This is a genomic window from Staphylococcus sp. HMSC069E10 (assembly GCF_001809205.1).
GTDB lineage: Bacteria > Bacillota > Bacilli > Staphylococcales > Staphylococcaceae > Staphylococcus > Staphylococcus hominis.
In genome coordinates, this window is record NZ_KV796472.1 from 115,344 (window position 1) to 173,014 (window position 57,671).

The window sequence follows — 57,671 nt, forward strand, 5'->3', positions numbered from 1 at the left end:
TTTCTTAGCACATGTAGATACATCACCAGATTTTAATGCGACAAATGTTAATCCTCAGATTATAGAAGATTATGATGGTCAACCTATTAAATTAGGTCAAACAAATCGAGTATTAAGTCAAGATGTATTTCCAGAACTTAAAAAATTAGAAGGTCACACTCTAATGATTACAGATGGTACATCTTTACTAGGTGCCGATGATAAAGCAGGTGTTGTAGAAATTATGGAAGCAGTAAAATACTTGCAGACCCATCCAGAAATTAAACATGGTCGCATACGTATAGCTTTTACACCTGATGAAGAAATAGGTCGTGGTCCTCACAAATTTAATGTGAAACGCTTTAATGCCGATTTCGCCTATACTATGGATGGCAGTGAGTTTGGAGAATTACAATTCGAAAGTTTTAATGCAGCAGAAGCAACAATCACTACACATGGTGTAAACGTTCATCCTGGTTCTGCAAAAAACGTTATGGTTAATGCTATTGGATTAGCACATCAATTCCATAGTCTACTACCTGCTAATGAAGTACCAGAACGTACAGAAGGTTATGAAGGATTCTATCATTTAATGAAAATAGAAGGAACAGTTGAAAAAGCTTCTTTACAATATATTATAAGAGATCATGATAGAAAATCTTTTGAACTTAAAAAGAAAAAACTTTTAGAAATTCGTGATGATATTAATATTCATTATGAAGGTTATCCAGTAAAAGTAGATATCGAAGACCAATACTATAATATGGCTGAACAAATTAAGCCACATCCGTATATTATTGATATTCCTAAAAAAGTATTTGCAGATTTAGAGATAAAACCAAATACTGCGCCTATACGCGGTGGTACTGATGGTTCTCAGCTTTCATTTAAAGGTTTACCTACACCTAATATTTTTACAGGATGTGGAAACTTCCATGGCCCATTTGAATATGCTTCTATCGATGTAATGGAAAAAGCAGTACAAGTGATTATCGGTATTGCTCAAGAAGTAACACAATATGAAAAATAATAAATAAAAAAAGTTTAGTTCATTCTTTGAACTAAACTTTTTTATTTATTTTATTCCATTAGCTGTAGTTTTTAATAATCGCAAAGCTTGAACTGTATAATGTCTAATTTGAAGACCCATTTTAAAATCTGTGTATGTTTTCGGCATTTCAATAAATGTGTTAAACATGGCTGTTACGCGATGATGATTAAATATATCAAACTTATCATTAGTCGCACAAATTGCAATAGATGGTTTGTGATATTTTTCTGTAAGTTCCGCAATAGTCAATGTGGTTGTTTCAAGCATATGATCTTCTTCTTTTAAACCCTCTCCAAAGATAATTAAATCTGCCTGAGATACTAACTCATCTAAATGTGTAATTTGATTTACTAGTTCATGACTCGTTAAAATTTCTGTGTTGTATAATGCTTTCAACACCGCAGCAATACCGCCACCGGCTCCGCCACGTTCAATTGGCCCTAAAGCAATATGTAATTCATTTTTCATAATCTCATTTAAGTACCAAATTAAATTATCAATTTCCACTGCTTTTTTGTGTGGAATTTGATGGTTATAGCTTAATTTCATAATTTCACTATTTTTTCCATACAACTTACTAGAAAAATCCGTCATCACTTGTAGTCTGACATTTTCCAATGTACTAGGCAGTCCAGAAATGTCAATATGACGAATGAACTTAATCATTTGTGCGCCTTCTCGTGCGTCAAGTTCTCTATTTTCATCATCATAAAATTTAGCTCCTAAAGCTTGCAGCATCCCTACGCCACCATCAAAACTATCCATACCACCTAAAGATATAATAATATGATCTGTGTTCTTGTTTAATGCATCTAAAATAACTTCTCCTAACCCAAAACTAGTACGTTGTTCAATTGCTTTATGACCTTTTGAAAATAAATTACTTTCAATAATTACAGTACCTTCTTCAGTTTGTCCATATATCGTTTCAATCTCATTCATATCAGCATCATGAACATTCACTTTATATTTTGTACCTGATTGCCAAAGAAATACTGAATTTAATAATTCATGACGTCCGTTAAATAAAGGTACCTGTACAATATCTGCATGATCAATTTGACTTGCTATTGCCTCTTCCACATAACGATTCGCTTGATAACTCGAAATAATACCGTTAAATTCATCCATGGCTACTAAAATTTTCATTCTATTTTCACCTCATGCCACTTTCTATCTTTCTTAAATTCATACGTTATAACTTCACTTTCACATTATACATAGGTTCATCGCATATTTCATTTTTTACATTTTATAAATATAAAAGTCATTTAAAATGATAAAAATGTAGATATAATAAAGAGCTGGTAACAAAAAATGTACCAGACTCTTAAATCGATATATTATCTTTCTTATTCTTCAGCTTGTGCTAATGTAGATACATTAATATCACTATGACTAGCATTCCATACAGCTTTTCCATCTACAAAATAAAAAGCTTGTGGTGATTCATGTTTCACATTTGTCTTTTCAGCAATATAATCAGAAAGTTTTCTTTCTTCTTGAACTACTAGATAATATCCATCTATGTCTCTTTCATATAAAAACTTATTAAATTGATCAAATGCTGCAGCTGAAATTGGACATGTGTCACTATGTTTTAATACAAATACATCGTTATGTTCTTCTAATACTTGTTCAAACTGGTCAATCGAACTCAGCTTTATAGCCATTCTATTCACCTCTAAATTTTTTAACTTTGTCCCTTTTTTTAAATTAAACTTCTCAATGGCTACAATTATACACATTTCATCATATAATGTTAACCAAAAATTTAAATTTAGGTTTTATTCGTTTTGCTATACTTTTTCTAATTTTGTTTTAAAGTTGTGATTTCCCTTACTTAAATCTTTACCCGTTTTAGGTAGTTTCTCAACATTAATTTTTGAAAGTTGATCTTCAATCTTAATAGTTGTTTCACGTGTCTCATAATAATCAAGTAAATTATAGTACATTTCTATCGCATTTTTACGAGCATTGTTTACATGTGAATCTGTAATATTAGTCTGATTTAAATCTTTAATCTGTTTTTGTATCAGTGGTTTTATATGCTCATTAATTGCTTTTGAAGTAGGATAATTATCCTTTTCTAAATATTTTTGAGCAGTTTTTCGTAAATTACGATTATTGTTTTCAATTTTAGATTTTAATAGATGTGCATTTTCTTGATTATTTGTTTTACGTATATCTTTTTCTACTAGTGCTCTATTTATTTCAAATGAATGTGTATAATTTAGAATTTTTTCATTTTCCACAACTGATTGATTATATAAATCTACAAATGATTTAATTTCATTTATAGATTGATGTTGATTACTCACATGATTTAAATAATCTTTCTTTAATTGACGAGTTTTATTTGTCTTAGCCGGAAGATGTTTAGCTTCTTTTTCATACTCTTTAAACTCAGGCACTAAACGGTGATTTATATTTTTCTGTAGTCGTTCAAATGACTTTTTATTTTTATCTGTTGTATCGGTTTTACTTATATCATTTAAACGGTTCAGCTCTAATTGATTCATCACTTTTTCCACGCTTTTTTGCTTGGTCTCTACTTTAGATAGGTGTTGTTTGAAGCGATTTAAATCTTCGTTATTATTCTGACCACAACCAGAAAGTATCAAACAGTATAGTGAACATAATGAAAGTATTATTAATTTTTTCATTTTTGCACTCCTAACACCCGTATTATACATAAAGTTATTTATATTGAAAATAAATTATGTTATAGTATTTCAGAATTTGTATAATAATTTAATTGAAGGAGTTACACATGTATGCATCTGTTCAATCATTTATAAATTGTTCCAACGGCAATGATTATCATCAGTTGTACGAAGACACTAAAGCTCTGTTATTTAACTTGTTAGATTCTCCAGTAAAATTTACACAACATATCGGAGGAACAAAACATTTTTCTTATCCCACAGAACCGATTTTAGATGTTTTAGTTGGAGTCAACAATCTCCATGATATTACCTCTCTTGATGAAAAGAGATTGAATTATGTAGGCTTTTATCGATTACACCACCCTTATAAAAAGAAAGTGATGATGGCAAAATTTGATAATATGATCAATCTTAAGCAAATAATACGATTACATATTATTCAAATAGATACGCCCTTATTCACTCAATATTTAGCTATAGATCACGTACTGTCTACACAAAAACACGTAGCACAGATGTTTTCTAATCAGAAAAATAAATTTATCAATCTAAACTCAACAATCCGATACTACGAAAACCAAAAACAGAAATTTTTTGATAATTTGTATCATACACTTTAATGATATACAAATTGTTTTAAACTCTTTTAGCAAAACATATGTAAAGTTGCTATAATAAAGTTTAGATTATAGAAGAGAAGAAAGGATGTACTTATGTTAGAACAAGAAGACATCTTAAAAGATTTAAAATCTTTAATACCTGACAATATTATTAAAGTTAATGAACCGTTAAAACGTTATACATACACGAAAACTGGTGGAAATGCAGATTTTTACCTTTCACCTACTGAAAATAAGCAAGTACAAACTATCGTACGTTATGCTCACGAACATCAATTACCTGTTACATATTTAGGGAATGGTTCAAATATTATTATTCGCGAAGGCGGTATCAGAGGTATTGTGATTAGTCTATTATCTCTTAATCATATTAATGTCTCAGATGATGCAATTATAGCAGGAAGCGGTGCAGCAATTATAGATGTATCGAGAGCGGCAAGAGATCACGTTCTTACCGGCTTAGAATTTGCTTGTGGCATTCCTGGTTCTGTTGGTGGTGCTGTTTATATGAATGCAGGCGCATATGGAGGAGAAATTAAAGATTGCATCGATTATGCTTTATGTGTAAATGAACACGGCGATTTGATACAACTTACTAAAGAACAATTACATTTAGACTATAGAAACAGTGTCGTTCAAAAACAACATTTAGTAGTTCTTGAAGCAGCATTTACTTTAGAACCAGGTAACTTGAACGAGATTCAAGCTAAAATGGATGATCTTACAGAACGTCGTGAATCTAAACAGCCACTTGAATACCCGTCATGCGGTAGTGTATTCCAACGTCCTCCAGGTCATTTTGCTGGAAAATTAATTCAAGATTCAAATCTTCAAGGTCATCGTATTGGTGGCGTAGAAGTCTCAACTAAACATGCTGGGTTTATGGTAAATGTCGATAATGGTACAGCAACAGATTATGAGAATTTAATTCATCACGTACAAAAAGTCGTGAAAGAAAAATTTGATGTTGAATTACATCGTGAAGTTCGAATCATTGGCGAATATCCAGAGTCAGAGTAAATTCTCAATGTTAGGAGATGTGAAACAATGCTAAAAGTTTATGGTTCTCTCGTAGACAATGAAACACGTTGTATTCACTATCATACATTTCTTGACATTATAGCGATTAAATTTAAATGTTGTGAAAAGTATTATCCTTGTTATCAATGTCATAACGAACATGAATCTCATAACATTCAGCGTTGGTCAGCAGAGGAATTTCATAAAAAGGCGATACTTTGTGGAGTTTGTCAAAATGAACTCTCTATTCATGAATACATGATGACTGAAACATGTCCAAATTGCCAAGCACATTTTAATTCACGTTGTAAATTTCACTATCATTTATATTTTGAAATTTAATACTTAAATTAAATGATATATAGAATAACATATAAAGACAAAGTATTTTGGCAAGACTCTTGAGGGAACAGGACAAACTAAAGACTACAGACTAAAGTTGTCCCCTAACAAATCGAGCCAACCATACGAAGTATTGTAAATAAAGAAGCCAGTAAATGAATTTATAATAAACTCATTTACTGGCTATTTTTCTAGGATGTATGTCCCACTCTTTTATTTATTCTAAACTTAATATCCTAGATTTATTTTTTAGTTTTATCAATTACTTTTTCTAATTCATCAATCTGTTTTACTGTTGTTGTTGTTGAGCCTGAAGCAAAATACCATAATTTAGGATCTAATTCATAAACATTGTTATTTTTAACTGCTGTTACATCTTTAATAACATCATTTTTTAATACTTGTTTAGCTGTCGATTTTCCACCCACAACTGACCCGCGATCCATTGCTAAAATGATATCTGGATCATGATTACTGATATATTCATTATTAATGTTTTGACCATGTGGACTTATTTTAACGTGTTTATCTGCTGGTTTAAAGCCTAGTGTATTAAATACCAAATCACCAAATCTTCCGCCTGGTCCGAATGTAGAAAGTTCTCCTTCATTAACTAAAAGATACATTACAGATTTATCGAAATTCTTAGTTTGTTTTTTCATATCTGAAATTTTTTGATCTAATTTTGTATTCATATCTTTTGCTTTATCTTCTTTGTTATAAATTTTACCTAGATTTTCTGTGTTCTTTTTCATATCTTTAATATAATGATCTTCACTTGCGCCTACATAGACAACTTTAGCTTTAGGCGCTGCTTTTTTAAACTCATCTAGATTTTTCTGAGTGGCTGCTCTACTTGAAATATAAATAACATCCGGTTTAGCTTCAGCTATTTTATCGAAATTTATTTCTTTTAAATTACCAGTATTAATATATTTATCCTTTTTAAATTCACTTAGAAAACTTGGTAAAGATTCATTATTTTCGCCTTTTGGTAAGCCTTTCACTTTATCAGCTACACCCATTTCTTTCAAAACATCTAATGCTCCATAATCTAGAACAACCGCGTTCTTAGGATTTTTAGGCACTTTCACAGTGTTACTAATTTTTTTATCCTCATTACTACTTTCGTCATTTCCACTTGCTGAAAAGCTATTTTTAATTGAAACTGTATCTTTTGAATCATTTTCATTATTTGATTTATTACCAGAATTATTACTACACGCTGATAATACTAAAGCTAAAGTTAAGACTAAAAATAAGACTGTTTTCTTCATATGTATTTCTCCTTTTATAAGTTAAATTTGGCACTCAATTTTTCAACTATTTTCTTTTATATTTTCTAAGCATCACCCCTTTAAATATAAAAATATTTATCTCATTTTAAAAGATAACCTCATCATAGTATAAACAAATACGTTGGCCTCTAATTTCTTCTACATGAACATCCATTTCATACAAATCTCTTAACACATTTGTTTCAATTATACTATCTTTTGGGCCAGATTTAACAATTTCACCTTTCTTTAGTGCAACAATGTAATCTGAATAACAAGATGCAAAATTAATATCGTGGAGTACAATAACAATCGTTTTATTTAAATCGCGACACAATGTTCGAAGTATCTGCATAATTTGAACTGAATGTTTCATATCTAAATTATTTAACGGTTCATCTAACAAAATGTATTCTGTATCTTGAGCAATTGTCATAGCAATATACGCACGTTGTCTTTGTCCTCCAGATAGTGTTTTTATATTTCTATCTTTGATTTCCCTTAGATGTAGTAAATCAATGGCATATGCAACTTTCTCATGATCTTCTTTTTTCATTCGACCTTTTGAATAAGGAAAACGCCCAAAATTTACAAGCTGTTCTACAGTGATATTCATATCAGTATGATTTGTTTGTTTTAAAATACTTAACTTTTTTGCTAATTCATCACTTTTATAATCATCAATTAATTTATTTTCAATATTAATTGTACCGTTCTGATATTCAAATAATCGACTTACTGCTGATAGAAGTGTACTTTTTCCTGCTCCATTTGGACCTATCAAAGAGGTTAACTTACCCTTTTGTATATCAACATTTATATCTTTCAAAATAGATTTACTCTGAATTTTTTTATCTAAATTTCTAATCTGAATCAATCTTCATTCCTCCTTTTAATAAGTAAGTATATGAAGTAAATACCTCCAACTAAATCTATAATAAGACTAAATTCAGTGGTAGCTTTAAACATATTTTCTATAATCCACTGAGCTATAAATAAACTAATCCAACTTATAAGAATCGTTGCGGGTAAAATATATTTATGTTCATATGTTTTCATGAATTCATGCGCTAAATTGACTGTTAATAATCCTAAAAATGTAACAGGACCTACTAAAGCAGTAGATATTGATACTAATAAAGCCACTAAAATTAATAAAAGTTTTGTCATTTTTTCATATGATACACCTAAGTTAATAGACTGATCTTTCCCTAGTAATAACACATCTAAATAAGGTCTTAATATAAAAGCAATTACAATTAAAATAATTAAAAGTATACTTGAAATAAGAACAAGTTTAGAATTAGAAGCGTCAAAACTTGCAAACATCGCACTTTGAACGGTTAAAAAGTCATCTGGATTCATAATAAGTTGAATAAATCCAGTGATACTACGGAAAAATGTTCCTAATACTACCCCAACAAGTAAAATAAAATAAACCGAAAAATGTCCTAATTTAAACATGCCTTGAAATAATACTAAAGAAAAAAGAACCATCACTACGAGAGTTAGAAGAAAATTCAAATAAGTATTTGTCACTACACTGGCTTGTGTACCTAATAAGAACACAGGCAAGACTTTAATAAATAAATAAACTGAGTCTAATCCCATAATTGAAGGAGTAAGTAATCTATTCGCAGTGATAGATTGGAAAATAACAACTGCCGTACTAATAGATCCACCAACAAGTAAAATTAAAACTAATTTTCTTATTCGACTTTCAAACTGATATTGAAAAATTTCAAAATCCAAACCTACTAGTAAGTAGAAAGCAGCCATGCAAATCGTAAAAAGAAAGAGAATTAATATTTTTTTATTAGCACTAATTTGCATAATTATTTCTACCTTTCATCAATAAAACTAAGAAAATAATCGTTCCAAATACTCCTATTGTTAAACCAATATTTATTTCATAAGGGTAAACAATTAATCTACCAATAATATCGGAAAACAATACAAATATAGAACCTAGCATTAATGTATGAGGTAATGCATTTTTCAAGTGGTCGCCTCTATACATTGAAATAATATTAGGAACAATTAAACCTAAAAATGGTAATGTTCCAACTGTCACGACAACTAATGCTGTCAATGTTGCAGTGATTAAAAGCGCAATATTTATAATTTGTTCATATTTAACACCTAAATTATGACTAAAATCTTTGCCCATTCCAGCAATCGTAAAGTGATTGGCAAATATATAAGCGATAATTAATAAAGGAATAGCTAAATATAAAATTTCATAACGGCCGCTTGTAATAACAGCAAAATTCCCATTCAACCAATTATTAATACTTTGTAGTGCATTCGTTCTTAATGCTATAAAAGTGGTAAAACTTGAAACAATGCCACCAATCATAATACCTAAGAGCGGGACAAAAATAACTTCTTTCACTTTTATAAAATTGATTAGTTTAACGAATAAAAATGTTCCTCCTAGGCTTAATGCAACTGCAAAAGTCAATTTGATCAATATATGACCTTTTGGGAAAAATATGAGTGAAAGTAATATTCCTAATTTTGCCCATTCCATTGTTCCAGCTGTAGTAGGACTTACAAATTTATTTTGCATCATCTGTTGCATAACTAGTCCTGCTAAAGCAAGAGAACTTCCAGATAAAAGAATACTTATAGTTCTAGGAATACGACTAGAAAATAAAATATTTTTCTGATTATCTGACAAATGAAAAAGATCAGTTATTGATAATTGACTTACGCCAATAAATAAAGAAAGTATACTTAATATCACTAAAATGATTAATAATGTATAACCTTTGAATAGAAACTTCATTCGTAATGCTCCTTAGTATATATACCATTTCCATTGAAAATGATTATCATTTAACTATATATTAAATTGTCATAATAAATTTTTCAATAGTAATACTAATATTCTTTTATTTTTTATAGAGAAATTAAAAAAACTAATTGCAGTGATGATTCTACAATTAGTTTTTCTAAAATTAGTTATTATTCTAATCTTCAAAAATAAAATCTTCGTCTTGTAAAGCTTCCACGTTAAGTGCTAATGTATAGCCGTCTCCTTTTACTGAGAAAAAGTCATGATTTTTTGTTGATGTATCTAATGCATTTTCAATAATAGGATTAAACTCTTTTTCTTCAAAATAAGGTTCAAATCCTAAGTTTGATAAAGCTTTATTCCCATTATATTGTACATAATTTAAAACATCTTCAGTTAAACCGATATCATCATATAACATATGTGTATATGATACCTCATTTTTATATAGTTCTTCTAACAACTTATACATTTCTTTATCAGCTTTTTGTTTTTCATTTTCTGATAGCTCATTACGTAAACTTTGAGCATCTAAACCGGTAAAAACTCCATGAATTGATTCATCAAGTAAAATTTTTCTAATAATTTCACCAGAAGTTGTCATTTTTCCTTGACCCGCAAGATAAAGTGGATAATAGAAACCAGAATAGAACAAGAACGTTTCTAAGAAAACACTTGAAACTCTTGCCATATATTGATCAAAAATAGAGGCTTCTTTTCCCCAAAGTTTATGATAATTAGAGATAATTTTATCAGATTTATATTTTAAATGAGGCTCTTCAATTACCCAAGTATCTAATAGATAATTTGTTTCACTAGATGGAAGTAACGTTGTAAAAATATGTGAATAACTTTTAGCATGAATTTGTTCCATCATTTGCATAAATGAATAAACTGCTTTTTTACGTAAATCTGTTGTATGTAGCATAATTAATGGCATACCATCATCCGCTTGATGTGTATCTAATCCAGTTAAACCTGCTAAAGCACGTTTAAACGTATTTTTTTCATCCTCTGTTAGTGTCTTCCAACTTGCTATATCCTTTGAAACTTTAAATTCTGTTTCTACCCACATTTGTGAAATGTTTTGACGCCAAAACATATTTGTCATATCTTCTTGAGTATTCCAATTGACGGCCTTCATTAATAAAATCCTCCTCTATTTATTAACCATTACATTATTTAAGAGGATAAGATTAAAATGCTTCTCTATGAGAATAATTTAATCTTTCCTCTAAATATTTATTTCACTATTAATTAAATTGCACAACTTGTACATTCTTCAACACTTAATAATTTATTACGTGTATAGTATAAAGATTTCAATCCTTTGTGATGTGCGTATACGTATAATCGTGACAATTCACGTGTTGAAATTTCAGAATTAACATATAAAATTGTTGAAATCCCTTGGTCCACATGTGTTTGAATTGTTGAAATTAAATCTATAAGTTTCATTTGATCAGTATTAAATGCTGATTTATAGTACCACATTGTTTCAGGTGATAAGAAAGGCATTGGATAAAATGTTTCAGCATTTCCGTACGTACGTCGTTCAATTTGATCTACGATTGGCATGACCGAACTAGTTGCATTCTGAACATATGAAATACTTTGAGTTGGTGCAATAGCTAATCGATAAGCATGATATAAACCATATTCTTGTACTTGTTGTTGTAATGATTTCCAGTCTTCTGATGTAGGAATTTGCATATTAGCAAATAATTCTTTTACTTTTTCAAATTGTGGCACGAACTCTTGTGATGTATAAAAATCAAAATATTTGCCACTTGCATAATCTGATTTATCAAAATCTTGATATGCTTCTCCACGTTCTTTAGCAATTTCCATAGAACGTTCAATTGAATAATAGTTCATCATCATAAAGAAAATATTAGCAAAATCTTTGGCTTCTTCAGATTCATAGCCAATTTTATTTTTCGCTAAATAGCCATGTAAGTTCATTACACCTAAACCTACAGAATGTAACTCATTATTTGCTTTTTTCACACCTGGTGCATTTTGAATATTTGCTTCGTCACTTACTACTGTTAATGCATCCATTCCAGTATGTACTGAATCTCTGAATTTACCCGTTTCCATTACATTCACTATGTTCAATGAACCTAAATTACATGAAATATCACGTTTAATTTCATCTTCAATTCCATAGTCATTAATAATTGACGTTTCCTGTAATTGGAAAATTTCAGTACATAAATTACTCATTTTAATTTGACCAATATTTGAATTCGCATGTACTTTATTCGCATTATCTTTAAACATTAAATATGGATAGCCTGATTGCAGTTGTGTTTGAGCAATCATATTCAACATTTCTCGTGCATCTTTTTTCTTTTTAAGAACATTAGGATTAGCTACAAGTTCATCATAATATTTTTCAATATCAATATCGTCTAATGTCACTCCATATTCTTGTTTTACAGTATGAGGTGCAAACATATAAAAGTCTTTACCTTCTTTAGCTAAATCAAAGAATTTAGATGGAACAATAAGACCAGTGGAAATTGTTGATAGACGTAAGTCTTCATCGGCATTTACTTTTTTAGTATCTAAGAATTCTTCAACATCATAATGGAAAATGTTTAAATATACTGCTCCAGCTCCAGGACGTTGACCTAATTGATCAGCATAACTAAATCCACCCTCTAATGCTTTTGCTACAGGTAATACACCTTTAGCTACGCCTTTAATACCTTTAATTGCTTCACCACGTGCACGTAATTTAGATAAATTGATAGCCACGCCACCACCAATTTTACTTAATTGTTTAGCAGTAGAATCTATGAAATTAATTGAGTTTAGACTATCATCAACTTCTAGTAAAAAACATGAAACAAGCTCTCCACGACGTGCGCGTCCTGCATTTAAAAATGTAGGTGTAGCAGGTTGATAACGTTGTTCAATCATCGCTAAAATAAATTGTTTAGCTTGTTCTTTATTACCATCTGCTAAATATAGAGCAACTATGGCAACATGTTGATTATAGTCTTCTAAGTACTTAGATTTATCATTTGTTTTTAAAGCATAATCTTTATAAAATTTGCTTGCAGACATATAACTAGCAAATTCAAAATTAATAGATTTTGCGAATTCGATAATTTCTATTAAATCTTCTTCGCTATACTTCTTAAATACATTAAAATAAAAATGATTATCTACTAAGTAATGTAAACGTTCAATTTCGCTATCAAAATAAATTGTTTTATCGCTAATTTCTTCTAAGTAAACGTTTAAAGCTTCTTGATCTTTCTCAAGATTAAAAAAGCCATTGTCTTTACGTTTAGTTACTTCATTGTTTAATTCAATATGATTGTACTTTTTCTCGTCCATAATCTTCATTGAAATGCCCCACCTTATCTCTAAATTCGATAACATCTTTATTTGTACCTTGAACCTCAAATTTCATTAATAAAGGCACATGGTATGTTTCAGAAATTGTTCGACCTGCTTTCGCAAAGTTTTGTCCCCAGTTACGATTACCACTAGCAGCAACAGCACGTATATAAGCATGATTAACTTCTAGAAAAGACTGTACTTCCTTAGGAACTTCACCAAAACCAATTGTACCTGTAACTAAAATATAAGGTTCTTCTATACTATCCTTACAATTGTCTTTATTGATTTCTAATACATTTTTAATTTCACTACGTTTTATAAATCTTCGTACATTTCCTGAAAAAGAGAAATAAACTACTTTCATAGGAACGCCCTCTTTCGACAATCTTATTAATTAAAAAGAAGTTCTCTTAGTCTTATAAGAAAACTTACTTTTAGAACGAATATCATTTCGTTAACTTAATCAAGTTAATACTACATATTGTGTTTCTAATTATTAATCTTTAAAAATCATTATTTATAAATCGTTCATGTAAATAGTGTAGATTCCGAAAAAACCAATCCAAATAAGTGTGAAATTGCTACTAAAATGAATTATTCATACAATCTTTCTATTTTCCTCAAACACAACATATTGTGTCTCAATTCAAAACCCAACACTATATTCTGTGTTTCATTATACATAAATGGTACCCTAATTAAAAGTTAATATTTGATGTCAAATGTTCGTGAAATCGGTTAAAGGTGCATCATAGCTATATTAAAAACTAAGAAAATTTTATTTTAGTTTTTTTAAGGTATTTCACTTGATTTTTTGCCTACCATTACTAAACCTTATTTATTCGGGATTTCCAATACATAAGAATGTAAATCATAATATATTGTTAGCCATTTATTAAAAAAATAACTCATTTTTTATATTAAAAGCCGAATAAATTTCTATTTTACGAATTAAAAATTTAGAGTATATTTAACCATATTAAGAACATATGTTCGTTATCATTATAATTTTTCTTTTTTATCTTTGCAAGTACTTATGCATCCACAAATAAATTATGCTAATATATAGACGTTAAATTTTTATAAATGAGGAGATATACTTTGAATCCTAAGGTAAAAGGTATCATTGCTATTTTAATTTCTGCTATTGGTTTTAGTTTTATGTCTGTTTTTTTTAGACTAGCCGGAGACTTACCCGTATTTCAAAAATCTTTAGCAAGAAATTTGGTAGCCATGTTTATTCCATTATTTTTCATAATAAAATATAGGCAACCTATATTGGGTAAAATGAGTAGTCAACCCCTTTTAATGACTAGATCGACGTTAGGTCTTATAGGGGTATTATTAAATATTTACGCTATTGATCACATGGTGTTAAGTGATGCTGATACTTTAATGAAGCTTAACCCTTTTTGGACTATTTTATTAAGTTTAATATTTTTAAAAGAGAATATTAAAAGGTATCAAATTATAGCTATGTTAATTGCTATTTTTGGTATGTTATTCATTGTTAAACCAGAATTTTCTTCAACTATGTTCTCTTCTTTAGCCGGTTTATTCTCAGGTATCTTCGCTGCATCTGCATATACTTGTGTACGAGCATTAAGTAAACGTGAAGCACCTTATACTATTGTATTTTATTTTTCATTATTTTCAGTCATCGTTCTGATTCCATTTTCTATTGCAACATATGAACCGATGACAAAGTTACAAATTATATATTTATTAGGAGCTGGATTATCAGCGGCAGTAGGACAAATTGGTATTACATTAGCATATAGTTTTGCTCCAGCAAAAGACATTTCTATTTTTACGTATGCTTCTATATTATTTACTGCATTATTTGGCTTTATATTATTCGGAGAAACACCAGATTTCTATGCATTTATAGGTTATATCATCATTATTGGCGCTAGTTACTTTATGTTTGAAAAAGCACGTAGACAATCTAATACATCTAACAATTAGGAGGCAAATTATGACACAAGGTCGCAATAAAGAAGAATTACAAGATATTACATTATTAGGCAATCAAAAGAATAAATATGAATTTGACTATACACCCCAAGTACTCGAAACTTTTGATAATAAACATCAAGGAAGAGATTATTTTGTAAAGTTTAATTGTCCAGAATTCACTTCTCTTTGCCCTATCACTGGACAACCCGATTTTGCTACAATTTATATTTCATATATACCAAATATAAAAATGGTAGAATCAAAATCACTAAAATTATATTTATTTAGTTTTAGAAATCATGGTGATTTTCACGAAGATTGTATGAATATTATCATGAATGACTTAATTGACTTAATGGATCCTCATTATATAGAAGTATGGGGTAAGTTCACGCCACGTGGAGGCATTTCAATAGATCCATATACAAATTATGGTCGTCCAAACTCTAAATATGAAAAGATGGCCGAACATCGTTTAATGAATCACGATATGTATCCTGAAAAAATAGACAATCGATAACATGTTTTTAACTCCTTTTATTTTTACTAATGTAATATAAAAGGAGTCATTTTTATTCTAGATTTTTTTAATAAACTATTGCGATTTATTAAATTAAAGCGTATTTTAATATTATCGCTAAAATTTATAAAGATATAAGTTCATGAGCAATAAAAACTTTTATTTTTATAAGTTATTATATTTTATTTGACTGAAAATTCTAAAAATTTATATTTTTAAGAAATTCTTGTGAAATTTAATTGTACAATCATATTTACATAGTAATCAGTCATATTAGGAAAGAAAGGAGTGGGATGTTAATGGCAACAAATAACTCCCATGAACAAACAATTCAATCAATACCACAGAAAGGATTTTTCGGTCATCCTAGAGGACTAGGTGTGCTCTTTTTCGTAGAGTTTTGGGAAAGATTCAGTTACTACGGTATGCGTGCGATGCTCATATTTTATATGTATTTCGCAATACACCAGAATGGATTAGGTATTGATAAAACTACAGCAATGTCAATTATGTCAGTATATGGAGCACTGATTTACATGTCTTCTATTCCTGGCGCATGGATTGCTGATAGAATTACAGGCACACGTGGTGCTACTTTATTAGGTGCTGTACTTATTATTATTGGACATATCTGTTTAAGTTTACCATTCGCCTTATTTGGTTTATTCTCATCAATGTTCTTTATTATTATCGGATCAGGTTTAATGAAACCTAATATTTCAAATATTGTAGGTCGTTTATATCCTGAAAATGATACACGTATTGATGCAGGTTTCGTTATTTTCTATATGTCTGTTAACTTAGGTGCATTAATTTCACCTATCATACTGCAACATTTTGTAGATATACGTAATTTCCATGGTGGCTTCCTTCTTGCAGCTATTGGTATGGCATTAGGTCTTGTTTGGTATTTATTATTTAATAGAAAAAATTTAGGTAGTGTTGGAATGAAACCTACTAATCCACTATCTAAAGAAGAAAAGCGTAAATATGGAATGATTATCGGTATCATAGTAGCAATTGTGATTGTCGTATTATTAGTTACATATTATACCCATACACTTTCCTTCGATTTAATTAGTAATACTGTATTAGTTCTAGGAGTAGCTTTACCAATCATTTACTTTACAACTATGCTTCGTAGTAAAGACATTACCGATGTAGAACATTCTCGAGTAAAAGCATTTATACCTTTATTTATTTTAGGTATGTTATTCTGGTCAATTCAAGAACAAGGTTCTAACGTTTTAAATATTTATGGTTTGGAACGTTCTGACATGCAACTCAACTTATTTGGTTGGACAACTCGATTTGGGGAAGCTTTGTTCCAATCTATCAATCCATTATTTATTTTATTATTTGCACCAGTTATTTCTATGATTTGGTTAAAAATGGGTAAAAAGCAACCTTCTTTAGCTATTAAATTTAGTATTGGTACATTACTAGCAGGTTTATCATACATTCTAATTGGATTAGTTGGTTTAGGTTATGGACATACACAATTCTCAGTTAACTGGGTTATTTTATCATATGTAATCTGTGTTATTGGGGAACTTTGTTTATCACCTACAGGTAATAGTGCTGCTGTTAAACTTGCACCTAAAGCATTTAATGCTCAAATGATGAGTGTATGGCTATTAACAAATGCTTCAGCGCAAGCAATTAACGGTACATTAGTAAAATTAATTAAACCACTTGGTCAAACGAATTATTTTATTTTCTTAGGCACAGTTGCTATTGTTATTACTCTTATCATTTTAGTTTTCTCACCTAAGATTACGAAAGCTATGAAAGGTATTCACTAATTAAATACAAAATAGTAAAAAATACTTCTAGTTATAACATCTAGAAGTATTTTTTACTTATATATTTAAAATTATAAAATTCAGGGTAATTATTTATAATATAATTTTAAATGAAAGTAGGTTGAACTATGGAGCAACAGTATAATCATGGGGTGTTATTTTACCATGAACATAGTGGGCTTAAAGATATATATGATGGATTGGGAGAAGTCGCTAAATCACTAACTCAGTTATGTAAGCATCTTTCAATACAATTAAGTGAAAATGAAGGTGACATTGAAAGATATTGTAAAGAAATAAAAGACCATACTTATAGTAATGATATCGATATCGTTTTTATATTGGGAGGAGACGGTACAGTTAACGAATTGATTAATGGTGTGATGAAATATGATCTAAACCTTCCTATAGGTATCATTCCAGGTGGAACATTTAACGATTTTACTAAAACATTAAACTTAAATCCTGACTTCAAAAAAGCTAGTGAACAATTGTTGTCTTCACATGTTGAGTCATATGATGTTATGAAAGTAAATGATAATTATGTACTTAACTTTGTCGGGCTAGGACTTATCGTGCAAAATGCTGAAAATGTTCAAGAAGGACGCAAAGATATCTTTGGAAAATTAAGCTATGTTGGTTCTACTGTAAAAACACTCATGAATCCCGACCATTTTGACTATACAATGACAGTAGACGACAAAGAATATAAAGGAAATACGTCTATGCTAGTGATAGCAAATGGACCTAATATTGGAGGCAGTCGCATTCCACTTACAGATCTTTCTCCACAAGATGGAAAATTAAATAGTTTTATATTTGAACAACAAAGTTTTAGTATTTTAAACGATATTTTCAAAAAAAGAGATAGCATGAATTGGAATGAAATTACCGAAGGAATTAATCATATTCCAGGTTCTCACATAACATTACGCACTGAACCAACTATGAAAGTAGATATTGATGGAGAAATTAATTTAGAAACACCTATCACTATTGATGTGTTACCTAAAGCAATCAATATCCTTACTTTTTCGAATGATGAGAAATAACAACTATATCATAATCAAAAGGTATGTATGATTGCTTCAAGCTTCATACATACCTTTTTACTTTAATTGTTATTTAAAAACATTGCTTCTACATCTTTCCAGCCATTCACTCGTTTAAAACGTGTTTCATTTATATTATGTGCAGCCGTAAAGATAATAGGTTCTCCTTCGAAAATTTGAAGCTGACGAGGATTATCATCTATTAAATAATCTGTTTTAACAATATTTTTTCTTCCACAAAAAATAAAATGCTGTGGATCTAAAAATGGAAAATATTCTAATAACCATTCATATTTATCATGAAATGAAGTGGGTACGTCCATTGCCGCTGTAGCGATATATACATCATAATGCTCATTGAGTTTTTCTACTACCTCTTGAGCATGTGGTATCACTTTAAGATGTCTAAAAAACTCTGGCGCTCTTAAAATATCTCTTACTAACCCATCATGTTCAGGAATCACATGGTTTAATTTTTGACCATTTAATGATTCCATTGTAATTCCTAATTTAGTTTCAATATTAACTGCTTCAATAATTGCACCTAAAGTATCTGCTAATACTTCATCCATATCTATTGCTATAGATTTACATGCCATGCTATCACTTCCTTAGTTATCTTTTGCACATTTTCAAAGTATAGCAAAAAACCTTTAATTCGTCATGAATCGTAATTAAAGGTTTTTCATTAGTTTAATAATTAAATTGTTTTAATACTTCAATCATTTTATTATTTTGTTCTTCAAATCCAATTGTAATACGTACGCCATTAGGAAATGGTCTAGTGATACAGCCAACGTTTAGTAATGCATTATACAATGCTTGTGGCTTATCTGTTACTACAAATACAAAGTTCGTTTGACTAGGTAAAAAGTGTTTACTTTGTTCAATGTCATAAAACTTTTCACGTTCTTTTGCATTTTTTCTAGTAATCTCTTTTAAATAATCTTGATCCTCTAATGCTGCAATCGCTGCATATTCTGAAATTCGTGTCACATTAAATGGTGGACGAATGATATTCCATTTTTCAATAGCTTCATTTGTTGCCACAACGTATCCTACACGTAAACCTGCTAATCCATATGCTTTAGAAAATGTTCTTAATAAAAATGCATTATCAAAGCGTTCTTGTAGTTTTAATGTATCAGGATAATCTTCAGCAGTGACGAATTCGAAATACGCTTCATCAATTAAGACTGGCACATGACTTGGAACACGTTCCAAAAATGACTCTAATTCATCATGACTAAAATATGTACCTGTAGGATTATTAGGATTACATAACCATACTAATGAGGTATCAGAATTAACCTCTTTTAAAATGCCTTCCAAATCAAATCCGCCATTTTTTAACGGTACTTTTACAACTTCAGCTGATTCAACAATCGCATTATGATAATATTGTCCAAAAGTAGCTTCACTTGTCACAATTTTATCTCCTGGTGTTAAAACTGCTCTAGAAATCATAAGTATTACTTCATCTAAACCTGCACCAAATAAAATTCGAGATTCATCAACATTTAAATGCTTACTAATTGCTTTTCGTAATGATGGAGAGCCTGTTTCCGGATAGTAGAATAACTCATCTAAGTGCGCTTCAATTGCTTCTTTTACACGAGGTGATGGTCCATATAAATTTTCATTCGATGCTAGTTTATATAACTCACCTTCTATACCAAATTTTTCTTTAAGTGCTTGCGGTGATAACCCAGGTTGATATGCCGATAATTGTTGTAATTGTTTTTTCATTTATGATCACTCCTATATAAATTAAGTTACTTTCCTTTTTCACTTATTAATTAAAATAGTACCATAAATTATCGATTTATACTTTATGTGTTAAAAAGCTCATAGATAAAATGTATCTATGAGCTTTTTACAAATTTAATGTGATAATCCTTCTTTTTCTAAATATTGTTTAGCAACTTTATATGGATCTTCATTTTTCACTGTCACTTTATAATTCATTTCTTGCATTTGTTCATCCGTAATTTTATTTGATAATTGATTTAAAGCTTTTTTAATTTCCGGATGTTCTTTTAGAAACTTTTCTTTAAACATTGGAGCACCTTGATAAGGTGGGAAAACATGTTTATCATCTTTAAGTACTACCATATCATATTGTTTTAATTCAGCATCTGTAGAATACGCATCAATAAGATTAATGTCGCCTTTCTCTACTGCCGTATAACGTAGTTTAGGTTCCATTTGTTTAATATTAGAAAGATTCAAGTTATATTTTTTAGCTACTGCTTTATAACCATCATCTCTATCTTTAAATTCCATAGTAAATCCTGGTTTAAGTTGACCTTGTACTTTACGTAAATCACCAATTGATTGTAAATGATGTTTTTTAGCAAAATCTCTTTTAACAGCTAAAGCATAGGTATTATTATATTTCATTGGTTTAAGCATCGTCATATCATATTTTTTCTCTAAACTTGCTTTAGCTTGGTGATATACATCAGCTTCTTTTTTAGATTTTAGATCCTCTTTAGTAAGTTCTCCTAGTACTGTACCTGTAAATTCTAAGTACCCATCTATATCGTCTGATTTTAACGCATTAAATAAGAATGAGGTTTTACCCATACCACTTTTAACATTAACTGTATCATGTGTTTCCTCTTCAATTAATATTTTATACATATTCGTAATAATTGAAGGTTCAGAACCTAATTTTCCTGCCATAGTAATCGTTGCACCTTTTTTACCAAAGAGTGGAACAACAATAACAAGTAAGATAATTAATAGAATAATACCTAGTGTAATAAGAAGTTTTTTATAAGATAATTTCGCCATATAACGCAATATAAAATCAAATAAAATAGCTAATAATGCAGCTGGAATAGCGCCAATCAATATAAGTGCTGTATTGTTACGATCAATGCCTAATAAGATCAAATCCCCTAATCCACCTGCTCCAATTAATGCAGCTAATGTAGCAGTACCAATAATAAGCACCATAGCTGTACGTATACCTGCCATAATGACTGGCATTGCAATAGGTAACTCGACTTTAGTTAAACGTCGCATTGGTTTCATACCGATACCTTTGGCTGCTTCTGTTAGAGAAGGCTCTACTTCTTTAATACCTGTATATGTATTTCTTAAAATAGGTAATAGCGCATATACTACTAATGCAATAATTGCTGGAACTTTTCCTATACCAAAAATTGGAATCATTAATCCAAGTAAAGCAAGGGATGGAATAGTTTGTAATACCGCTGCGATATTCATTACAACTTCAGATAAACGCTTTGTTTTAGTTAAAGCAATACCAAGTGGTACTGCAATTAAAATTGCGATAAATAAAGCAATAAAAGAAATTTGTATGTGCTCAAAAATTGTTCTTAGTAATTCTCCTCTACGATCATTGAGCGTTGTTAAAAATTCGTTCATGCTTTAACCCTCCTTATCATTTTTAGATAGATAGTCAAAAACATCTTCTCTTCTTAATAATGACTGTGTTAAAGCATGATTATTTTCTACAATGACTGCTTCATGTTTAGCAAGTATCTCGTAAATATCTTGAAGTTTCATACTATCTTTTATAATTGGGTATCCTTGTTTTTCGTCATATTCAGTAAGTGTTCTTGTAAGATTTAGATCGGAGATTTTTGAATGATTGATATCTTTATGCAAGTGATCGCCCATAAACTCTCGAACAAATTGATTTTTAGGATGCTCTTGGAATCCTTCAGGTGTGTCAATTTGTTCAACACGACCATCATTTAATAAACAAATACGATCTCCTAATTTCATTGCTTCTTGTATATCGTGTGTTACAAAAATAATTGTCTTTTTAATTTTCGTTTGTAATTCTAATAAATCATCTTGTAATTTTTCTCTACTAATGGGGTCTAACGCACTAAAAGGTTCGTCCATTAATATTACTGGAGGATCAGCTGCTAATGCTCTTACCACGCCTACACGTTGACGTTGTCCTCCCGATAATTCATCTGGTTTACGATCTCGGTATGTATTTGGATCTAATCTAACCATATCTAATAATTCATCTACACGTCGATGAATATCTTTGTCTTTCCACTTTTTCATTTGAGGAACTTGTGCGATATTTTCTTTAATCGTCATATGTGGAAATAATGCGATTTGTTGTAGTACATATCCAATATCCCAACGCATCTCATAAACTGGATAATCACTCACTGGCTTATCTTTAAAATAAATGTATCCTTCACTTAACGATATTAATCGATTAATCATTTTTAAAGTAGTTGTTTTTCCACAACCTGAAGGTCCGATTAAAATAAAAAATTCTCCTTCATTAATCTTAAAACTCACATCATCAACTGCAACATTCGTTCCATAACGTTTTGTTACATTTTTAAACTCTATCATCTTGTCACCTTCATTTCCTTCACATCACTATAAAATTTATATTGCTTATTTTCTATTAAATCATGTTTATTGATAAATTCATACTTAATAGATTTAAATACTAATTATTTTTTAACAATAAAAAATAAAACAACTTAAAACATTTTTCTAGCTTCTAAGTTGTTTTATTAAGTCATATTTAATTTTTTGTTAGATATTCGTTTTATATGATTGGATTGTTTCAAGAAATTTAGGACAATAATGTTTTAACTTATAGCTTCCTACACCATCTATCGCAATCATTTCTTGTTTAGATTCTGGTTTACGTTTAGCAAACTCTTCCAATGTATAGTCAGAAAAAATACTCACAGGCGCAATATTCAACTTTTCACTTAATTGACGGCGAACTTCTACTAATTCACTATATAAAGCACGATCAACGCCTTCTATTGTATTAATGAAAACTTTTTCCTTACTTTTATGTTTAAATGGCGTCGTATACACTGTGACGTCATTATTCAATAATTCTTTCACACTTTCATCACACGTTAGAATTTCATTATATTCATTTAAAAAGCCTTTAAACCGTAACTCATCAATTAAATGACTTAACTCTGAAGTAGTATAGTCTTTCATCAATCCATGTGTTGTAAGTTGATGATAATGATTGTATTTAATATAATCACTTAATTCTCCACGTAACACTTGAATAATAACATGATAGTTTTCTTGTTGACGCATGCGTGCGATACAACTAATAATCATTTTTGCTTCATTGGTCATGTCATAAGTTTTATTTTGTTGAATGCAATTACTACATTGACCGCATTCCTCTAGACGCGCATTCGGTTCAAAATAATGTACAATTGTCGCTTCTAAGCACTTTTTCGTTTTAGTATACTGAATCATTTTAGTTAGTTTCTCGCCCATTTTATCTTTATAATCATCATCTGCTTGCGAAACAGTAATAAAATATTCATGTAATCCTTTATCTCTTTCACTAAATAATAAAATACATTCACTTTTTAAGCCATCTCGTCCTGCACGACCCGCTTCTTGATAGTATGATTCAAGATCTCCAGGCATGTTGTAATGAATAACATAACGAACATTAGATTTATCAATACCCATTCCAAATGCATTTGTTGCGATAACAACTTTAATACGATCGTATACAAAGTCATTTTGAGCTTCTTCTCTTTCTTTATTTGTTAAACCTGCATGATAAATAGCAGAAGCAATATTTATAGATTCTAGAGATTCTTGTAATTCTTCTACTTGTTTACGTGTAGAACAATAAATAATACCTGCTTGATCTTTATGAGCTTTAGCATATTCAATAACAAAGTTTTGTCTTTGATATGTCGGATTTACTTTAAAAATGAGATTACGTCTTTTGGTACTTGTTTTAATTTCATCTTCTTTTCGGATATTTAATTTTTCCATAATATCCTGTTGAACTTCGGCCGTAGCTGTAGCTGTAAGAGCTACAATCGTAAAATCTTGAGGTAGTGTAAACACTTTGTTTATGACGCTTTGATAACTAGGTCTAAAATCATGTCCCCATTTTGAAATACAGTGAGCCTCATCAAATGCAATTAAGTTAATATCAATTTGACTAAGCAACTTTAAAAAATAGTTACTTTCAAAACGTTCAGGTGCCACATATAAAAATTGAATGCCTTCAGTGATTAACTTATTTTCAATCTCAGATTGTTGTTTTTTATTTAAACTACTATTTAGATAGGCTGCTTTGATACCCATTGCTTTTAACTGATCCACTTGGTCTTTCATTAAAGAAATCAATGGACTTATTACTATCGTTGTACCACCTAACATTAAACCAGGCACTTGATAACATATTGATTTACCACCACCTGTAGGCAAGACACCTAATACATTATGATGATTTAATATTTTAGAAATTATCTCTTTTTGACCTGGTCTAAACGTATCATAACCAAAATAATGTGACAAAGTTGCTTCCATACTTACATTCCCCTTATTGCTCTTTTATTTCTTCTAATTCACTCCATCTCGTGATGTCTACATCATATGACTGCTCTAGATGTTCTTTTTCTTCATTTAATTCTTTTATTTTAGCGTAATCAGCGCTCGCTTCTACCATTTCAGCATCAATTTGCTCTAGTCTATGTTCTGTCGTTTCAATACGTTCCATTAGGGCTTCATATTCCCGTTTTTCTTTATAAGACAGTCCCGTCTTTTTACGAATGTTTGATTTAGTTTTAGGTTGTTGAGCTTGTTTTTCAAGTGTATCCTGTCGATCTTTTTCTTTTTTATAGGCCTCATAATCTTCGAATGTTCCAATAATACGTTCTAATTGGCCATCGTGAATGTACCAATATTCTTGTGCTACTTTGTTTAAAAAATAACGATCATGACTTACAGTAACTACTGACCCTCCGAATGTACTAATGTAGTCTTCTAAAATTGTTAATGTTTCAGTATCAAGATCATTGGTTGGCTCATCAAGTAACAGAACATTAGGTTGATGAACAAGCAATCTCAATAAATATAATCGTTTTTGCTCTCCACCTGATAATTTATAAATCTTTTTACCATGAGCAGCACTCGGAAATAGAAATCGCTCTAACAATTGAGTAACTGAAACTGAAGTACCATCTTTTTCTTTTGCCACTTCACTTTCTTCTCTCAAATAGTCAATCATACGTATATCACTATCCAAAGTTTCTTCTGTTTGTTTAAAATAAGCTATTTTTACAGTTTGGCCAACTTTTAATTCTCCAGAATAATCAGTATCATCTTGATTTAAAATATTTAACATTGTCGTCTTCCCTGCACCATTTGGGCCAACAATACCAATTCTTTGACCACTTTGAATGATTTCTGTTACATCTTTGAATAATATTTTATTTTGAATCTTTTTCGTTAAATGATCTAACTCAAATACTTGTTTGCCTAATCTAGAATAAGCAAGATTGAGTTGACCTTTATCTTTTTGATGATGAGATTGAACTTCTGTCTCTAAATCATTAAATCGATTAATTCGAGCTTGTTGTTTTGTCGTTCTTGCTTTTGCGCCTGTACGCATCCATGCAAGTTCTTGTTTATAAAGTGCTTTTTGCTTTTCTTGTTGTTTTTGTTCAATCACTTCATTTTCAGCTCTCATTGCAATGTAATCTTCATAGTTTCCTGGATAAGATTTAAGTTTTCCTCTATCTAATTCCACAATACGTGTAGCAATCTCATTTAAAAAATAGCGATCATGTGTCACAAATAAAACTGTATGTGGATATTGCTTAACATAGTTAATTAACCAATTAATTGATTCAAAGTCTAAATGGTTTGTAGGCTCATCTAACAATAACAAATCAGGTTGTTCAATAAGCGTCTTAGCTAAGACAACACGTTTTTGTTGTCCGCCTGATAATTCTTTAACTTTTTTAGTCGTATGATTAATACCTAATTTTGATAAAATAGTTTTAATTTCAGCATTGTAATCCCATGCATGGTGTTGATCCATAAGTTCTTGAGCTTCCATCATTTTTTTAAAATTCGCATCGTTTTGATGTTCTGTATATATAGTCACAGCTTCTTCATATGTTTTAATAATACGTAAAGTATCTGTATCGGAACTTAGAACAGCTTGAAACACTGTCATATCACCATCTAAATGTTGCTTCTGTGAAGAATAACGAATACGATACTGATTAGGATGAGTTATATCGGCTGAAAAATCTTCATCTAAACCACCAATGACTTTTAATAAAGTACTTTTACCAGTACCATTTATACCTACAAGTCCAATTTTTTCATGTTCAGAAATAGAAAGATTTAAGTCATCAAAAATAACTTTATCAGCATATGATTTATTTAGTTGTTCTATTTTATACGCTTCCATATTTTTACTTCCTTTTTAATATCGAAATTTCAATATATTTCTGATAAGCTTAATTCAGTTCTATATATTATACACCTTTTTAATGCTAAATGATATAAGGAGAAAATAGATGTGATAGACTTTTTCGAAAATTTACCACCTTATCTTCAAGCACTTATTGCTGGTATTATCACTTGGTTATTAACTGCTTTAGGTGCTGCATCAGTCTTTATTTTTAAGACTGTAAACAAAAAAATTCTAACTTCTATGCAAGGTTTTGCCGCTGGAATTATGATTGCTGCAAGTTTTTGGTCTTTATTACAACCTTCCATTGATTATGGTACAAATGGTCATTTACCTGCTTGGTTACCTGCTGCGATTGGTTTTATTCTAGGTGGTGTGTTTATTAGAGGACTTGATGCAGTCATTCCACATATACACCAAAAAATCGGTGATAAAAGTCAATATCGAGAAGGCGTTAAAACTTCTTTAAGTAAAAATGCTTTACTAGTATTAGCTATCACTTTACACAATATTCCTGAAGGTTTATCAATTGGTGTAGCATTTGGTGGAATTGCAACTGGAAATGGACAAGCTACCTTTTTTGGAGCCCTTGGTTTAGCAATTGGTATTGGTATTCAGAATATTCCAGAAGGAGCTGCTTTGTCTATGCCGATTAGAGCCGCTGGTGCAACACGTTTTAAAGCATTTAATTATGGTCAAGCATCAGCAATAGTAGAACCTATTTTTGCAACTATAGGTGCCATTGCAATTATTTTTATCACTCCAGTACTACCTTATGCATTAGCTTTTGCAGCAGGAGCAATGATTTTTGTAGTTGTAGAAGAGCTTATTCCTGATTCTCAATCGGGTAATAATACAGATTTAGCTACATTAAGCTTAATGCTTGGTTTTGTAATAATGATGATATTAGACGTATCATTAGGATAATTAAATTAAAGAATAGGCCTGAGACATAATAAATTGTCTTAGGCATTTTTAATATATTGGCAGTCAATTCTAGTCTCGGGACTCCAACATAAAAATTTTCAATAAGAAAGTCTACGTCTAACGCAAGTTAAGAATGCGTTACCACAGTAAAACGAGGAATTCAAAATGAATTCTGTCCCACTCCCTTTCTTTTTTGTTTATTTTTAATGCAACTATAAAAAACCCGTAGATAAAACTTATCTACGGGCATTTAATATAGAATGTTGATTTTACACACTCTCTAATATTGAATTATTTTTGATTTCCATAAGGACCTATTTTGTAGTCATATTTTGATGGATTAATTTTTTTGAAATCTGGATTATTGTAGAATCTGAATAGGTCACCATTTAATACGTCGTCACTCATTTCTAAATCTTTTTCCACCTGTTTTTTATTTTTTTCTAAATCTTTAGGTGGCGTTGTTATTAATTCATTATTTTTATTTGAATATACTTTACCATTCACAAATTTATAATCTTTTGTGATGAAATCACCATTACGGAATGGAATTACATCATTATGATCTTTAGATAACATATCTGTACCAAACATTAAATAATTCTTCGAATCAATACCAACTAAATGTAAGATAGTAGGCATAACATCCACTTGTCCAGCATATGTTTCATCTATAGCTCCATTTTTGCCAGGAATTTTTAACCAGAAGCCAGTACGATTTAAATCTGTGAATTTAGCTGGTGTAATTTGCTCACCCAGTAATTTTTCCATTGCATTGTTATGGTTTTCAGAAATACCATAATGGTCACCGTAAATCATAATGACTGAATCATCATATAATCCTTTTGCTTTCAAATCATTAATATACTGTTCTAAAGCTTGATCTAAGTAATGCGCCGTTTGAATATATCCATCTACAGTAGAATCGCCTGTATTCGGTTTATCAATACTTGCATCTTCTGAATTTAAAGTAAATGGATAATGGTTAGTTAGTGTAATTAAATGAGAGTAAAAAGGTTGTTTCATTTTAGATTGATATTCTGCTGATGCTTTAAAGAAAGGTTTATCTTTTAACCCTAAGTTCACGACATTTTCATCCGACATATCATAATATGTTGCATCGTAAAATTTATCTATACCAAAATGTTTATAAATTTGATCACGGTTCCAAAATGTTTTGTAGTCCCCGTGCATAACATCAGAAGTGTAACCTTCTTTTTGATCTAAAATTGCTGGTAAAGATTGATATGTGTTATCTCCTTTTAATGAATACGCAGATCCTTGAGGTAAACCATATAAACTATTATCCATTGTAAATTCTGAATCAGAAGTTTTACCTTGTCCTGTTTGATGGAAGAAGTTTGGATAATATCTAAAGTCATCGTTACCAGTCGATAATTTATTTAAGAAAGGTGTAACTTCCTTACCATTTACTTTTTTATTAATTAAAAATGTTTGAAAACTTTCTAAATGTATTTTTATGATATTTTTCCTTTTAGCAATACCATAATATTCAGAGTTTGGCTCCGTATTTTTTTGTTTCGTATAATTTAAAACACGAGTTAAATCATCTTCAGAAGCCAATGCTTTTTGTTGATTGTTTTGAATCGTTTTAACACCATCATATACAGTGAAATTATATGGGCCTAAATATTTAACTAAATATTTGTGATCAAATGTACGAGTTAATAATTCAGGTCGATCAGTTTCAGCAAAAGCTAAGTTTAAAAAGAACAATGCAATTGATGCTGCCATCACTACTGGTACAAACTTTTTACTAAATACACGTTTGTCTAACCAACTTCGTTTAAAAATTAAAATAAACAGATAAACAATAGTATCTAAGAAATACACAAAGTCATACCATTTAAAAGAGGCACTTACTGCGCCCCCCATCGATTCAACGTTACTCGCTTGATTTAATGTACTAAACGTTAAAAAGTCTGAGAAGAACCTAAAATAAACAACATTAGCATAGAGTAAAAATGTTAATAAGAATCCTCCAATAAAAATAAACCAATATGCTTTCTTACCTTTAAAGAACAAAAAGATACTTAAAATAAGCGCGATTAAACTATATGGATTCATCAATAGTATTAAATTTTGAACTAATCCTTTAACACCTAAAGAAAAATCTACATAGTATGAGAAATACGTTTTCAAGGTTACTGTAAATACAGTCATTAAGAAAAACGCAAAAAGACTTATTTTTCTTTTGTGTAAACTCATGAATGTTTCCTCCGTTTATAGTTATTCAAATACGGCCATTTACAAATGCTATTTTTAAAATTTAATATATTTTTAAAACAATAAAATTTTTAATTATCATTTAATAAAAGAACACTTTTTATTACTACATTTAATTGTTAACTATTTATTAAAAAAATATGAATTTTGTAATATTTTTGTAATAATACTTCATAGTTCAATATATAAATATAAAGTATTTTTACTTATTTATCAAGAAAAAGCTCAAGTTTAGCCTTTCCATTTATATACCTAATCATTTCTAAACTATTAAACTGATTGATATATTATAACGTCTAATCTATTCAATTTAATCAGACTATAGTCCTATACCTTTACATTAAAAAATATCATTAAATATTAATATTCAATATTTTGATGATATTTTTTATTTTAACATTTCTAATTGCATTCGAAATTCGATACCGTGAAATAATTGATTCATCCAATTACTAAACTTCACAGTATTTTTTTCAGCCGTTTCAATATCTATAAATTGAAATTTCAAACGAGATCCTCGTGGTTTTTGAGCAAGTTTAGTTAAATGATAGCTTGCTATAGTACCTATTTGTGGATAACTTCCAATAGTGTAATGATCATTTAATATAATAATAGGTGTACCATCACGTTTTACTTGAATAGTGCCCTTTTTTACTGGTTGATACTCAGGCATATCTTCATAATATGCTTTAATACTAGGACCCTCTAATAACATCCCTACACGATTAGACTTATTCGTTACCTTGTACTCTCCATGTATAAATGTTTGTTGTGTTTCAGTATCAAAATCATTTGTTCCTTTATTAGCAATGACATGAAATACATCAGAAACATAATTAAACGATAAAGCATAACCATCAATTCCCCAACTTGTTGTTCGCTGATGTGCTAAATTTTCAAAAAGTTTACGGTGTCGTGATGTATAATCACGTTTCATTTCAATTTCATCGCCTTCTTGAAGTGTTCTTCCATGAAACCCTCCAACACCAACATTTAAATCTGTTGACGTTGAATTTAACCAAGAATCTAATTTAAATCCTCCTCCAATAGCTAAATAAACACGAGATGTTGTACTCGTTTCTTTGAAAGACAATACTTCTCCTTTTTCTACTAAATACAATTTATAAGGTTTAATTTTCATATTTTCTGTACACGCTTCAAAGTGATGACCTGTTAAGGCAATTAAAGTAGGCTCTGTGAATCTAATTTTCGCCATAATATGTGTCATTTCTAAAGTTGCTTCGTTTTTATCATTTGCTACAAGACGATTCGCAATTTCATGTCCTAATGTATCTAATGCACCGCCAGGGATGACTCCCTCATATTCATACCCTTGGCGTCCAAAGTCTTGGAACGTGCTAAAAAGTCCAGGTTTTTCTATTATGATTGACATTATTTAAAATCTCCTAATTCAGTATCATTTGGATTTTTAGGATGAAATAAGACATTATCTCCTAATTTTAATAAATTAAAGTTATCGCGCTCTGGTGAAAATAATTTAATTGGGGTATAGCCAATGACTAACCAATCGTTATAAGTATCTGTCGTTACAATGCCACATTTTTTCCCTTCAATAATGACAGAACCTGCAGGTACTCTTTTTTTCTTGTGACTGGTATGATTAACATATAATTTTTCATTCATTCCTGTTAAATAAGGAAAGCCTGGAGAATATCCCATCATAGAGACAAAGTAATGTGATTTTGAATGAAGTTGAATAAATTCCTCTTTGGATAGACGATAGTATTTTAATAGAGCTTCTAAATCAGGTCCAAATTGATCACCATAAACCACAGGAATATTATGAAAATGACACGCTATTTGTTTATTTTCGATATGTTCTAATTCAGTCTGAATTGAATTTACAAGTGCCTTCATATATTGAAATGGCGATGAAATATTATAATGTTTAATCATATCTCGAGCATCATAACAAATCATCATACTAGACTCTGTAGGTACAATATCAGTGATGAAAGGTAAGTCTTTATTTAATAAATGTGTACGTACAGCAATTAAATTTTTTGTTACATCTTCAGCGACTTCTTGTTCAATATCTATAATAATCGCTTGGTCTCCTTGACTATAAATTTTCATTATTGCACCTCTTATTACATTCTAAATTATTTGAATCTATTTTATTGATGATAAAATAAATTTAATAAATGCGTAGCATATGGCATGATAGACTGAATTAAAAGATATACTAGTACAAATTGAAACAACACAGTCATTGTGCCTACAATACGCGGTAGCATGATTAGATTATCCTTCAAATATCGATTGATTATATATTTACTTAAACTATTGAGTAGTACGATAAGTATTAACCATAATAATGCCATAATCTTCTCCATTATTAACTAAATTAAATTTCACAATATTTATCAAATGTATTTTATATATAAATAGATACCCGAGCAACTTCACGTAGACTATTCAGCAAATAAACTTCTACTTCTTCATTTTCCAGTTTTATCATTAATTCATCTTTAGTATAATCTTTCAGCTTAAGTTTATGATTTTCTAATAAACTTTCTCTCATACATCCTCGTAAAAAATCTTTATTATATCGTGGCGTATAATAGTTTCCATTTTCTTTAATCATAATATTTCCAATATCAAATTCTAAAATTTTACCACTATCATCATACAGTAGTATCAAATCTGTTTCATGATTATGCGTTAAATATGTTCTTTCTGTTGTTTTATTTATAATAAATTTTTGTGGATAATCATTGTTAGACTTTTTAAAACGTGCAGTAAAATTGTCTTTAGAAGATAATGGCTGAATAACGTGGGTAAATTGTCCGTCTTTATCAATTTCTATTTTCAAACGATATAAGTGGTCATTATAATTTTGTTTTAAATTTTCAATATAACTATACCAAGCAATCTCTGAAAACTGAAAACCTAATTGTGAACAAGATTGACGTAAACGACGCGTATGATAGTTTAGCCTTGGTATATGACCATGATTAAGTCGCATTGTTTCAAATAATTTCAATCATAACTCCTCCAATATTTTGGTTTTGTCTCGAAATTCTTGAATTTCATTTAATGGAACAGAATCAATGGTAATTCCCGCACCTACCCCGTAAAGAGCCAGATTATTTCGATATTCTACTGTTCTAATTGGAATGTTAAAAATCATTTTATCATCTGGTAACAATAAACCTATTGTGCCGCAATAAATATGTCTTGGACTGGTTTCTAAGTGTTTGATATAAGTCATTGTACTTTGTTTAGGCGCACCAGTGATCGATCCACATGGAAACATTGCTGTTAAAATCGAATGAAGAGATATAGCATCTTCTAGTTGCCCTGTTACCATACTTGTCATTTGATATACGGTTTGATACGTTTCAATAAAGAACAATTTATAAACCTCGATGGTTCCAGTTTTTGAAATCCTTGACATATCATTACGTAATAAATCAACAATCATTACATTTTCTGCTCTATCTTTATGAGAATACATTAATTTTTCATAATTCAACTGATCTTCTACACTAGTTTTCCCACGTGGCATTGTTCCTTTCATCGGCTTACTAACAATCACGTTTGCTTTATCGTTAAATGTACCTTTTTGAAAAAATAACTCTGGAGAAATTGACGCAACTTTTACTTCTTCAGTATCTAATAAAGCTGTATAGCTACCGTTATTGTTGTGAGTTAAATAGGTATATAACATTGAAATAGGATAATGCACTTTACTGGATAAACGAGTAGTATAGTTAACTTGATAAGTATCTCCTTCTGTAATAGCTTCTTGTATTTTAATAATTTTTCTTCTCATTTGTTCGTCACTTTCTTGGAATTGAAAGTGATGTACTGAATGATATTGTATATTGTCCTTATTATTATCAGAATTTAAGGGTTGATTAAAAGCGTATGCAGCAGCATATACTTCTTTTTCTATTAAGTGATACGTTTCTAATTGATTATTAAAAAATGGCGCTGATTCATAAGTTAAATATAACGCTACATAATGCCCCTTTGTCTGTTGTTCTTCAGCAAATTGAATAACTTCACCTACTTCTTCTAAAGAATAGGCAATTGATTTTGAAATATATTGATCAAATCGCAATTGATAATTGATGTAGTCATCTTCATTAGTATAATAACGGTAATTAAACGTAATATTCATGTGTTTTTCCTACTCTCTCTATAAAGTATTGAATCTGCTGATGACCATATTCACTTAATATAGATTCAGGATGATACTGTACTGCAAAAATAGGTAGTGTATCATGTTCAAATGCCATCATAATACCTTCATTATTTGTAGCTGTAATATTTAATTGAGAAGGTAATTGTTGCCTATTAGCAATTAAAGAATGATAACGCATGACATTAAAATTTTGAGGTAACTGTTTGAAAAGTCCTTTACCTGTATGCATTATAGGTGTTGTATGACCATGAACGGGCTTTGGCCCATGCATAATTTCCCCTCCATAATATTCATAGATGAGTTGAAACCCTAAACAGATACCTAATATAGGCACCGATGAGGCGTATCTATCTAAAACGCTTTTCAAAATTGGATAGTCACTTGGTTTTCCCGGACCTGGAGATATGACAATAGCTTCAATTGTTAATTCTTCAAGTAATGCTACAGTCACTTCTGTTACCTTTATTACCTTTACACAATGAGAAGTTTTTGTTTTTATGTAATCAATCAAGTTATATGTAAATGAATCATTATTATCTATGACTATAATCATAATTATTTCCAACCTTCAAAATAATATATTAAAATACAATTTTATATAAGCGCTTTTTTTAATATTCTATAAACTAGCACTTGATTTTAAGATATGAATATATTAAGCTATCTATCGTATAATTCGAATATAAAGAGGTTCCTAGCTGAAACCCTCTATAAAAAACTAGACCTTTGTAGAAATATTTATATAAGCTTTTTAATGTACATATGTTCTACATCTTTTAAGTCTATCTTTTTATAGAGATAGGCTTTTTTTATATTTTATATCCAATGTTTTCATTCTATTTCATCATAAATTAAAAATATTAACTTTTAAAGGAGAAACGTTATGCCAAACAGTGTTTTGAATTCTGAAAAAGCAATTGTTGTGTTTAGTGGTGGTCAAGATAGTACAACCTGTCTTTTCTACGCCAAAAGACATTTTAAAGAGGTTGAACTTGTCACATTCAATTATGGGCAAAGACATAATACAGAAATCGAAGTAGCTTCTAAAATAGCAAAAGATCAAGGGTTGAAACACCATATTTTAGACATGTCTTTACTATCTCAACTTACTCCAAATGCATTAACAAAACATGACATGAAAATTGAGACAGGAGAAGATGGTATACCAAATACTTTTGTACCTGCTCGTAATTTATTATTCTTGTCATTTGCTGGAGCTCTTGCTTATCAAGTGAATGCGAAACACATCATTACGGGTGTATGTGAAACAGACTTCTCTGGTTACCCAGATTGCCGAGATAGTTTTATTAAATCTATGAATGTCACACTTAGTTTATCTATGGATAGAGACTTTGTTATTCATACACCCTTAATGTGGTTAGATAAAACGCAAACTTGGGAACTCAGTGATGAATTAGGTGTCCTCGATTATGTGCGCCACAATACGCTTACATGCTACAACGGTATTATTGGAGATGGATGCGGAGAATGTCCAGCTTGTAAATTAAGACAACGTGGACTTCATCAATATTTAGAACAAAAAGGAGATGCGTCATTATGATACAACAAGTTTATCCTACAGTGAATCACCCTTATACATTTGAATTAAATAAAGATTTCAATTTTTCTGCGGCACATTTTATTCCTAGTGAAGATGCTGGAAAATGCATGAGAACACATGGACATACTTATTTTGTTAACTTAACTATTGTTGGAGATACACTCGACCATAATGGATTTTTAATTAATTTTAGTGAATTAAAACGATTGGTCCATGACCAATTTGATCACTATTTATTAAATGATTTACCTCAATTTAAAGATAAAAGTCCTTCTACTGAAATTGTGGCACAGACAATTTTTGAAATCGTACAAGCTCATCTTAACGAGTATGACAATAAACCTAAATGTGTACAAGTGTATTTACGTGAAACACCATCAAGTTATGTTGTCTATCGTCCAAAGGAGAATAAATAATGCCTTCAAAAATACCAGTTTTAGAAATTTTTGGTCCTACTATTCAAGGAGAAGGACGAGTTATAGGACGAAAAACAATGTTTGTCCGCACAGCAGGATGCGATTATCGTTGTAGTTGGTGCGATTCCGCCTTTACGTGGGATGGTAGCGCTAAAGATGATATAGAGTTATTAACTGCTCAAGACATTTATGATCGTTTAAAAGAAATTGGCGGTAATCAATTTGATCATGTCACTATTTCTGGAGGTAACCCTGCATTAATCAAAGGAATTCAAGATTTAGTAGATTTATTTGAAGAAAAAAATATTTTTACGGCATTAGAAACCCAAGGCAGTAAATTTCAACCTTGGATGCGACAAATTAACGATTTAACAATTAGTCCTAAACCGCCTAGCTCTAATATGGTGCCTAATTTAGAAATATTAGATGATGTCATAGAACAATGTATACCATCAACATTGAACTTGAAAGTAGTTGTTTTTGATAAAGAAGATTATCAATTTGCTAGAATGATTCATCATCGTTATCCTAATATTCCATTTTATTTGCAAGTAGGAAACCCTTATTTAGATGATGATGTTGAACATCATACCGAAAAATTACTTGGTCGCTATGAAACCCTTGTAGACACAGTAATGAATAGCAGTGATATGAATCACGTGTATGTTTTACCTCAGTTACATACATTGTTATGGAGTAATAAGAAAGGTGTATAATTAGTAAATTATAATAGAATATTATTTATTAAGTGTTTTGAAATGATTAAGTTTATTTTAATTGCTATAATATTTTAATGAACTACACACACGTGATAGGAGTACACCATGATTATATATGTATTTATTAATATAGCCATTACCATATGTGTTCTGGGTTTTGATTTATATCGGCATCATTTCAAACAACTAACGTTTAACTCCGTTCTATTATCCATTGTTATCAATGCTATTATTAATAGTATTGTGATTGAAAAGTTCAATTTTATAACATTTGCTTCAATTATATTTTTCTTAAGTTGGACAATCTTACAATATTATTTAAATCGTAAACATATATACTTAATGATTTCAGAGTATAAATCTCTTGCATTCATTTTTGCAATTATGATTAGTTGCTCATTATTTATCACTTTTGAATCTAGCGATCAATCAGTCTATATGTCTATCCCTTATTTAGCTCCAGCTATATTTATCGTAGGCTTAAGCATTGATTTCATAAGTACTTTTTCAAAAAATGAAATGAATCATCTTAAATTTTTGAGTAAGCTACAACATCCTATTATGATTGGTCATACAATTATTATTATTTCAATTATACTTTTGACCTTATTAACGTCATTTTGGTATATCTTCATAATTATTTATGCTTTATTTGATATATATTTATTGTGGCAACTCAAACATAATCATATTGAAAATGACTTAAAAAAATAAACATGTAAGAAGCTATGATGTAAGAGCTTTTACATGTTTATTTTTTATTGATAAATTTTTTCTTTTTCTGCAACTACTTTTTCAATAGGTGCTTTTAAATTGGAAGCTTCTACAATATATTTTGGTCTTTGTTTTACTTCGTAATAAATTCGCCCAATATATTCGCCAACTACACCAATAGACATTAACTGAATGCCACCTAATAACAATACAGCTGCTATTGTTGTAAAGTAACCCGGATGATTAATTCCATTCATTAAAATGCCTATTAACAAATAAATAATATAAATGATGCTTAATCCAAAGATAAACATTCCAAGATATATCATTGCTCTCAGTGGTTTATTATTAAATGATATTAATCCATCAATCCCATAATTTAATAACTTGGTAAAAGTCCATTTAGATTCTCCAGCTTCTCGTTCTACATTTTTATAAGTAAAAATCTTTGTATTATATCCTATCCATTCAAATAACCCTTTAGAAAATCGATTATATTCATTTAATGAAACAATCGATTTAACTGCACGTTGACTTAATAATCGAAAATCTCCTACACCATCACTAAATTTAATATCTTCGACAAAGCTATTAATGAGCTTATAGTACAACTTTGACATTGTTTTACGTGCAACATTTTCACCACTACGATCTCGTTTAGCGACAACTTGATCAAACCCTTGTTGATACATTTCAACCATTTTAGGTATAAATTCCGGAGGATGTTGTAAATCTCCATCAATCATTACGACTGCATCAAAATTCACACTGTGTTGAAAACCAGCAATCATTGCTGCTTCTTTACCAAAATTTCGACTGAAAGAAATATATTTAACATGTTCATCGTATTCCGCTAAATGTTGTATATGCTCAATCGTATTATCTTTACTACCGTCATCAATAAATAACAAGTCATAATAATAACGACGAGTTTTACTATTCTCCGTCAAAATTTCAGTCAATCTATCGTAAGTTTTTTTTACGACTTTACCTTCATTGAAGCAAGGTATAATGACTCTGATTTTCATCTAATTACATCCTTTTCTACATTCTTTCCAATATTGTATCAATAAAATCAATAAACATTCTACTAATAACCATGTAATTAACAAATAATTAACATTAATTCCAGCTTTTGTAATAATTTAAACTATATTATTTTAAATCACCTATTGCTACATCATCTGGATCTTTACCTTGACGTGCATTTCTATTTAAACTATCAATTTCCGCAATCTCAGTAAGTTCTAAATTAAAGTCAAAAATATCATAATTTTCACGAATACGAGATGGCGTTTTTGATTTAGGAATAATAATTCTGTCATGGGCTAGATGCCAACGTAATACAATTTGTGCTGGTGTTTTGTCATATTGTTCTGCTAATTTTGTAATTACTGGATCATCTAATAATCCTCGATTTCTCATAAGTGGCATCCAAGCTGTAACAGTAATATCATGTTTATCACAATAATCTTGTACATCTTGTTGATTAAAATAAGGATGAACTTCTATTTGATTAATTTGAGGTACAATAGTTGTCTCTTTCATCAAAGTTTCTAAGTGATGGGGTTTAAAGTTACATACACCAATCGCTTTAATTTTACCTTCATTATATAATTTTTCTAATGCTTTATAAGATTCAATATATAAGCCATCTTTTTCACATGGCCAATGAATTAAATATAAATCTAAGTAATCCAATCCTAAGTTTTCTAAAGATTTATTAAAATATTCTAATGTATTATCATATCCTTGATAATCATTCCATAATTTAGAAGTAATAAATACGTCTTCTCTTGCAATATCACTGTTGTTTAAAGCTTTACCTAGTGCTTGTTCATTACCGTAAAAATAAGCAGTATCAAATGCACGATATCCCGCTTCTAATGCTGTTTGTACTGCGGTTTCCATCTCATCATCTTCCATTTTATAAACACCTAGTCCTACTTTAGGCATTGGGTAACCATTATTTAACACTTGTGTATCATTTATCATTTGTGCCACATCCTATTCAATATAATTTCTCAACTAAAAAATAGCATAACTTAATTTCTTTTACGCATACAAATAAAGACACTTAGGTTTACATACCCAAGTGCCTTTATTTTTATTCATCCGATTCATGTTTGTGATCGTGATTGTCTTCTTCCTCTTCATCACTAATCACAGGTCTTGTTTCATTAAATTGGTATTTAAGTACAACCCATACCAATTGATGATTATCCATTTCAGAAACAATCCATCGATCGTATTTTGTATCTATATAATCTTCAACTTGAAGATTAGTATTGTGTGCTTGTAACCATCCACCAATTGTATCGATATCTTCAGAATCTTCAAAAGTGATATCAAATTTTTCATGTAAATCATCAAGTAAGACACGTCCGTTAATTTGATACATATCTTCCTCTAATTTAACAATATCATTTATTTCATCGTCATCAAATTCATCTCTGATTTCACCGACAATCTCTTCAAGAATATCTTCCATTGTTAGAATACCAGCAGTACCACCATATTCGTCAATAATAAGACTAATATGAACATGTTCACGTTGCATTGAAACTAATGCATCGCTAATACGAGTTGTTTCTGAAATCATAGGTAATTCATGAATATAATTAGAGATTTTAATTGTTTTACCTGAAGCATATTCTGTTAAAAATTCTTTTACATTAATAAAACCTTTTATATGGTCTTTATCCCCATCTTCAGTAATTGGATAACGTGTAAATTGATGTTCTTTAATCGTTTCAAGTAATTCGTCAACATTAAATGGTTCGTTTAACGTTACCATTTGTGTACGTGGAACCATGATATCTTTCGCATGTCTTTCGTCAAATGAAAAGATATTTTGCATGTAATTCAGTTCTGTTTGATTAATTTCTCCACCATTATAACTATTATTAATAATAATTTTAATTTCTTCCTCAGACATTGCATCTGCTTGCGCATCAGGATTAACACCAAGCATTCTAATAATTACTCGTGCCGAACCATTCATTAACCATATTAATGGTTTCATGACATTACCAAAATAATATAATGGTCTAGCATAAGTTAATGCTAATTTTTCAGTATGTTGTATTGCTATTGATTTAGGTGCTAACTCACCTAACACTACATGTAAATAAGTTACAACAATAAACGAAATCACAAATGAAATGGTTGTAGTTACTGCACTTGGCAAATGTAATAGATTAAAAAGTGGATGTAATAGTTTTTCGAATGTCGGTTCACCTAACCAACCTAAACCTAAAGATGTAACTGTAATACCAAGTTGACATGCTGATAAATAATAATCAAGATTAGCAATCATCTTTTTAACAATTTTTGCACTTCCATTACCTTCATCAGCAAGTTGTTCAATTCTTGTTGAACGTACTTTTACTAATGCAAATTCAGATCCAACGAATACGGTTGTTAAAGCGATTAATAGAAAAAATATTACTAAATTAATTATGGTCACTGTTTCCAATTAGTTCCCTATTTCTAGGGATTCACCTCCAAATATTATGTGTCTCTAATGAGTAACACGAATTTAATACGTCATACTTATCACCGTTATAAACGCATGTTAAGACCTTCCCATTAAGACACCCCCAAAAAAATGTATTACTTTAATATTACCATATTTCTATACTAAATGGTTAAATAAGAATAAGAAAGCTTTTAACATTTAAAATCATTTAAAAAGCATTATATAATGATTTTCTTACTACTATTTCATATATACTTCAATAGTCCTTGTAATAAATTTTTAAGAAAATCAGAGAAATGATATGTGAGGAATTTTTAATTAAATGCTATAAAAGTACAATAATACTCCAGGATGGTTATTTGTTTCTTAAACTCAAATTCCCATTTAAACCTAATCTGTAGTAATAGTCAAGTACATATATATCTATGTCTTTTTAATTATATACTAACTATATAATAAAAGATTGGACAGAATTCGTTAATCCCTTCGATAATGTAACCCCAGCTTTCGTTGAGCGTTGGGTTTCTCAGGAAACCCTTTTTGCTGAGGCCCCAACCCCAGCTTTCGTTGAGCGTTGGGTTTCTCAGGAAACCCTTTTTGCTGAGGCCCCAACCCCAGCTTTCGTTGAACGTTGGGTTTCCTAGAAAACCCTTTTTGCTGGCACTCCACCCCAAATTTCTTTGAACATTGCTTTTTTACAAAGATTTCGATGCTAGTACTCCTTGAAATAATCTTGATACTACACGTTTTCAATTCAATGACCAAATATCAATATATAAAAAAATGCCTGAGACAACTCATTATGTCTCAGGCTCATTAAACCAATGTTGATTATTCATCCATAGATTCTGAAGCTTTAATTTCTTGTTCTGTTAATTTTGGTTTCAGTAAACCATAAAGTACTGCTGAAACAAGTGTACCTATAATTAAAGCAATGATAGTTTGGATGATATGACTAAAGTCTGTTGCTGCTATAACGATGATACCACCATGTGGTGCATTAATTCTTGAACCAAGTCCTAATGCAATCGCTCCAGCAACACCTGAACCGACCATCATTGATGGAATCACACGTAATGGGTCAGCAGCTGCAAAAGGTATAGCACCTTCTGTAATAAATGATAGACCCATAACATAGTTAGGTACGATTGAGCCACGTTGCTCTTTTGTAAATTTACGTTTAAAGATAAACATTGCTGTGGCAATTGCCAATGGTGGAATCATACCACCAACCATTGCTGCTGTTATTGGTGCAGCATTACCTTCAGTTAAAGCTGCTGTCGCAAATACATAGGCCGCTTTATTGAATGGACCTCCCATATCAATTGCCATCATAGCTCCAATAACTAGTCCTAATAGCATAATGTTAGAACCAGATAAACTATTTAAACCATTTAATAATAGATTGTTTAACCATGCTGCAGGTGGATTAAATACATAAATCATTAATAATCCAGTAATCGTCACACTTAATAGTGGATAAATTAATGTTGGTTTTAAACCTTCAACTGCTTGAGGTAAATTACGAGTAATATATTTGATACCTTGTGTTAAATAACCCGCTAAGAAACCAGCAATAATACCACCGATAAATCCAGAGCCACCAGAAATTGCTAACATACCGCCAACTAGGCCAGCTGCAAAACCTGGTTTATCTGCAATACTACGAGAAATGAAACCAGCTAAGATTGGAATAATTAATGCAAAGGCACTCTTATTACCAATATTCCACAATTGTTCTGCAAACGCATTATGTTCAGGGCTTTTTGGATCAAATGAGTTGGCACCAAATAAGAATACAATCGCCATTAAGATACCACCAGCAATAACAAGTGGTAACATATTAGAAACACCATTCATTAAGTGTTTATAAAATGCTTTACCTGGACTTAATTTTTCATCATTACTATCTTTATCTGTATTTCTTTGTCCACCATGTGCTTTAAATGGTTTTCTACTTGTATCAAGTGCTGTATTGATTAACTCTTCAGGACGTTTAATCCCGTCTGCTACTGGAACCTCAACTACATTTTTACCATCGAAACGATCTGTTTCTACATGAACATCGGCAGCTACAATAATCCCAGTTGCACGTTCAATATCTTGTTGAGTTAAGTTGAGTTAAATGGTTTTTAATACCACTTGAACCATTTGTTTCAACTTTTATTTTAACTCCCATTTTTTCTGCTTGTTTTTTCAAAGCATCACGGGCCATATACGTATGTGCAATACCTGTTGGACACGCTGTTACAGCTAAAACGTAAGATTCGTTAGCATTATCATTCGCTGATGCACCAGTTGTTGCTTGTGCTTCAGCCTCTTGCTCTTGAGCTTCTTTTTCTTCTTCTTTAGTCGCTTCGTCATCAGCATTATCAATAATACGAAGTATTTCTTCTTCTGAATTAGCCTGTAATAAATTTTCTCTTACTTTATCGTCCATTAAAATACCTGACAATTTAGCTAATGCATCTAAATGTGTTTGTGCACCACCCTCTGGCGCTGCAATCATAAAGAATAAATGTGCAGGTTGGCCATCTAAACTTTGATAGTCCACACCTTCTTTTGATTTACCAAAAGCAATCGCAGGTGATTTCACTGCTGCTACTTTAGCATGTGGAATGGCTATTCCTTCACCAATTCCCGTTGTGCTTTGTGACTCACGATTATGAATCGCTTCCTTAAATTGAGCTATATCACTTAATTTACCAGCTGAATCTAATTGATTAACTAATTCATCAATGACGCCATTTTTATCACTAGCTGATAAATCCATAGCAATTGTTTCTTTAGTAAGTAATTCTGTTATTCTCATCTCTATCACTCCCCATCAAGTACAGAAATTGTAACTTGTGACTTGATTTTTTCTATATCTTCTTTTAATGCTAAGTCATCATTAAATGCTGTAGCTGTACCTGAAGCTACTGCTTGGCGAAATGCTTCTTCAAGTGAGAGTCCCGACTCAAGACCCGCTACCATACCTGCAACTGTACTGTCACCAGATCCTACTGTATTTACAACTTCACCTTTAGGATTTTGGGCTTTAATACTTCTTGTCTCATCAACATATATGGCACCATCTCCACCTAAAGAAATAATGACAGATTGAGATCCATTTTTTACTATTTCTCTACCATACTTAACGACATCTTGATCAGATTTAATTGTGACATCAAACATTTCTTCTAATTCATCTTTATTCGGTTTAATAAATAAAGGATGATATTCTAACACTGTATTAACTAAATCTCTTTCAGCATCCACTACTAATTTTGCACCTGTTTCTTGAGTGATTTTTGCAATTTGAGCATAAGCATCACTCGGAATACTTTTTGGAACACTTCCTGCTACAATGACAGTGTCCTCTTTAGAAGTATGTCTAATCTGATTTAATAATGCTTCAAACTGATCAGAAGTCACATTCGGACCAGGTGCATTAATTTCAGTTTCATCGCCAGATTTTAATTTAACATTAATACGAGTATCTTCATTTACTTTAATAAACTCCGTATTAATATCGCTTTGTTCCAAGATACTAGAAATAAATTCCCCAGGAAAACCTCCAGCAAATCCTAATGCCGTAGACGAAACATCTAAGGTTTTCAACACGCGAGAAACATTAATACCTTTTCCTCCAGCAAATTTGTATGTTTCTCTAGCTCTATTAAGTCCTTTTAGCTCAAATCCATCAGTAAACATGATGTAATCAATAGAGGGATTAAATGTCACTGTATATATCATAATTAACCTCCTAAAAATGGTATTTCTCTTTGTATTCGTTGTAGCGATTATGATGACGTAATTGCTCAGATACGATGTACTCAACATGGCAAGATTTGGTTGAGACATGCGCAAAATATATTTCATCTAATTTTGAATGGTCTAATAAAACATAAGATGTGGTTGCTTGATGTATTGCTCTTTCTTTAATTAATGCTTCTTTTTCATCCGGTGTGGTTAATCCATGATTCAAATCTAAGCCATTCATACCTATGAAAGCTTTATCAAAACAATAACGTCTTAAAACTTCAAGGGCACTTGCTCCTACAGTAGCAAAAGTGGTAGCTTTTACTTCTCCACCAATCATCAAAGTTTTAATACCTCGCTGAAGTAATCTTTCAACGTGAGACAATCCGTTTGTAACCACTACGATATCTTGTGCTTTTATAAATGGAATCATCTCAATTGTAGAAGAACCTGCATCCATAAAAATACAATCATTATCTTCAATGAGCAAAGCTGCCTTTCTTCCAATTTCTTTTTTTTCTTTTAGATTTGTAGACAGTTTTTCAGATAAAATGGGTTCTTGATTTCTATGACTATTAAGTGTCGCACCACCATGAACACGTTGAAGACGTCCAAGTTGTTGTAACTTTGATAAATCTCTTCTTATAGTTGAAGCACTACAACCTGTTCGTTCAATTAACTCTTGGAGTGATAAAAAATCTTTTTTCTTAAGTTCTTGTAAAATTAAACTTTGTCGTTTTTCAGAGATCATCTTTAACACTCCTTTACAACTTTTATTATAGTGTTCGCGCTTACATATTTCAATCAAAAATTATCAAAAACGTTCAAAAACGTTCAAAAAATCGAAAAATTAACAGAGTGTTCACAATGTATATCATTGCTCACTCTGCTAATACATTTAATGTTGAGTAATACGCGCTGTTTGTGCCTGTGTAACTGCAATTAAATCATTAGGTTCAAGTATAATTTGCATGCCTCGTTGACCACCACTCACATTGATTTTGTCTCGTGATAAAGCTGACTCATCAATAATCGTTGGAAACGAATGTTTCATTCCTATTGGAGAACACCCTCCTCTTATATAACCAGTAACTTTTTTTAAATCATCCATCGGCATCAAATTAAGTTTCTTTTCACCTATGACATGTGCCGCTTCTTTTAAGTCTAATGTTTCACTGACTGGTATAACACATACAAAATGATCATGATTAGCATTTTCTAATACTAATGTTTTATAAACGTCTTTCACATTCGCATGCACTAATTCCGCAATTGTTTCTCCATCTAAATGTTCTTCACCTATTTCAAATGTATTTACTGAATAATTAATCTTGGCTCTATCAAGCATTCTCATTGCATTAGTTTTCTTATGTTTCAATGTAACACCTCATTTATCTTCTTTATATATCCCATTTTACTACTCTTTTTGACTAATAAAAAATAGAGTAAGATAGAAATCTTTAGATTTCACTTTCCTACTCTAATCTTACTTTACATTTTTATTTAACATTATTTACAGAAATGATCTCAACTTTACCCATTTTATTAATTGTTATATCTTCAGCTTTTTTGTTTTTTGGATACGCTTCAAAAGTGATGGATTGATTAGTTTCATTCAAACGCTCTAACTTTACAGGCTCTTTATAATTTTGTTGCATATAATTTTCAGCTATCGTTTTACATTCCTCTGTTGAATATAAATATTTTTCTTGAGCTTTCTCATTTAACCTATAGTTAACGTTTTGATTTTGACGAATGTCTGCTTTGCGTTGTGTTTGATCTTTCTCAGAAGCTTCGGCGGTGTGATTGCTGTTTATATTTAATATATTTTCAGTTTCGACAATACTTCCAACTTTTGAAAAAGTAGAAATTGTTCGATGTACCTTAGCTAAGGCATTTTGATTCGTTGCGATAAATAATAGAAATGCCAAACAAATTGATAAAATGATAGCTACCACACTTAACAATATATTTTTTAAATTCATCTCCTTACCCACACTTCTCTTTGAATTTTTTTATATCTTAACATACAAATATAGATAAAATAATTCAATAGAAGGCAATTTAAAATAATTGTAATCTTTGTAACAGTTATATTACCTAACGACTTTTTATTGTTACATTTCTATTATATAAAATATATAAAACTTATTTAATCACATCCGCTACGATTTAACTTTAAATTTTTCTCTATGAAAATAATTACTATCCCAAATAACATTACAATAATAGACATATATAAAGGAAATTCAATATTAACATCAAATAATGAACCTGCTACCAATGGGCCTACAAAATTACCCATACTTGTAAATGTAGAATTAAGTCCTCCAGCAAAACCTTGTCGATTACCCGCTATATTTGAATAATAATTAGTTAGCGCTGGTCGAATTAAATCAAATCCAATAAAGACAATAAAACTAATTAACATAATTGACCAGTAACTATGAGCGATTATAAGACTAAATATAACAATGACAGAATATAATAATGCCCAAGTAATAAATGTAAGTTCAGTGGTATATCTCATAAATTTATCAAAAAAGAAAATTTGGAATACTGCTCCTGCAACACCACCACCTACAATAGCAATTGAAATATCGCCAGGTGCGTAGTTTGCTTTCGCTGAAGTATATAGAGAAAATAACGTCTCAAAAGAAGACAAACCAAAAGCAAGTACAAACGTTAAGATAATTGGAGTAATAAAAACACCCCATTGAATTTTAGAAAGTTCTTTTGTTTCAAAGTGAATATGATGACTTTCCACTGTATTTTGTGGTTGTCGAATCAATATTACAGATATAACAAACGCCATAACACCTAGTGCACCTGCAAAATAAAATGGAAGACGATGTGATACTTCTGCTAAAAAACCACCAATTCCTGGTCCTAAAATAAAACCAGAGTTAATAATTGCAGACATATAACCAAAATTTTTTGCTTTATCTTTAGCTTTAGAAATATCTGCAATCATTCCTGTTACACCAGGCATTACCATCCCTGCACTAAAACCTCCAAGTATTCTTGATACTATTAGAAGTATAAAAGAATGACTCATAGCAAATAAGAACTCAGAGATCGTAAAAAATACTAATCCTAAACAAATAATTAATTTTTTACCCAATTTATCAGCTAAACTTCCTCCAAAAGGAGAAATAATCATTTGGGACAATGAGAAAATAGCTACTAAAATTCCTAAATCGCTTCCTTTTAATCCTAAATCTTTCAAATATACTGGAAGAACAGGAATAACAAGGCCAATTCCAACGAATATTAAAAATATATTAAAATATAATGTAAATAATTGTTTTTTCATGAAGATCACCTCTCTTTTATCTATAATTAAATACTCTTAATGAAATTCATCTAATTCATATTCTGAGAAAAGTTAAAAATTCTAAATTTTTCATCTTTCATTTAGATACTATTATATATTATTTTTTATTTTAAAATATACTATCTTACTTAATAGTTTATTCAAAGTATTTTAAATTTATGTTATATATAATTAAATTATCCTAATTATAAAAATGAAGACAATAAGATGCCCAAAAAATGGACAACACTCTCTTCTTGTTTTAGAACATGGAGAAGATATTATAAAAGAGGTTACTCACTTTGCTCAACATTAACATATTAAATTTGATTCAGTGAGTAGTGTCGGAGCTTGTGATGAGGTCGTGTTAAACTATTATAATTTAGAAACAAATGAATATGAAAAAAAGAAATAAATGAAACATTAGAGTGAACAAGTTTATTAGGGAATATTTCTCGTATTGATAATTAACCATTTGCACATTTACATGGTACATTGGTTCTCAATATTTTGAGACGTTAAGTGGACATTTAACAAAAGCTGTGGTTTCAACAACAAGTGAAATTTTCATTACGATGACTGATTGTGATATCAATTGAACGTTTGACTCGTAGACTAGACTCAACTGATTAAAATCGTAAAATTTCTCTTTCAATCAAGATTAGAAACCTCAATTCAACCGCTTCATTACAATATGTTATCACTTTTATTTAACATCATTGAGATTCTTTTCTTACAGATTACACATCTATTTTACAATTATTAATGCTTCTCTAACTTTAATTATTCTACCTTCTTTTTTCTTGATTACTTCGACTTTAACCTTTACTATAATAATTCAACTAAATCGTTAGAAAGTAGTGCATATTATGACTTCACGTTATATTGCAAGAATCTATTTTATTATTCTTTTTGTAATATCATTATTTGAAACGCGTGTATTTAACTTTGTAAGCTTAAATTTATTTTTAGCTTACATTCCACTTGAATTATGTTTCTTATTAGATTTATTTAAACCTAGAAAAAAGTTTGAATGGCTTATATTTATTATTTTTGCTCTTATTTTTATTTTATTAGTGCCCAATACATTTTACATGGTTACTGATCTTATTCATCTCAATCAGTTTACATTTGATTTTTACGTCCAACTTAATTTAATAGAATGGTTATACTTTACTTTCTTACTGCTAAGTGTATTTTTTGCGATTTATTGCATGGCTCTCATATTTGTTCATTTATCTCATTTCACTTCAAAGCTATGGTTAAATCGATGTTTATTAATAGCACTTATGTTTTTAAATGGTTTAGGAATATTTATAGGTAGATTTTTGAGATTTCATACTGTTCATTTAATTACCCGTCCATTTACTATTATCACAGAAGTCATTAGTGCCTTAAATGATAGTAGTTTAATATTTATTTCATTAATGATGCTACTTCAATTTGTCATTTTATTATTCATTAAAGGGATAAGAATGGCACATTGATATATTTCTATTTAATACAGTCTATTCATGTAGAAAAATTTTATAAGACGTTTAGTTATGTATTTAAAAAAGCTAGGGGTGGGAGCATGAACTCAATTTGAACTCTGTTTCCTTTCCCTAGCTCTTTTTTTATATATTTTTAAATATTGTCATCACATGTTCGCGCGCAACTTTATGATCTACAATTGGTTCAGGATAATCTTTACCTAATTGTATTCCTTTTTTTACTAATTGTGTTTGATATTGAAATGGGTGATGTAAGAATTTTGCGGGCACATTATCGAATATAGGAATATATTTTTTGATATATAAAGCGTCTTTATCAAAACGTTCGCTTTGTCTAGTAGGATTAAACATCCTAAAATACGGCACAGCATCTGTCCCAGTTGAAGCTGACCATTGCCAACCATGTACATTTGAAGCTGCATCATAATCGATTAATTTTTTCCTAAAATAATCTTCGCCCCAAGCCCAATCAATAAACAAATCTTTAGTTAAAAATTGAGAGACTACCATCCGCATGCGATTATGCATAAATCCTGTCTCATTTAATTCATTCATAGCAGCATCAATAATAGGAAAACCAGTTTTACCTTCACACCAGCGATTAAACTCTTCTTTGTTATAAGACCATTGTATAGTACGATATTTTTCATTAAATGCTTCATGTGCAATATGAGGATATTGAGCCATAAGAACATAATAAAACTCACGAAACATTACTTCTCTAATAAAACTTTCGTAATTATTTTCATTTTCCTCATATCCTTCTAATAAATCTGTAATAATTTGTTTAATATCTATCAGACCATATGCTAGAACAATACTCAATTGACTAGTGAGCACTTCTGGAAGATACTCTCTATCCTTTTTATAGTTTTGAATACTATGATTTAAATAATCCTTCCAATTATTTAATGCTTGATCTTCTGATTGTCCATCATGATGATAATCATTAGTTATCGTTTGTTGTGATTGGCTACATTTATTAGCGATATCACTTAAATGATATTGATACGAAGAATGCTGTCTAAGTTTTGAACGGTGTGCTTTATAAAAACTTGTAAATACTTTATATGGTTGTCCTTGCTGATTCATCGTGTTACTTGGCTTAAAATAATGATTAACGTTAATAGTTATTACGGGTATATCGTGATTTTTAAATGCTTGTTTTAAGTGTCGAATATCATATCTTTCTTGATGATAACTCATGATATCGCCTGCCATAACTATTTCTTTAATATCATGTTCAGTACAAAACATACCTAGTTCACTATAATCGATGACATATGGTTCTATATGATGTTCTTTCAACTTATGTAAAAATTTTTCTAAAGTGCCATAATAATAATTTGCCTTTTTATCTGTACCTTTCTCTTCAAATGTTTCCTTAGGAATTATAAGATAGCATTTATCAAATGCATCTTTTTGTTGATTAATATATTCGAATAATGGATTATTATTTATTCTAAATACTCTATTGAGAATGACGCCAATATTCATATTTTCACTCCTAGAATGATGTTTGTTAATAATTTAACTACCCTATTTATCTTAAAATTAAAAGGAGTGACTATAGAATTCAATACAAATTCTATAGTGACTCCTTTCACTTAATTTATATAATGTGATTAATACTTTTATTAACCAAATATTTCTCTATTAAGTCCAAAAACGTATAGTAAAGTAAAGAAAGTTGCTGCACTTAAAATAGTTAAAATTAGCGTTAATATGAGTGTACGTTTGTACTTATTAATAAATGCGATAAACAATATTCCTAAATTATAACCAAAGAACAATCCAAATAGTGCCATTGTGATTTTTATATTTGTAAAAAAGATATTTAACAATAGAATAATAATTGCAAAAATTAAATATGGGATTGTAATCCACTTAAACTCAAAGCGAATTTGTTTAGTGCGTTTATCTTCATTATGATTCATTAATATATCCTCCTTATTCTATTATAAATGATATATTTTTTTATTCTCATGACAAGACTATGACATATTTATTAGAAATTTAGAATACTCATAACCACTCCCATAAAAATTAAGGAGTCATTTTAAGTAAATTGAATCATTTCTAACTGGTTTTTCAAACGTGTTGTATCAAGCATTTCACCAATAATAACAATAGTTAATGGAACTTCTCTATCAGTTATTCCATAAGTAGGTAATCCCATTGAAAATTGGAATTCGTATGTTGAATCCGACTGATCTTTAAATTTTACAAATCCTTTTAACCTGAATACTTCATCTGGCAAACGCATTATAAATTGGTAAAATAATTGTCGATCAATAGGAGAACTAAACGTATATTTCATAGATTGTACATTATGATGGTGGACATGAACATGCCTATTAATATCAGCAGCTTTATTTTTCACTACTACATCATCTAATTTACTATATGTAGTCACGTAAATCGTTGCTTTATTATTAATAGAAACCAATTGTTTTTTTATATTTTCTAATTCTACTTGGGTCACTAAATCCATTTTATTAAGAATAATTATATCACTATATTTAATTTGCTCTTCCATTAACTCATTCGTCTCTACCGTATATTTCATTCTATTATTAAATCTTAACGCATCAACAAGGCCTATTATTTTAGGAATTTCCACGTCATTAACTATTGTTGGATCTTGACACGCTGCAAAGACTTCTAAAGGATGTGCAATTCCAGTCGATTCAATAAGAATGTGTTGACTTACACCTTCTTTAATAAGTGATTGTAATTGTAATACTAAATCATTATTTAAGTCACAACATACGCATCCATTGATTAATGATTTTACAGTAATATCTTCTTCGATAAGTAAACTATCAACGTCAAAAGAACCGAATTCATTCATAATAATCGTTATTTTCTCATCCTTTTTGAATAATTGGCGTATATAATTATTCAAAAGTGTAGTTTTACCACTTCCTAAAAAGCCACTAATTATTGTAATAGATATTTTTTGTTTTTTATTATTTATCATTTTAAAAACTCATTTCTATATAAAATGTATTTGAAATTAATATTATAAAAATGTACGTTAGATTACACTTGATTAAAATAGTGTTTTCTTCTAAAATTTAAGCATACTTTAATTTTAGCATGGCATTGAAATGAAGTGTGTGATAATTTATATTTTACACAACATAGACGAACTTTAATCCGAAATAAAGAGAAACGGATAAATGTCTGGAGGAGAACTTTAATGTCTGAACAACACAATTTAAAAGAGCAACTTTGTTTTAGTTTGTACAATGCACAAAGACAAGTAAATCGCTACTATTCAAACAAAGTCTTTAAAAAGTACAATCTTACTTACCCACAATTCTTAGTTTTAAGTATTTTATGGGAAGAATCCCCTGTAAATGTTAAGAAAGTAGTCACTGAATTAGCTTTAGATACAGGTACAGTATCACCCTTACTAAAAAGAATGGAGAACGTTGATTTAATTAAACGGGAACGTTCTGAAATTGACCAACGTGAAGTATTTATTCATCTTACTGAAAAAAGTGAAAATATTAAACCCGAATTAAGTGATGCATCTCAAAAAGTTGCCATTGCTTCTTCTTTGAGTAACGATGAAGTCCATGAACTTAATCGTCTATTAGGTAAAATTATTACTGCTTTTACCGAAAACAAATAATGTGACATGCTAGTACTAAACTAATTAAAGTTATTCATTTCAAAATGTAATTTATATATTTATCAATAGTAGAAAACCTGAGATCATTTTTTAAAGCTATCTCAGGTTTTTTATTTTATAATTTATTAATATGAATCATGCGATTTAAATAACCCTTATTTTGACTTAATGATACATAATCTCCGTACTCAACAACCTCACCTTCAACCATTACGATAATGGTATCGAAATATGGAAGTAAATCTAAATCATGTGTAGCAACAACTAATGTTTCTGCTTGCTTGTTAATTTCTTTCATTACATTGGTCGTATTATCTTCATCAAGCGCTGTAGTTGGCTCATCTAATAGCCAAATGTTAGATGATTTTAAAAATAAACGTGCTAAAGATAAACGTTGAATTTCACCGCCAGATAAAGAAGTTCCATCTAAAGTCAATTGCGTGTTCAAATTTAAGTAACTTAAATTCAACATATTTAAAACATCGATTAAGTTTTCATCTTTTTGATTAGATAATAAATTTTCTCTAACAGTACCATCAAATATTTGTTGGGATTGTAATAACGCATTGATTTCATTATATCTATCGTTTTCATTAATTTGAGTAATAGATTGTCCGTATAACTCAACACGACCTTCTTCTATTTCATATAATCCACATAGCAGTTGCATTAACGTACTTTTCCCTGAACCAGAAGGTCCAATGATAGCTACTTTTTCACCTTTATGGATGGTTAAATTAATATCGTTTAATACTAATGTTTCTTGATTAAAATATTTAAAGTTTAGATTAGAAATACTAAATACAGGTTCTTGTTTTGTCTGTACATTTAACTTAGGTGTAGTTATCGAAGAACTAAACACCTCATTAATATCCGTTAATGCTTGATCTGTATCTGCCTTATAATAAGCAAAATTACTCATTGGAATAGCCTGTTCGAACAAAGTTAAAATCATTAATATCATACTCGTTACATATATAACATCTAAATATCCATGTTCAATTTGTATCACTGCTAAAGATAAACTTAAAAAAATCGTTACAATAGAAATGAGATTCAATATATAATCATAAAATGTTAAAAATCGATTTTCTTTAGCTTGTAACCTATCATAATATTCTAATGATTTAACGACTTTCTTTTTATATGCATCTTGTTGATTAAAAGTAATTAACTCTTGATAACCCGCTTTATAATCATAAAACTCAGCCAACATTTTTTGTTCATGAGTAGTAACTTGTTGTTTAAGTATACGTACACGCTTAGCACTTAACCATGGTATAATCCATAAATAAAATAGCATACTTATGACAATTAATATAGCATGAGCAATACTAAAATAAATTAATGCAACAGCAGCAATTAGCGCAGTTAAACCTATTACAAAAGGGGGATAATATACACGTAAATATATATTTTGCAGTGACTCCACCTTATTAACCATCCTTGAGATTAAATCGCTCGATCTAAATTTACGATAAATATTAGGCACTCTTGGAAAAAGTTGCTTTACAAACTGTACTCTTATATTCCTTAACATTGTAAATGTAGTTCGATGGGATAATAATCTTTCAACATATCGCGTAATAGCACGTAAAAATCCAAATAATTTTACAGAAACGACAAGTATCATCAATGCGTAAATAGGCATGCCTAGTGCACTTTGAGTTACCATATATCCACTTAGGAAGAACATTGTAAGTGCTATTAGGCTTCCAGTAATGCTGACTAATATAGCTAAAAATAAATCTTTATCTAAATGAAATTTAATATGTGGTTTCATCTTTATTCACCACCTTATTTAATTGCGTAGAAATTTGATTATCATCTTTAATAAGATGACCTTCTTTTACATATAAACGTCGTGTTGCACGACGTATAGTCGAATTACGATGCGCGATTGTAATTGTAGTAGCATGCTTAAAGTTATGCTCTAATGTTTGTTGAACAACACGTTCAGTTTCAATATCTAAACCTGTAGTAGGCTCGTCAAATATTAGAATACTTGGACGTAGTAATAGTACTCTACAAAGTTCTATTCTTCTCATTTGACCTCCAGATAACATTTCCCCACCTTCACCAATTACAGTATGAATTCCTTTATTTAAGCTTAAAATTTTTTCTTTAAGTCCTACTGTTTCTAAAATTTGTAAAATTTTTTCATCTGAAACCTCATTAAACATTGTAATATTATCTTTAACAGACGCCGAAAAAATATATGGATGTTGGTTTAACATACCTATATCTGTAACTTCAGAATTAAATATAATACGACCTTTTGTAGGTGTTATCATTTGCTTAATCAGATTCGCTAGTGTGGATTTTCCAGCACCACTTGGACCAACAATTGCAATTTTTTCTCCTTGATTGATTGAAAAAGTTATATCTTTTAATGCATATAGGGTCGTATTAGGGTATTGATAACTTACTTTATCGAAGTAAATTTGATTTTGCTGATTCTGATTTATGGTAGGCGTGTTAATATTTGATTCTTCAATATTATTTAAAAAATCAAAAATAATATCACTTGCTCCTTCACTTTGTTTACCAGTATGGAAGGCTTGACCTAAATCTTTAATTGCATTGTAAAATTCTGGTGCTAAAATAATCGCAATTACAGCAATTTTAAAATTGATATGGTGAAACACGACTAAACTTAACGTCGCTTCTAGTGCAATTAAACCAATACCTAACATACTTATAAACTCAAGCATAAGACCAGATAGAAATGCACTTTTCAAAATTTTCATCGTTAAATCCCTAAAGTGTGTGCTCTCTCTATAAATACGATTTTCCGTCTCCGTTGTTCGTCTAAATAGTCTTAAAGTAATCAAACCTTTAGCTATATTTAAAAAGCGTTGGCTGAATTGATTTAAATACGTCATTTGTTCTTTAGATTCGTCTCGTGTTTTCAAGCCAAAAATAATATAAAACAATGGAATAAATGGTGCAGTAACCGCCATAATAATAGCAGTATTAAGATGTATAAAACACATTACACTAATAATGACGAGTGGTATGAACATAGATTTAAACACTTGCGGCAAGTAATTATTAAAAAAGGGTGTAATTCCATCTATAACTTCAGTTAAAATGTTTGTTTGTACGCCAATTGAAGCTTTAGACTTACTTGTTATTATTTTTTGACGAAGGTCATGTTTAACTTTGTAAGCTAAAATATCCCCTAATCGTTGATTCAACATATTAAACGTTACTCTCAAAATTAATACAATTAAAATAGTAAATAACAATGAATAGATAGATGAAAGCTTGTGGTACAAGACTTGATTCAAAAACTCAGCAATTCCAATATTTTGAATCACTACACATATGGCTAACAATACACTAGTCATTCCCATAAAAATTGGAAATAATTTATATTTAAAGACTAAACTCATTAAATTTTTCAACTTTCTTCACCTAATGCTTTATTATAGAAGCTTGATCACAAATAATCATTTAATTGATTTCAAAGTTAAGTGACAATATTATGTCATTTCTTTGAATTCATCATCTTCCACACAATACAACAAAATAATATTTTATTTCAAAACAACATGACATTATTGTCATATACACCGGTAATTATTAGTAAATTATTATTTCAATATGCTATGATAATAAAGTGAATTTTTTAAAATAAAATATTTAGCATAAATAAAAGTTCATTTTTTACATAAAAGAAAGAGGTTACTTATGATAATTATTGAATTTATTAAGGCGTTAATTTTAGGTATTGTAGAAGGTCTTACTGAATTTGCTCCTGTTTCATCTACTGGACATATGATTCTTGTAGATGATATGTGGTTAAAATCGTCTCAATTTTTAGGTTCTCATTCAGCTTTTACTTTTAAAATTGTCATTCAACTAGGTTCTGTTTTTGCTGCTGCATGGGTGTTCCGTGAACGTTACTTCGAAATGTTACATATTGGAAAATACAAACACGTTGCTCATAGTGAGGGAATGCGTTCTAAACCTCGCCGATTGAACTTACTTCATGTATTAGTAGGTATGATTCCAGCTGGAATTTTAGGTGTTCTTTTTGATGACTTTATTGAAGCGCATTTATTTAGTGTACCTACTGTAATGATTGGTTTATTCATTGGCGCTATTTATATGATTATTGCTGATAAATACAGTACTAAAGTAAAACATCCGCAAACAGTCGATCAAATTAATTATTTACAAGCATTTGTCATTGGTATTTCTCAAGCAGTCGCAATGTGGCCTGGGTTCAGTAGATCTGGATCAACAATTTCTACTGGGGTATTAATGAAACTCAATCATAAATCTGCTTCTGATTTCACGTTTATTATGGCAGTTCCAATTATGTTAGCAGCAAGTGCATTATCATTACTTAAAAATTATCAATATATTGATCTTGCACATGTCCCATTTTATATTATTGGATTCTTAGCAGCATTTATTGTCGGTTTAATCGCTATTAAAACGTTCTTACATTTAATTAATAAAGTGAAGTTAGTACCATTTGCGATTTATCGAATCGTATTAGTTATTTTCATTGCTATTCTTTATTTCGGATTCGGTATTGGTAAAG

The 57,671-nt window shown here is 30.0% G+C and carries 51 protein-coding genes and 3 pseudogenes (2 of these 54 cut by a window edge); 17 read left to right on the top strand and 37 right to left on the bottom strand.

Annotated elements, in window-relative coordinates; translation table 11 throughout:
• Positions 1–1,009, top strand: partial view of a peptidase T gene (gene pepT, locus HMPREF2561_RS02675; RefSeq protein WP_017175934.1) — the 3' portion only. 221 nt of this gene lie to the left of the window's left edge; only the last 1,009 of its 1,230 coding nucleotides appear in the window; its start codon lies off the left edge, out of view; the stop codon is at positions 1,007–1,009.
• Between the two features lie 45 nt (positions 1,010–1,054).
• On the opposite strand, the gene HMPREF2561_RS02680 is transcribed toward pepT, so the two are convergent.
• From HMPREF2561_RS02680 to HMPREF2561_RS02690, 3 genes are all read right to left on the bottom strand, one after another.
• On the bottom strand, positions 1,055–2,179 hold the full coding sequence (locus HMPREF2561_RS02680; protein ID WP_070468301.1) for a glycerate kinase: 1,125 nt from the start codon (positions 2,177–2,179) through the stop codon (positions 1,055–1,057).
• 203 nt (positions 2,180–2,382) lie between these two features.
• A complete protein-coding gene (gene ytxJ, locus HMPREF2561_RS02685; RefSeq protein ID WP_002449093.1) occupies positions 2,383–2,703 on the bottom strand; it encodes a bacillithiol system redox-active protein YtxJ in 321 nt (106 codons plus the stop codon).
• A gap of 126 nt (positions 2,704–2,829) precedes the next feature.
• Positions 2,830–3,696: an EMYY motif lipoprotein gene (locus tag HMPREF2561_RS02690; protein WP_049415420.1), complete on the bottom strand. Its 867-nt coding sequence runs from the start codon at positions 3,694–3,696 to the stop codon at positions 2,830–2,832.
• A gap of 107 nt (positions 3,697–3,803) precedes the next feature.
• On the opposite strand from HMPREF2561_RS02690, the gene HMPREF2561_RS02695 reads away from it, so the two are divergent.
• From HMPREF2561_RS02695 to HMPREF2561_RS02705, 3 genes are all read left to right on the top strand, one after another.
• A complete protein-coding gene (locus HMPREF2561_RS02695) occupies positions 3,804–4,319 on the top strand; it encodes a GrpB family protein (RefSeq protein ID WP_017175937.1) in 516 nt (171 codons plus the stop codon).
• Positions 4,320–4,412: 93 nt separating this feature from the next.
• Positions 4,413–5,339, top strand: coding sequence for a UDP-N-acetylmuramate dehydrogenase (murB, locus tag HMPREF2561_RS02700; RefSeq protein ID WP_049415425.1), 927 nt, complete (start codon positions 4,413–4,415; stop codon positions 5,337–5,339).
• A 27-nt stretch (positions 5,340–5,366) separates the two neighbouring features.
• Complete coding sequence (locus tag HMPREF2561_RS02705) at positions 5,367–5,681, top strand: CHY zinc finger protein (RefSeq protein ID WP_017175939.1); 315 nt, start codon at positions 5,367–5,369, stop codon at positions 5,679–5,681.
• 242 nt (positions 5,682–5,923) lie between these two features.
• Here the strand turns inward: HMPREF2561_RS02705 and HMPREF2561_RS02710 are convergent, their stop codons facing one another.
• From HMPREF2561_RS02710 to nrdI, 7 genes are all read right to left on the bottom strand, one after another.
• Positions 5,924–6,958, bottom strand: coding sequence for a ferrated catecholamine ABC transporter substrate-binding lipoprotein SstD (locus tag HMPREF2561_RS02710; RefSeq protein ID WP_048761397.1), 1,035 nt, complete (start codon positions 6,956–6,958; stop codon positions 5,924–5,926).
• A gap of 106 nt (positions 6,959–7,064) precedes the next feature.
• Positions 7,065–7,835 (bottom strand): iron ABC transporter ATP-binding protein, encoded by a 771-nt coding sequence (locus HMPREF2561_RS02715; protein ID WP_017175941.1) that lies wholly within the window; start codon positions 7,833–7,835, stop codon positions 7,065–7,067.
• Positions 7,832–8,791: an iron chelate uptake ABC transporter family permease subunit gene (locus HMPREF2561_RS02720; protein WP_002449066.1), complete on the bottom strand. Its 960-nt coding sequence runs from the start codon at positions 8,789–8,791 to the stop codon at positions 7,832–7,834. The genes HMPREF2561_RS02715 and HMPREF2561_RS02720 overlap by 4 nt, the downstream gene beginning before the upstream one ends.
• The gene (locus tag HMPREF2561_RS02725; protein ID WP_002449086.1) at positions 8,781–9,749 is read right to left on the bottom strand and encodes an ABC transporter permease; all 969 of its coding nucleotides are present in this window, start codon (positions 9,747–9,749) and stop codon (positions 8,781–8,783) included. Before HMPREF2561_RS02725 ends, HMPREF2561_RS02720 begins: the two co-directional genes overlap by 11 nt.
• A gap of 184 nt (positions 9,750–9,933) precedes the next feature.
• The gene (gene nrdF / locus HMPREF2561_RS02730; RefSeq protein ID WP_002455627.1) at positions 9,934–10,902 is read right to left on the bottom strand and encodes a class 1b ribonucleoside-diphosphate reductase subunit beta; all 969 of its coding nucleotides are present in this window, start codon (positions 10,900–10,902) and stop codon (positions 9,934–9,936) included.
• A 113-nt stretch (positions 10,903–11,015) separates the two neighbouring features.
• Positions 11,016–13,121 (bottom strand): class 1b ribonucleoside-diphosphate reductase subunit alpha, encoded by a 2,106-nt coding sequence (nrdE, locus tag HMPREF2561_RS02735; protein WP_002488027.1) that lies wholly within the window; start codon positions 13,119–13,121, stop codon positions 11,016–11,018.
• Complete coding sequence (nrdI, locus tag HMPREF2561_RS02740) at positions 13,084–13,482, bottom strand: class Ib ribonucleoside-diphosphate reductase assembly flavoprotein NrdI (RefSeq protein ID WP_002449085.1); 399 nt, start codon at positions 13,480–13,482, stop codon at positions 13,084–13,086. Before nrdI ends, nrdE begins: the two co-directional genes overlap by 38 nt.
• Before the next feature lie 737 nt (positions 13,483–14,219).
• On the opposite strand from nrdI, the gene HMPREF2561_RS02745 reads away from it, so the two are divergent.
• The 4 genes from HMPREF2561_RS02745 (at position 14,220) to HMPREF2561_RS02760 (ending at position 18,454) form a co-directional block, all read left to right on the top strand.
• Entirely contained in the window at positions 14,220–15,086 is an 867-nt protein-coding gene (locus tag HMPREF2561_RS02745) for a DMT family transporter (protein WP_002449096.1), read from the top strand.
• 10 nt (positions 15,087–15,096) lie between these two features.
• Positions 15,097–15,597, top strand: a complete 501-nt coding sequence (queF, locus tag HMPREF2561_RS02750) for a preQ(1) synthase (RefSeq protein WP_049419785.1) — start codon at positions 15,097–15,099, stop codon at positions 15,595–15,597.
• Between the two features lie 299 nt (positions 15,598–15,896).
• Positions 15,897–17,402 (top strand): S-Cys-Gly-3M3SH uptake peptide MFS transporter, encoded by a 1,506-nt coding sequence (locus HMPREF2561_RS02755; RefSeq protein ID WP_049419786.1) that lies wholly within the window; start codon positions 15,897–15,899, stop codon positions 17,400–17,402.
• 128 nt (positions 17,403–17,530) lie between these two features.
• Positions 17,531–18,454, top strand: coding sequence for a diacylglycerol/lipid kinase family protein (locus tag HMPREF2561_RS02760; protein WP_049419787.1), 924 nt, complete (start codon positions 17,531–17,533; stop codon positions 18,452–18,454).
• A 62-nt stretch (positions 18,455–18,516) separates the two neighbouring features.
• On the opposite strand, the gene HMPREF2561_RS02765 is transcribed toward HMPREF2561_RS02760, so the two are convergent.
• The 6 genes from HMPREF2561_RS02765 to HMPREF2561_RS02790 all read right to left on the bottom strand — a co-directional run bounded on the left by HMPREF2561_RS02765 (position 18,517) and on the right by HMPREF2561_RS02790 (position 26,675).
• Positions 18,517–19,053 carry a 5' nucleotidase, NT5C type gene (locus HMPREF2561_RS02765; RefSeq protein WP_049419788.1) on the bottom strand — a complete coding sequence of 179 codons (537 nt, stop codon included), beginning with the start codon at positions 19,051–19,053 and terminating at the stop codon, positions 18,517–18,519.
• 94 nt (positions 19,054–19,147) lie between these two features.
• A complete protein-coding gene (gene hisC, locus HMPREF2561_RS02770; protein ID WP_049419789.1) occupies positions 19,148–20,203 on the bottom strand; it encodes a histidinol-phosphate transaminase in 1,056 nt (351 codons plus the stop codon).
• Positions 20,204–20,338: 135 nt separating this feature from the next.
• The gene (locus HMPREF2561_RS02775; RefSeq protein WP_049419790.1) at positions 20,339–21,853 is read right to left on the bottom strand and encodes an ABC transporter permease/substrate-binding protein; all 1,515 of its coding nucleotides are present in this window, start codon (positions 21,851–21,853) and stop codon (positions 20,339–20,341) included.
• A 3-nt stretch (positions 21,854–21,856) separates the two neighbouring features.
• Positions 21,857–22,813 (bottom strand): ABC transporter ATP-binding protein, encoded by a 957-nt coding sequence (locus HMPREF2561_RS02780; protein WP_049379634.1) that lies wholly within the window; start codon positions 22,811–22,813, stop codon positions 21,857–21,859.
• 189 nt (positions 22,814–23,002) lie between these two features.
• Entirely contained in the window at positions 23,003–24,781 is a 1,779-nt protein-coding gene (gene recQ / locus HMPREF2561_RS02785) for a DNA helicase RecQ (RefSeq protein WP_017175953.1), read from the bottom strand.
• Between the two features lie 13 nt (positions 24,782–24,794).
• On the bottom strand, positions 24,795–26,675 hold the full coding sequence (locus HMPREF2561_RS02790) for an ABC-F family ATP-binding cassette domain-containing protein (protein ID WP_017175954.1): 1,881 nt from the start codon (positions 26,673–26,675) through the stop codon (positions 24,795–24,797).
• Positions 26,676–26,786: 111 nt separating this feature from the next.
• Here HMPREF2561_RS02790 and HMPREF2561_RS02795 point away from each other — a divergent pair, with 111 nt between their 5' ends.
• Entirely contained in the window at positions 26,787–27,605 is an 819-nt protein-coding gene (locus HMPREF2561_RS02795) for a ZIP family metal transporter (RefSeq protein WP_002455634.1), read from the top strand.
• A gap of 291 nt (positions 27,606–27,896) precedes the next feature.
• Here the strand turns inward: HMPREF2561_RS02795 and ltaS are convergent, their stop codons facing one another.
• The 7 genes from ltaS to HMPREF2561_RS02825 all read right to left on the bottom strand — a co-directional run bounded on the left by ltaS (position 27,897) and on the right by HMPREF2561_RS02825 (position 34,579).
• The gene (gene ltaS, locus HMPREF2561_RS02800) at positions 27,897–29,834 is read right to left on the bottom strand and encodes a polyglycerol-phosphate lipoteichoic acid synthase LtaS (RefSeq protein ID WP_049379635.1); all 1,938 of its coding nucleotides are present in this window, start codon (positions 29,832–29,834) and stop codon (positions 27,897–27,899) included.
• A gap of 406 nt (positions 29,835–30,240) precedes the next feature.
• Positions 30,241–31,245: a 5-oxoprolinase subunit C family protein gene (locus tag HMPREF2561_RS02805; RefSeq protein WP_070468303.1), complete on the bottom strand. Its 1,005-nt coding sequence runs from the start codon at positions 31,243–31,245 to the stop codon at positions 30,241–30,243.
• The gene (locus tag HMPREF2561_RS02810) at positions 31,245–31,949 is read right to left on the bottom strand and encodes a 5-oxoprolinase subunit B family protein (protein WP_048681250.1); all 705 of its coding nucleotides are present in this window, start codon (positions 31,947–31,949) and stop codon (positions 31,245–31,247) included. Before HMPREF2561_RS02810 ends, HMPREF2561_RS02805 begins: the two co-directional genes overlap by 1 nt.
• A gap of 41 nt (positions 31,950–31,990) precedes the next feature.
• Positions 31,991–32,197, bottom strand: a complete 207-nt coding sequence (locus HMPREF2561_RS10560) for a hypothetical protein (RefSeq protein WP_049379636.1) — start codon at positions 32,195–32,197, stop codon at positions 31,991–31,993.
• A 53-nt stretch (positions 32,198–32,250) separates the two neighbouring features.
• Positions 32,251–32,859 carry an aminotransferase class IV gene (locus tag HMPREF2561_RS02815; protein WP_049379637.1) on the bottom strand — a complete coding sequence of 203 codons (609 nt, stop codon included), beginning with the start codon at positions 32,857–32,859 and terminating at the stop codon, positions 32,251–32,253.
• Complete coding sequence (locus HMPREF2561_RS02820; RefSeq protein ID WP_070468305.1) at positions 32,860–34,002, bottom strand: chorismate-binding protein; 1,143 nt, start codon at positions 34,000–34,002, stop codon at positions 32,860–32,862.
• Positions 33,986–34,579: an anthranilate synthase component II gene (locus HMPREF2561_RS02825; RefSeq protein WP_017175960.1), complete on the bottom strand. Its 594-nt coding sequence runs from the start codon at positions 34,577–34,579 to the stop codon at positions 33,986–33,988. Before HMPREF2561_RS02825 ends, HMPREF2561_RS02820 begins: the two co-directional genes overlap by 17 nt.
• A 330-nt stretch (positions 34,580–34,909) precedes the next feature.
• Here HMPREF2561_RS02825 and queC point away from each other — a divergent pair, with 330 nt between their 5' ends.
• From queC to HMPREF2561_RS02845, 4 genes are all read left to right on the top strand, one after another.
• Complete coding sequence (gene queC, locus HMPREF2561_RS02830) at positions 34,910–35,587, top strand: 7-cyano-7-deazaguanine synthase QueC (protein WP_017175961.1); 678 nt, start codon at positions 34,910–34,912, stop codon at positions 35,585–35,587.
• Positions 35,584–36,003: a 6-carboxytetrahydropterin synthase QueD gene (gene queD / locus HMPREF2561_RS02835; RefSeq protein WP_017175962.1), complete on the top strand. Its 420-nt coding sequence runs from the start codon at positions 35,584–35,586 to the stop codon at positions 36,001–36,003. Before queC ends, queD begins: the two co-directional genes overlap by 4 nt.
• Positions 36,003–36,719, top strand: coding sequence for a 7-carboxy-7-deazaguanine synthase QueE (gene queE, locus HMPREF2561_RS02840; protein ID WP_017175963.1), 717 nt, complete (start codon positions 36,003–36,005; stop codon positions 36,717–36,719). Before queD ends, queE begins: the two co-directional genes overlap by 1 nt.
• A gap of 108 nt (positions 36,720–36,827) precedes the next feature.
• The gene (locus HMPREF2561_RS02845) at positions 36,828–37,436 is read left to right on the top strand and encodes a hypothetical protein (RefSeq protein WP_017175964.1); all 609 of its coding nucleotides are present in this window, start codon (positions 36,828–36,830) and stop codon (positions 37,434–37,436) included.
• A 92-nt stretch (positions 37,437–37,528) separates the two neighbouring features.
• Here HMPREF2561_RS02845 and HMPREF2561_RS02850 read toward each other — a convergent pair.
• From HMPREF2561_RS02850 to norA, 9 genes and pseudogenes are all read right to left on the bottom strand, one after another.
• Positions 37,529–38,464, bottom strand: a pseudogene (locus HMPREF2561_RS02850) (glycosyltransferase family 2 protein); the annotation flags it as partial.
• A gap of 127 nt (positions 38,465–38,591) precedes the next feature.
• Complete coding sequence (locus HMPREF2561_RS02855) at positions 38,592–39,431, bottom strand: aldo/keto reductase (protein WP_017175966.1); 840 nt, start codon at positions 39,429–39,431, stop codon at positions 38,592–38,594.
• A gap of 112 nt (positions 39,432–39,543) precedes the next feature.
• Positions 39,544–40,914, bottom strand: coding sequence for a hemolysin family protein (locus tag HMPREF2561_RS02860; RefSeq protein ID WP_049379639.1), 1,371 nt, complete (start codon positions 40,912–40,914; stop codon positions 39,544–39,546).
• Positions 40,915–41,748: 834 nt separating this feature from the next.
• Positions 41,749–43,729, bottom strand: a pseudogene (locus tag HMPREF2561_RS02870) (fructose-specific PTS transporter subunit EIIC).
• A gap of 5 nt (positions 43,730–43,734) precedes the next feature.
• Positions 43,735–44,655, bottom strand: a complete 921-nt coding sequence (gene pfkB, locus HMPREF2561_RS02875) for a 1-phosphofructokinase (protein ID WP_019834923.1) — start codon at positions 44,653–44,655, stop codon at positions 43,735–43,737.
• Between the two features lie 10 nt (positions 44,656–44,665).
• Complete coding sequence (locus tag HMPREF2561_RS02880) at positions 44,666–45,412, bottom strand: DeoR/GlpR family DNA-binding transcription regulator (RefSeq protein WP_048682600.1); 747 nt, start codon at positions 45,410–45,412, stop codon at positions 44,666–44,668.
• 147 nt (positions 45,413–45,559) lie between these two features.
• Entirely contained in the window at positions 45,560–46,015 is a 456-nt protein-coding gene (gene ybaK / locus HMPREF2561_RS02885) for a Cys-tRNA(Pro) deacylase (protein WP_172457931.1), read from the bottom strand.
• A gap of 145 nt (positions 46,016–46,160) precedes the next feature.
• On the bottom strand, positions 46,161–46,646 hold the full coding sequence (locus HMPREF2561_RS02890) for a hypothetical protein (RefSeq protein WP_049382110.1): 486 nt from the start codon (positions 46,644–46,646) through the stop codon (positions 46,161–46,163).
• Between the two features lie 167 nt (positions 46,647–46,813).
• Positions 46,814–47,977, bottom strand: a complete 1,164-nt coding sequence (gene norA / locus HMPREF2561_RS02895) for a multidrug efflux MFS transporter NorA (RefSeq protein WP_061544168.1) — start codon at positions 47,975–47,977, stop codon at positions 46,814–46,816.
• Positions 47,978–48,200: 223 nt separating this feature from the next.
• Here norA and HMPREF2561_RS10960 point away from each other — a divergent pair.
• Positions 48,201–48,576: pseudogene (locus HMPREF2561_RS10960) on the top strand (PPC domain-containing DNA-binding protein).
• A 270-nt stretch (positions 48,577–48,846) separates the two neighbouring features.
• Positions 48,847–49,464 carry a DUF1361 domain-containing protein gene (locus tag HMPREF2561_RS02900; protein ID WP_017175972.1) on the top strand — a complete coding sequence of 206 codons (618 nt, stop codon included), beginning with the start codon at positions 48,847–48,849 and terminating at the stop codon, positions 49,462–49,464.
• Between the two features lie 129 nt (positions 49,465–49,593).
• Here the strand turns inward: HMPREF2561_RS02900 and HMPREF2561_RS02905 are convergent, their stop codons facing one another.
• The 3 genes from HMPREF2561_RS02905 to HMPREF2561_RS02915 all read right to left on the bottom strand — a co-directional run bounded on the left by HMPREF2561_RS02905 (position 49,594) and on the right by HMPREF2561_RS02915 (position 52,453).
• Positions 49,594–50,967: a cryptochrome/photolyase family protein gene (locus HMPREF2561_RS02905; protein WP_070468307.1), complete on the bottom strand. Its 1,374-nt coding sequence runs from the start codon at positions 50,965–50,967 to the stop codon at positions 49,594–49,596.
• Between the two features lie 140 nt (positions 50,968–51,107).
• Entirely contained in the window at positions 51,108–51,407 is a 300-nt protein-coding gene (locus HMPREF2561_RS02910; protein ID WP_002449572.1) for a hypothetical protein, read from the bottom strand.
• Positions 51,408–51,529: 122 nt separating this feature from the next.
• The gene (locus HMPREF2561_RS02915; RefSeq protein WP_049419922.1) at positions 51,530–52,453 is read right to left on the bottom strand and encodes a CobW family GTP-binding protein; all 924 of its coding nucleotides are present in this window, start codon (positions 52,451–52,453) and stop codon (positions 51,530–51,532) included.
• A gap of 222 nt (positions 52,454–52,675) precedes the next feature.
• Here HMPREF2561_RS02915 and HMPREF2561_RS02920 point away from each other — a divergent pair, with 222 nt between their 5' ends.
• Positions 52,676–53,113 carry a global transcriptional regulator MgrA gene (locus HMPREF2561_RS02920; RefSeq protein WP_002449577.1) on the top strand — a complete coding sequence of 146 codons (438 nt, stop codon included), beginning with the start codon at positions 52,676–52,678 and terminating at the stop codon, positions 53,111–53,113.
• Positions 53,114–53,228: 115 nt separating this feature from the next.
• Here HMPREF2561_RS02920 and HMPREF2561_RS02925 read toward each other — a convergent pair whose 3' ends face one another.
• Both HMPREF2561_RS02925 and HMPREF2561_RS02930 read right to left on the bottom strand, forming a co-directional pair.
• Complete coding sequence (locus HMPREF2561_RS02925) at positions 53,229–54,896, bottom strand: amino acid ABC transporter ATP-binding/permease protein (protein ID WP_049419923.1); 1,668 nt, start codon at positions 54,894–54,896, stop codon at positions 53,229–53,231.
• Positions 54,880–56,523 (bottom strand): ABC transporter ATP-binding protein/permease, encoded by a 1,644-nt coding sequence (locus tag HMPREF2561_RS02930; RefSeq protein WP_070468309.1) that lies wholly within the window; start codon positions 56,521–56,523, stop codon positions 54,880–54,882. The genes HMPREF2561_RS02925 and HMPREF2561_RS02930 overlap by 17 nt, the downstream gene beginning before the upstream one ends.
• A gap of 286 nt (positions 56,524–56,809) precedes the next feature.
• Here HMPREF2561_RS02930 and HMPREF2561_RS02935 point away from each other — a divergent pair, with 286 nt between their 5' ends.
• Positions 56,810–57,671: the 5' portion of an undecaprenyl-diphosphate phosphatase gene (locus HMPREF2561_RS02935; protein ID WP_048761332.1), read on the top strand. Its footprint extends 8 nt past the window's final position; 862 of the gene's 870 nt are visible here — the first part of the coding sequence; it begins with the start codon at positions 56,810–56,812; its stop codon lies off the right edge, out of view.

Excerpts from the sequence above, each read along its gene's own strand:
- HMPREF2561_RS02680 (WP_070468301.1), bottom strand. The coding sequence starts at position 2,179 with ATGAAAATTTTAGTAGCCATGGATGAATTTAACGGTATTATTTCGAGT.
- ytxJ (WP_002449093.1), bottom strand. The coding sequence starts at position 2,703 with ATGGCTATAAAGCTGAGTTCGATTGACCAGTTTGAACAAGTATTAGAA.
- HMPREF2561_RS02690 (WP_049415420.1), bottom strand. The coding sequence starts at position 3,696 with ATGAAAAAATTAATAATACTTTCATTATGTTCACTATACTGTTTGATA.
- HMPREF2561_RS02695 (WP_017175937.1), top strand. The coding sequence starts at position 3,804 with ATGTATGCATCTGTTCAATCATTTATAAATTGTTCCAACGGCAATGAT.
- murB (WP_049415425.1), top strand. The coding sequence starts at position 4,413 with ATGTTAGAACAAGAAGACATCTTAAAAGATTTAAAATCTTTAATACCT.
- HMPREF2561_RS02705 (WP_017175939.1), top strand. The coding sequence starts at position 5,367 with ATGCTAAAAGTTTATGGTTCTCTCGTAGACAATGAAACACGTTGTATT.
- HMPREF2561_RS02710 (WP_048761397.1), bottom strand. The coding sequence starts at position 6,958 with ATGAAGAAAACAGTCTTATTTTTAGTCTTAACTTTAGCTTTAGTATTA.
- HMPREF2561_RS02720 (WP_002449066.1), bottom strand. The coding sequence starts at position 8,791 with ATGCAAATTAGTGCTAATAAAAAAATATTAATTCTCTTTCTTTTTACG.
- HMPREF2561_RS02725 (WP_002449086.1), bottom strand. The coding sequence starts at position 9,749 with ATGAAGTTTCTATTCAAAGGTTATACATTATTAATCATTTTAGTGATA.
- nrdF (WP_002455627.1), bottom strand. The coding sequence starts at position 10,902 with ATGAAGGCCGTCAATTGGAATACTCAAGAAGATATGACAAATATGTTT.
- nrdE (WP_002488027.1), bottom strand. The coding sequence starts at position 13,121 with ATGAAGATTATGGACGAGAAAAAGTACAATCATATTGAATTAAACAAT.
- nrdI (WP_002449085.1), bottom strand. The coding sequence starts at position 13,482 with ATGAAAGTAGTTTATTTCTCTTTTTCAGGAAATGTACGAAGATTTATA.
- queF (WP_049419785.1), top strand. The coding sequence starts at position 15,097 with ATGACACAAGGTCGCAATAAAGAAGAATTACAAGATATTACATTATTA.
- HMPREF2561_RS02755 (WP_049419786.1), top strand. The coding sequence starts at position 15,897 with ATGGCAACAAATAACTCCCATGAACAAACAATTCAATCAATACCACAG.
- HMPREF2561_RS02760 (WP_049419787.1), top strand. The coding sequence starts at position 17,531 with ATGGAGCAACAGTATAATCATGGGGTGTTATTTTACCATGAACATAGT.
- HMPREF2561_RS02765 (WP_049419788.1), bottom strand. The coding sequence starts at position 19,053 with ATGGCATGTAAATCTATAGCAATAGATATGGATGAAGTATTAGCAGAT.
- hisC (WP_049419789.1), bottom strand. The coding sequence starts at position 20,203 with ATGAAAAAACAATTACAACAATTATCGGCATATCAACCTGGGTTATCA.
- HMPREF2561_RS02775 (WP_049419790.1), bottom strand. The coding sequence starts at position 21,853 with ATGAACGAATTTTTAACAACGCTCAATGATCGTAGAGGAGAATTACTA.
- HMPREF2561_RS02780 (WP_049379634.1), bottom strand. The coding sequence starts at position 22,813 with ATGATAGAGTTTAAAAATGTAACAAAACGTTATGGAACGAATGTTGCA.
- recQ (WP_017175953.1), bottom strand. The coding sequence starts at position 24,781 with ATGGAAGCAACTTTGTCACATTATTTTGGTTATGATACGTTTAGACCA.
- HMPREF2561_RS02790 (WP_017175954.1), bottom strand. The coding sequence starts at position 26,675 with ATGGAAGCGTATAAAATAGAACAACTAAATAAATCATATGCTGATAAA.
- ltaS (WP_049379635.1), bottom strand. The coding sequence starts at position 29,834 with ATGAGTTTACACAAAAGAAAAATAAGTCTTTTTGCGTTTTTCTTAATG.
- HMPREF2561_RS02805 (WP_070468303.1), bottom strand. The coding sequence starts at position 31,245 with ATGTCAATCATAATAGAAAAACCTGGACTTTTTAGCACGTTCCAAGAC.
- HMPREF2561_RS02810 (WP_048681250.1), bottom strand. The coding sequence starts at position 31,949 with ATGAAAATTTATAGTCAAGGAGACCAAGCGATTATTATAGATATTGAA.
- HMPREF2561_RS10560 (WP_049379636.1), bottom strand. The coding sequence starts at position 32,197 with ATGGCATTATTATGGTTAATACTTATCGTACTACTCAATAGTTTAAGT.
- HMPREF2561_RS02820 (WP_070468305.1), bottom strand. The coding sequence starts at position 34,002 with ATGAATATTACGTTTAATTACCGTTATTATACTAATGAAGATGACTAC.
- HMPREF2561_RS02825 (WP_017175960.1), bottom strand. The coding sequence starts at position 34,579 with ATGATTATAGTCATAGATAATAATGATTCATTTACATATAACTTGATT.
- queC (WP_017175961.1), top strand. The coding sequence starts at position 34,910 with ATGCCAAACAGTGTTTTGAATTCTGAAAAAGCAATTGTTGTGTTTAGT.
- queD (WP_017175962.1), top strand. The coding sequence starts at position 35,584 with ATGATACAACAAGTTTATCCTACAGTGAATCACCCTTATACATTTGAA.
- queE (WP_017175963.1), top strand. The coding sequence starts at position 36,003 with ATGCCTTCAAAAATACCAGTTTTAGAAATTTTTGGTCCTACTATTCAA.
- HMPREF2561_RS02845 (WP_017175964.1), top strand. The coding sequence starts at position 36,828 with ATGATTATATATGTATTTATTAATATAGCCATTACCATATGTGTTCTG.
- HMPREF2561_RS02855 (WP_017175966.1), bottom strand. The coding sequence starts at position 39,431 with ATGATAAATGATACACAAGTGTTAAATAATGGTTACCCAATGCCTAAA.
- pfkB (WP_019834923.1), bottom strand. The coding sequence starts at position 44,655 with ATGATATATACAGTGACATTTAATCCCTCTATTGATTACATCATGTTT.
- HMPREF2561_RS02880 (WP_048682600.1), bottom strand. The coding sequence starts at position 45,412 with ATGATCTCTGAAAAACGACAAAGTTTAATTTTACAAGAACTTAAGAAA.
- ybaK (WP_172457931.1), bottom strand. The coding sequence starts at position 46,015 with ATGAGAATGCTTGATAGAGCCAAGATTAATTATTCAGTAAATACATTT.
- HMPREF2561_RS02890 (WP_049382110.1), bottom strand. The coding sequence starts at position 46,646 with ATGAATTTAAAAAATATATTGTTAAGTGTGGTAGCTATCATTTTATCA.
- norA (WP_061544168.1), bottom strand. The coding sequence starts at position 47,977 with ATGAAAAAACAATTATTTACATTATATTTTAATATATTTTTAATATTC.
- HMPREF2561_RS02900 (WP_017175972.1), top strand. The coding sequence starts at position 48,847 with ATGACTTCACGTTATATTGCAAGAATCTATTTTATTATTCTTTTTGTA.
- HMPREF2561_RS02905 (WP_070468307.1), bottom strand. The coding sequence starts at position 50,967 with ATGAATATTGGCGTCATTCTCAATAGAGTATTTAGAATAAATAATAAT.
- HMPREF2561_RS02910 (WP_002449572.1), bottom strand. The coding sequence starts at position 51,407 with ATGAATCATAATGAAGATAAACGCACTAAACAAATTCGCTTTGAGTTT.
- HMPREF2561_RS02915 (WP_049419922.1), bottom strand. The coding sequence starts at position 52,453 with ATGATAAATAATAAAAAACAAAAAATATCTATTACAATAATTAGTGGC.
- HMPREF2561_RS02920 (WP_002449577.1), top strand. The coding sequence starts at position 52,676 with ATGTCTGAACAACACAATTTAAAAGAGCAACTTTGTTTTAGTTTGTAC.
- HMPREF2561_RS02925 (WP_049419923.1), bottom strand. The coding sequence starts at position 54,896 with ATGAAACCACATATTAAATTTCATTTAGATAAAGATTTATTTTTAGCT.